Source organism: Aeromicrobium sp. CnD17-E, assembly GCF_024124745.1.
Classification (GTDB): Bacteria; Actinomycetota; Actinomycetes; order Propionibacteriales; family Nocardioidaceae; genus Aeromicrobium.
In genome coordinates this window covers 1-57,671 of sequence record NZ_JAMXRU010000003.1, presented here as the reverse complement: position 1 = coordinate 57,671, position 57,671 = coordinate 1, and the positions used below count along the sequence as shown (strand labels likewise).

The window sequence follows — 57,671 nt, the reverse complement described above, 5'->3', positions numbered from 1 at the left end:
AGACCACGACCGGGACGGGACGTCGGCACATCTTCTCCCTCGAACAGCTGTTGCCAGTCCCCGGGGCGACGGTGACGATTGTGTCGATCACGACGACCGAGACGGCCGCAGGCACCTCGGTCGAGGACCTGATCAGCCGGACGAAGAACCTGCTCGACACCGACCCGGTCCGCCAGATGAGGGTGCACGAGGTGGTCGCACAGACCCTGGGTGCCGAGTGGGCTCGCCACGTCGACCACCGGTTCGACGAGGATCAAGCCATCCAGTCGCTCAGGTTCCTCCCCGCGCCTGCCGTGCCGCGCGTCGGAGAGGTGCCTGACGCGATCTCGGGTGTGAGCTTCACGGCCGACTGCAGCGACGTGCAGCCCGAGAGCGCCCCTCACGGCCTCGCCGCATTGGTGCGGTCGCACGGTGCATGACGGAGGGGCCGTCACGACGGCTGGAGGACGGGGAGCGGTGCACGCTGACTCAGGTCGCTGGACCGAGGTCTCGCCGTCCCGCTTCGCGCAGGGCTGGCAGCCGTCGGACCTCGCCCTCGCCGCCACGGGCCCTCGCCATCCCGAGCAGAAGGCTCGCCAGGAGGACGGCTGGCAGACCTACTGGGACTCCTTGGGACGAGGACCAGGTGTTCTGCGGCCACGTCATGGGCTTCAAGGGCCTCGAGCGCCCCGCCGTCGTCCTCGCCCTGAACGAGGAGCCGGACCGCGAGCGCGCCATGGAGCGCCTCTACGTCGGCCTCGACCTGCACGTCGTCTGCGGCGATCCCGACCACATCGAAGCCGTCGGCGGACCGGCGGTGCTCAAGAAGATCCGGGGGACAGCATGAGCGACGACGTCGCGCGTCCGGCCGACGACGAGGTGGAGCTCGTCTCCGACGGTGAGGGGTTGTCCGTGCTCGGGTCCGCAACCGCTGTGGAAAGGTTTCTGCTCGCCGAAGGTCTCGAGAGGTCGGCGACGTCGTTGCCCGGACCCGGCGGCGTGCTCGCCGTCGGCGCTTCCGGTGCTCAGGCGGCGTCCACCATCGCGGAGAACTTCGGCCGCTGGGTCAAGCTCACGGAGGAGTCGGTCGAGCTCGTCAAGAAGTACGGCCTGCGCGACAGCAAGGCCACAGGGCTCTCGACCGGGGTCGTCAAGGGCGAGTCAGGGCGGATCAAGGGCTTCGTGCAGTTCGCCAGGACTCCCGCCGCATCGCTGCGCAATCCGGCCGCCCTGGCCGGGCTCGCCGGCGTGATGGCGCAGCTGGCGATGAAGCAGAGCATGGACGAGATCGCCGGCTACCTCGAACGCATCGAGGACAAGGTCGACGACGTCCTGTGTGCTCACCGCGACGCCGTCGTGGCCGACCTGGTTGGTGTCGAGCTGGCCGTCGAGGAGGCCTACGCGCTGAGTGCTCGGATCGGTCGTGTCTCCGACGTGACGTGGTCGAAGATCGACGACGCGCCCATGGCGATTGGGCGCACCCAGGCGTACGTGCTGCGGCAGGTTCGCGGACTCTCGGCAAAGCTGCAGGACGCCGCACGTGTCGGGCCGCTCGCCTACGCTGCGACGGCCACGGCGGCAGAGCTCCAGGAGTGGTTGTCCGTCCTCGCGCGCACTGTTCAGCTGCAGGAGGAGGTCGGTGTGCTCGAGCTCGCCAGAGTTCTCGAGGACTCGCCGGAGGACCACGAGCAGCACCGCATGGCCCTGCAGGAGTCGAGACAGGAACGGCGCGATGCGATCGGTCGGGTCACGAGCGCGCTGGTATTGCAGCTGGATGCGGCGGCCGAGCGCGCGAACCATCGCGTGCTCCGTCACCCGAGCAAGTCGCCCGAGGTCGTCGCAGCGCGGAACGCGGCCATCGCGTCACTTGGGGAGTTCCACGCAGCGCTCTCGCTCGGTCAGGAGGTCGAGGCGCTGGCGGTTCGTCGGTGGGGACAGGCGTTCAACCAGGTTCGGGGGCGTGCTGTCGAAGCCACGGGTGAACGCGCGAAGGCGCTGGGCCACGGCGCCTCCTCCAGGGCTCGTGCGATCCCACGGCCGCATCGACGGCCCGGGCGCGAGACCTCCGACTGACGTACATCGGTGGTCGGTCGCGATGGACCACAAGAGCCCGCGACCGCAGGAAGACGGCACCGACTGCTCGGCAGCGGCCACGCTCGGCACGAACCTGGCTGCCGAGGTGTTGTCGACGGCACGAATACCTCTGCGTTCACGTAGCCCAGGCGAGGTCAACGCAGAGATATCCGGCGGCGGCTGCGAGGCGCCGGACCGGCGCCGGACTGTCCCGTCGAGCCGGACGGAGTAGTCCGTTCGAGCCGGGGAAATCGCTGGGATCCCAGAGGTGAAGCCCCTAGCGTGACGGCTTCGCACCTCGACGACGGGGGATTCCACCATGTCCGACACCCAGCGCGGTTCGAACCCGAAGGCCGATGCCAAGGCCGCCTAGGCGTACGCGAAGGCCACCCGCCCTTGGTACAAGAAGAAGCGGTGGGTCGCCGCGATCGTCGTCGGGGTGATCATCGTGGCCTCCGCGCTCGGCAGCGGCGGGGGGCGACGGCGGGGCCACCCGTGGCGGCGTGTCCGCGGGCGGTGACGAAGTGAGCCAGGCGAAGCCGGTAAAGGTCGGCGAGGCGGTCAGCCTCGAGGGCACCACCTACACGGTCGAGAGCGTGAATGCACAGTCGAGCGTCGGCGGCGAGTTCCTCGCCCAGGAGGCGAACAGCATCTACGTCGTCGTGCGGCTGACCATCGAGAACACCAAGGACGAGACGAAGACGTTCTCCGAGAGCGCGGCGAAGTTCGTCGCCCCGAACGGCAAGAAGTACTTGACGGACACCGACGGCACGATCGCGGCCGCCGGGAACGGCCAGGCACTGATCTTCGAGGACATGCAGCCCGACGTCCCCAAGACCGGCGTGCTCGTCTTCGACGTCCCGAAGAACGCGGTCAAGGGCCGACAGCTGGAGCTGAGCGACCTCTTCGGCCGCGGCGAGGCGTACGTCGACCTCGGACTCTGATCCCGGACGACCGGTCGGCGGGCGGTGGGTCGCCTCCGTCGGGCGACTGGTCCTTCTGGGTTGTCTTTCCAGGATTTATCGTCGCGGCGTCCCGTGACGTCCTACCGTGGGCGGTCTACGAGAGGAGTCGCGATGAGGCGACGGGGGAGTGCCGTGGTGCTGACCATGGCGGTGGCGTTCGGGACGGTCGGGGTGACCGCAGTGCCGGCCGAGGCAGCGAAGACGTACAAGAACTGCACGGCCCTGCACAAGGACTACAAGCACGGGGTGGGGCTGCCCGGTGCGAAGGACAAGACGAGCGGGACGCCCGTCACGAACTTCACGAAGAACAAGGCGGTCTACAACGCCAACACGAAGTCCGACCGCGACAAGGACGGCATCGCCTGCGAGAAGCGGTGACGCCGTCGGAGGGACGGAGTAGAACGGACGCATGAGTCGCGTCCGCATGCACAACATCTCGATCTCGCTCGACGGATTCGCGGCGGGGGAGCCGCAGGCGCTCGAGACGCCGATGGGTCACGCCGGGCAACGGTTGCACCGCTGGATGTTCGACACCGCCTTCGGGGCCGCGATGGTGGGCCGCGGGGGCGGCAGTCATGGCATAGACCAGGCGTACGCCCAGCGCTTCGCCGACGGGATCGGCGTCGAGATCATGGGTGCCGGGAAGTTCGGGCCGCCCGGGTGGCAGGACGACGCCGACTGGCGCGGCTGGTGGGGCGAGGAGCCGCCGTTCCACACGCCGGTCGTCGTGCTCACCCACCGGCCCCGCGAGCCGCTGGTCGTGGGCGACACGACCTTCCACTTCCTCGACGCCACACCCGCCGTCGCGCTCGAGGCCGCCCGCGAGCTGGCGGGCGGGCTCGACGTGCGCGTCGGCGGAGGCGCCGACGTGGCCCGGCAGTTCCTCGCCGCACGGCTCGTCGACACCGCGCACCTCGTGCAGGTGCCCATCGTGCTCGGACGCGGCGCGCGGCTCTGGAACGGACTCGACGGCATCGAGGACGACTACGACGTCGAGACCGTCACGTCGCCGACGGGCGTCGTGCACCTCACCCTGCAGCGGCGCTGACCGACGCTCACCAGCCCGGGTAGGGCAGACCCTGGCGCTGGGCGAACGCCGGCACCGGGATGCGGGCCAGTCCAGGTGCGAGCGCCCGGACGCAGTGCCAGCCGGCCGCGGCGACGTCGGGGGTCGTGAGATCGACGACCCACACCTCGGGCGGCGCGTCACCCGTCAGCGTCGCGGCGTGACGGCTGGGCGACGTGCGCCGGTCGACCTCGGCGACGACAGCAGGGTCGAGGCCCAGCTGCACCGCCGACATCGGGTCGACTGCTCCGCGCACGCCGCGAGCCAGGTAACGACGATCGGGTGCGTGGGGGAGGAGGCCGGGCATCCCCGACGCCAGGAGGCCCGACGTCGGCGAGGCCAGGTCGCGGGCCACGCTCAGCTGCCACAGCGCTCGCGCCGCAGCCCGACGTGCTGCGTCCGGCCCGGCAGCGGGGGAGAGGCCGGCCAGGTCGTGCTGGTGGTCGCGCACGACCGCCAGCACCACGTCGACGTCGAATCCGGACGGGAGCCGACGCAGGCGCAGCTCGAGCGGGCCGTCCCACCACGTCGGCACCTCGAGCGCGGGCAGCGGACTGGAGCCGCCGAACCACCAGCGCGTCACCGCGTCCTGCGCCACCATCTTGTCGCACGCCTCGTCCACCGCAGACCTGACCGACGTCGCGGCGCCCAGACCAGCCATGTTCATCGTGTGCGCGAGAGGTTGGCTCGGGTCTCGCTCCAGCCAGCGGACCACCGCCTGCCCGTACGGCACCCACCCCTCGACCGGGTCCGCCCCACGTCGGTGGCGCACACCGCGCGTCCACAACAGCCTGGTCGCGTCGTCGACGCGCACCAGCGGGCACCCGGGCTCGTCGAGCACGGCGGGGTCGTGCAGCGCCAGGTCCGTGAGCCGCAGCACCGGCTCGCCCTCCGCCAGCAGCTCGGCCGCCGACGCCGAACGCACCTCCAGCTGGCCGAGGTCCTCCCCGCACCAGTGCCGCACCGCCGACGCCACCGCGATGTCGCCGTCCGCCGACGCCCCGGGCCGCACCAGCTGCACCGCCGCCGCGACCCCGTCCACGCCCGGACGCGCAGGCATCGTCACCTGCTGGTGCACGAACCCCGACGGGAACCCATCGAGCACCGGCCGACGCACCACGCGCAGCGGTGCGTCGAACAGCCCGACGCCGGCGGTTGCCTCAGGCATGCGGCATCGGGAAGTAGTTGAGCTCGTCCTCCTCCAGCGCCGTCTCGCGCCAGCCCAGCTCCACCGCGAGGTCCTGCACACGTCGGCCACCGAGGAACGGGAACGCGGCAGGGGCGTTGCCGACCGTGCCCGGCACGAGCACCCGCACCACGGCCATGCCGGTGCTCGCCACGTCGGGCGTGGTCAGGTCGACGGCGATCACCTCGCGACCGGCCGCCTCCACCGCCGCCCGGTACGCCGACGCCGACCGCTCGGGCACCGTCGGCAGCGACGCGAGCGGACGCTCACCCGCCGGCTCCAGCAGGTGCGCCATCCGCTCCGCGGCGCGCGGGTCGAGGTACACCTGCTGCTGCACCATCAGGTCGTCGCAGTCGCGCATGTCGGCGCGGAAGTCGTCGAGGTAGCGACGGTCCTCGCGCCACGGCTTGAACGCGCGCCCGTTCAGCTCCCCGCTCGCCATCACCGCCCAGTGCAGACCGTCCATCCGCAGCAGGTCGCGCGACCCCTCCTGCAGGGTCAGTGCCTCCGTCCACGCCTTCGCCGCCGCCGCCTCGAAGGTCGGGCGGGCGGAGAAGCCGACGTTGACGATCCGGTCGGTGTCGTCGTGCACCACCGCGGCGGCCACCGGGATCGCGAACTCGTCGTCGAGAGCGATCAGCGACGACCGCTGGTGGGTGACGTCGGTGCCGTCCCACAGCCGCTGCAGCACGGGCGGCACCGGCACCCGGGGGAGCGGGTGGCCGTTGAGCCACCACACCATCGTCGCGTGCCGCTCGACCACCTCCTCGAGGCCGCTCATCACCGCGAAGTCGAGGTCGGGCCCGGCGGCGATGCCCGCGAACGCGCAGAAGTTGGTGATCGGTGCGCTCGAGTACCCCGCCGCGTACCAGTTCACGTACACGAGCGACGCCGGCACGAGCACCTCCGCGTCGCGCGTGAGCGAACGACCGGGCACCCAGTGCACGCGCGTCTCGCGGGTCAACGGCACGAACGGGAACCCCGGCGCCGCGTACTGCGCGTCGGAGTACAGGACGAGCTCACGCGGGTCGAGCACCGGCACGCCCCGACGACGCAGCTCGTCGTGGCTGCCGTAGGTGACGGGCAGCGTGTCGAGGATGTTGCCGCAGTACCGCTCCACGGACTCGCCGAGCGCAGCCTTGGCCGCACCGTCAGGGTCGCCGAAGCTGCTGCCCTGGCAGAGCACGTTGTTCGCCCACGGCGACACCGCGCGGACGTCGGCGACGTCGCACTGCTTGGTCACGAGCGACACGGGGACGCTCGCATCGTGCGTGATGTCGCGCGTGCGCAGCACCAGCCCCGACACCGGGTCGACCAGGTCGTCGACGTCGTGCGCGCGGTGCGTGGTGGGCGAGCCCGGCATCGGCAGCACCGGGTGCGTCGACACCACCACGACGTCGCCCTCGACAGGGTTGTCGAGCCGCAACCGGTGCAGCACGTCGCCCGCGCGGTCGCCGCCGAGTACGGCGAGGGCCGCGGACAGCACCGCGTCGGCCTCGTGCGGAGCCGGACCGGCGTCGCCGGTCAGCGACGGGGTGCGCACCACCCGGTGGACCCGACGGTCGAACGCGGCCGCCGCCCGACGCTGCACCGCGTCCTCGAACGACGCCCCGACCCCGGGCGTGACGAACGGCCCGACCCACGCCTCGCCACGGGTCAGCTCCAGCGCCACCCACGGCACCCGCATGTCGTGGCAGGTGCGGTCGAGGTCGACCAGGTCGCTGTCGCGTGCTCCGTGCACGCACACGACCAGCAGCTCCCCGGTGCGGTAGGCACGGTTCACGACGGCGCGCGGGTCCCATGGTGCCGTCGAGACGCCGACGTCGGCCGCGCCGGCACGCCGTACGAGCGCACGCACGAGGGCGTCGTCGCCGGTCAGGAGCAGCTGTCCTCGCGCACCCTCGTCGACCGGCGGGGCGACAGCCGGCGGTGCCGACGTCGGAGCGACCGGCACCAGACCGCCGCGGTCGAGCAGGATCCGACGCAGCGGGTCGGCGGCCTCGACGAGCGCCTCGTCGACGGTTCCGGCTCCGGGCCGGGTCCAGTGGTCGAGCAGCCGCAGCACGTCCGACGCGCCGAGCCCGACCGTGCGGTGCACGCCGTCGGGCGTCGTGACGACGGTGGTGTTCGGGTCGAGCACGCGCACCTCGGTGCGGGCCTCCAAGGCTGAGTCGGACGGTCGGTGCGGGGCGTCGGCCAGGCCGGCGGTCATGGGTCGCTCCTCGTTTCGGCGCGCCGACGGGACACGGCGCGGCAGACTGGGGTGGCGGGCCCCGGCCACTGTGACTGACCGGGGCCCGCCCACGTCGTCCGGATCAGCTCCAGGAGAACGCGGTGGCCACGTGGCCGTGGTGGTTCGAGTTCGGCGCCAGGACGGCCTCGTCCGCGCGCTCGACCTCGACCTCGACGATGTCGATGACGGGCTTCTTCATGCTGTTCACCTCCTCTCCTCGGTCGTTGCTGAGGTCTGCGGCTCGGTCTGGACCACCGAGCGGTACCGGGGGTGGGTGGCGGAGAGGCGGGCGTGGTCGGCGTCGGCCGCGAGGCGCCCGTCCTCCACCAGCAGCACACGAGGCAGGTGCGCGATCGTCGACGCACGGTGGCTCACCACGATCGTCGTGCGACCACGACGCAGCGCGAGTGCGCGCCGCATGAACGCCTCTTCGGCCTCCTGGTCGAGGTTGGCGGTCGGCTCGTCGAGCACGAGCACCTCCGGGTCGCGCAGCACGCCGCGCGCCAGCCCGAGGCGCTGGCGCTGGCCGCCCGACCAGGTACGTCCGTGCTCGGCGAGCAGCGTGTCGATGCCGTCGGGCAGGCTGCGCACGTGGGCCGCGAGACCGACGTCCTCGAGCGCGCGCCACAGGGCGTCGTCGTCGGCGTCGGGTCGGGCGACGAGGAGGTTGTCGCGCACGGTCGCCCTGAACACGTGCGGATGCTGGTCGACCAGGCTCACCCGCGTGCGGGTGCGCTCGACGGGCTCCGCGGCGACGTCGGCGCCGCTGACGCCGATCGTGCCCGCCGTCGGCTCCACCAGACGCACGAGCGCGTGCACCAGCGTCGTCTTGCCCGCGCCGCTCGCACCGACGACGGCCACGTGCTCCCCACCGTCGAGGTGCAGGTCGAGGCCGTGGAGGACGGGTCGGTCGGCGCCGGGGTAGGTGACGGAGAGTCCCCGGACGTCGACCGACCCGCTGCCGTCGGGTTCCGACGGGGTGCCGTCGTGGGTGGGGGGTCGGTGGGCGGCGTGCCCCGCGGCGATCACCTCGTCGATGCGCGCGGCCGCGGCAGACATCTCCGCGACCCGCTGCAGCGAGGCGACCACGGTGAGCACGGGCACGAGCGCGACGCCGGCGAGCACCACGGCGACGGGCAGCGTCGCGGCTCCGATGTCGCCGGAGGCGACCCGGGCGCCGACGGCCAGCAGCATCGTGAACGACGTGGCGGCAACGACGAGGTCGAGGGCGGCCTGCTCGATGCCGGTGCGCACCGCGACGCGTCGACGCACGTCCTGAACCGCCGACGTGGCGGACGCCAGCGACGCGCGCGCGTCGTCGACCCGGCCGAGCAGCACCAGGTCGCGCGCAGACTGGCGCACCTCGACGCTCGTGCCCGAGAGGTCGGACACCCGCTCGCGGAGGTCGGCGCCCTGCCGGCGGGCCGTGCCCAGGCCCGCGAGCGGCACCAGCAGCACGCCGAGCTGGCCAGCCACGACGAGCAGGCCGGGCAGGCCCAGCCAGGCGACCGCACCTGCGGCGATCGTCGCCGCGGCAGCGAATCCCGCGAGCACCTGCGCGACGGTGTGCGCGAAGAACCACTCCAGCTGCTCAGCATCGGACATGGCGGCGGCGGCGGTCTCTCCCGAACGGCGTCGCCCGAGCCCCGACGGCGCGAGCCGGGCAAGCGCCTCGTGCACGGCGAGGCGGATGGTGTCGATCACCCGGTACGCGAGCACGTGCGAGAGCCACGAGTCGCTCCACGCGAGCGCGCCGACCGCGAGCACCGCTGCGGTGAGCGCGGCGAGCCACGCACCGGCGTCGCCGTCGTCGAGCAGGGCCGACGCGGTGGCGACGCTCAGCACGATCGCGCCCGCCCCCGCGAGCATCTGCAGGTAGGCCACCACCACGACGCGCCGGAACAGCGCGCGGTGACGGGACAGGTGGGTGCCCATGGCGCGCAACGGCGCGAGCGTCTGCGTGACGGCGCTCCTGCCGAGGTCGGTCCTCCCGGCGCTCATCGGCCGGCCCCTGCCGTCGCCCCCGCACGCACGAGCTCGACGTAGCGGTCGCACCGGCGCATCAGGGTGTCGTGGTCGCCGTGGTCGACGACCCGGCCGTCGGCCATCACGACGATCGTCCGCGCGTCGCGGACGGCGTCGAGCCGGTGGGCGACGACGAGCAGCGGCAGCCCGGGGCGGGCCGACATCAGGCGCCGCACGAGGGCGGTCTCGCTGTCGACGTCGAGCGCCGAGGTCGCCTCGTCGAGCACGAGCACCGGCCGACCCTGGACGAGACCGCGCGCGATCGCGATCCGCTGCCGCTGTCCGCCGGACACCAGGCCGCCGCGTTCGCCGACGGGGGACTCGAGCGTCAGGGTCGGGTCGTCGGTGCCGATGCCGGCGAGCCGGGCGGCCGCCTCGACCGTGCACGGCACCGGGCCGTCGGGGTCGAGCCCCAGGGTGATGTTGGAGCGCACGTCGCCGGGGAACAGGGTCGGGTCCTGGGGCACGAGGGCCACGTGCGCGAGCCGCTCACGTGCCGACGTCGCGGCCCCGACGGCCACGCGCCCCGACGTCGGCTCCGCGAGCCCGGCCACGAGGGAGGCGACCGTCGACTTGCCGGACCCGCTCGCGCCGACCATCGCGGTCAGGCCGGGGCCGGCGAGCAGGCCGACGCCGTCGAGCGCGGGCGGACGGGCCGCGTCGGCGCCCGGGTAGGCGAAGGTGACGTCGTCGAGGCGAACGACGGCCGCACGGTCGACGACCGGCGGCGTCGTGTCGGCGTCGTCCGGTCGCCGGGCGAGGACCGCACTGATCTGCTCGCCCGAGAACGTGCCGAGGTACCCGGCGTGCCACTGCGACGCGAGGTCGCGCAGGGGCCTGACGAGCTCGACGGACAGCAGCACGACGGCGAACGTCTCGGCGGCGCCGAGGCTGTCCTGCCGGACGAACAGCATGATCAGGGCGACCAGCGGCACCGCGCTCAGGGCGAAGGCGTTGAGCCCGGACTCGATCAAGGACAGCTTGAGCTGCGCAAGGGTCCGGGCGAGCAGGCGGTCCGAGGCGGCGGCCAGCTCGCGCTGGCGTCGCTCCGCGGCGCCGAAGAGCACGAGCGTGGACATGCCCTGCATCGAGTCGACGAACTCGGCGTGCAGCTCCTGGTAGGCGTCCCAGTGGTCGGAACCACGCCGGGCCAGGGCCTTGTCCCAGAGTCGGGGGAGCAGCGGGACGGCTGCTGCCGCTACCACCACCACGGCACCGACGACCGGGTCGATCAGGACGAGGATCACCGCGACGACCGCCGTCACGACGCCCGACAGCAGGAGCGACGGCAGGTACCGGGCGAGGTAGGCGTCGAGGTTCTCGATGCCGTCGACCACGGTGGCGTTGTCGCGCCCGGTCCGTCCAGACCCTGCCTCGTGCACGCTCTCACGCATCAGCTGCACGCCCACCTGGTCGCGGAGGCGGGTCTTCACGGTGGTCATCACCCGTACGACCAGCAGCTCGCGCAGCAGCACCACGAGCGGGCGGGCGAGCAGCACACCGGCGAGCGCCAGGAGCGGCGCAGTGAGGTCGGCCAGCAGGTCGCGCCCCGGACCGTCGGCCACGACGGTGCCGAAGACGTGGGCCGTCACGAGGGCCTGGGCCACGTAGGTGGCGGAGACCGCGAGGCCGACGACGGCCAGGGGGACGAGCATCCGACGCTGGGCGCCAAGAAGGCGGGAGAGGCGGACGTGGGTCACGCTGGACCTTTCTACATGGGAATGATTATCATTCGGGTCGTGACCCTAACCCCTGGGCGTCCGGCCGTCAACGACGCCCTGCCCCGCACTGCGCCGCCCGTCGTCGTGCCAGGACGAGAGCCCTGGGCGGGACGGTCCACGGTCACCGTGCTGGGGCTGACGGTCCTGCTCCTGACCTCCTGCGTCGTCTCGCTCGGCCTCGGGGCCTTCCCCGTGCCCACGTCCGACGTCGCACACGTGCTCTGGTCGCGCCTGACGGGCGCCGCGCTGCCGAGCGACGTCACGAGGGCCGCCGACACGGTCGTCTGGCAGCTCCGCGTGCCCCGCATCGTCACCGGGGCCATGGTCGGGGCTGTCCTGGCCGCCTGCGGCGCGGCCCTGCAGGCGGTCGTCCGCAACGTCCTGGCCGACCCCTACCTCCTCGGGGTCTCCTCCGGCGCGTCGCTGGGCGCGGCCCTCGTCATCACCCTCGGCCTCGGGTCGTTGGTCGGGGCCGTGACGCTCGCCGCCGGAGCCTTCGTCGGAGCACTGCTCGCGCTCGTGCTGGTCCTGACCCTCGTCCGTACCGGCGGACGCATGGCGAGCACGAGGCTCGTCCTCGCCGGTGTCACGGTCTCCTACTTCCTGGGCGCCGTCACGAACCTCGTCGTGGTCTTCGCCGACAGCCGTGACGCCGTCCGGGCCGTGACCTTCTGGATGCTCGGCTCCCTCGGTCAGTCGTCCTGGTCCACCGTGCCCGTGCTGGTGCCGACGAGCCTCGTCACCGTCGCCGTGCTGCTGCTCTGGTCGCGCCGACTCGACGCCGTCTCACTCGGCGACGACGTGGCCCGCAGCCTCGGGACCGACCCGGTCCGCCTCCGCACCCAGGTGGCCGTCATGGCCTCGCTCGGAGTGGCATCAGCCGTCGCGGTGAGCGGCAGCATCGGCTTCGTCGGGCTCGTCGTGCCTCACCTCGCGCGTCGGCTCGTGGGTGCCACCCACCGTCTCGTGGTCGCCACCAGCGCACTGCTCGGCGCGTCGGTGCTGGTGTGGGCCGACGCCCTCGCCCGCACCGCCCTCGCCCCTCGGGAGATCCCGCTGGGCATCCTCACCGCACTCATCGGCACCCCCCTGCTGATGGTGCTGGTCCGGCGCCAGCTGGCACGGACCGAAACCGGCTCGTGACCCCGCGAGCACACCCCCAAGGAGAACGATGACCACCACCCTGTCCTTCCGTCGACGACGCACGGCCGCCACGCTCGGTCTCGGTGCCGCTCTGCTGCTCAGCGCCTGCGGCACCTCCACCGACACCTCGGCCGCCGACGCGGCGACCGACACCGGTTATCCGGTGACCGTCGACGACTGCGCGGGGGAGAAGACCTTCGAGCAGAAGCCCGAGAGCGTCATGACCATCGGCACGGCCGCGATCTCCCTGCTCGACGCCGCAGGTGCCAGCGGGCAGATCACGGCGAGGGCGGGCGAGTTCGGTGCCCCGCTCCCGGACGACCTCGACACGCCGCCGTCGGACGCCGAGGTGGTCGATCCGTCCGACCCCACCGCCGAGAGCATCATCGGTGCGGCGCCGGACGTCGTCTACGGCTACGGGCTGTTCAGTGCCAAGCCGGAGGCCCTGGAGCAGGCCGGGATCCCGATGCTGACCGTCGCAGGGGAGTGCGGCCACGACGCCAGCACCGGCAAGGCCGCCGGCATCGACTTCAGCACGGTCAGTGACGACGTGCGTCGCCTCGGCCGGGTGTTCGGCACCTCCGACGTCGCGGACGAGAACGCCGACGCGCTCGACGCGACGGTGAAGAAGCTCTCGGCGGAGTCGACCGGCGACGGCGCCTCGGCTGCATGGCTCTACTACTTCTCCTCCAGCGAGTCGCTCTCGGCGTACGGCGCGACGTCGATGGCCAACGCGGTGCTGGACGCGGCCGACCTCGAGAACGTGTTCGGCACGCAGCAGGAGTCGTACGTGAAGGTCTCGATGGAGTCGCTGCTCGAGGACGACCCGACGTGGCTCGTGCTGAGCTACGGCCTGTACGGGGAGTCCGAGGCCGACGCACGCAAGCAGCTGCTCGCCGAGCCCGGCGCGAATGACCTCACGGCCGTGAAGGAGGGGCGCCTCATCCTCGTCCCCGGTACCTCCTCCGAGGCGTCGCAGCAGTCGGTGAAGGGCCTGCGGGCCGTCGTCGACGCGCTCGCCGATGGCCGCTGAGCGTCTGCGCGCGACGTCGGTCGGGGTCCGTCACGCAGACGTGACGGCCCTGGCCGGTGTCGACCTGCGCGTGCACGACGGTGAGGTGGTCGGTCTCGTCGGACCCAACGGCAGCGGGAAGACCAGCCTGTTGCGGGCGCTCGGAGGCATCGCCGCACCGACGTCGGGCGAGGTGCTGCTCGACGGTCGACCGCTCACGTCGGTCGACGCACGGACCCGGGCGCGGGTCCTGGCGTACGTCGGTCAGGACGAGCACAGCGAGATGCCGTTCACCGCCCGCGAGGTGCTGCTCCTCGGCCGCTCGAGCCGGCACCGCGACTGGGAGGGATTCGACGGTGACGACCGTGCGGTCGTCGACGACCTCCTCGCCGATCTCGACCTCGCCCACCTGGCACGTCGCACGCTCGACCGGATGTCGGGGGGCGAGCGCCAGCGGGTCCTCATCGCCCGCGCGCTCGCCCAGCAGACGTCGGTGATCCTGCTCGACGAGCCCACCAACCACCTCGACGTCCGCTACCAGCACCACGTGATGGAGACCCTCGTCTCCCGCGGCGCGACGACGGTCGTCGTCCTCCACGACCTGAATCTCGCTGCTGCCTACTGCGACCGGGTCGTCATGCTGGACGGAGGGTCGGTCGTCGCCGACGGACCGACGCGGGACGTGCTCGAGGCCCAGTCCGTCGCCGACGTGTACCGGGTGCGCACGCGGGTGATCGACCTCGGGGAGCGGTCGCACCTGGTGCTGGGTCGCTGAGGAGGTCAGTCGCAGTAGTCGCAGAGACCCGTGGCAGGGAGCGCCGTGAAGCAGGTCGGGCAGACCTTCACCGGCTTCGTCTCGACGGCGGCCCGCGCCCTGCTGGGGCGGGTCGACGTCGTGCTCGAGCTCGCGCGGCGCACCTTGGCGGGCCGCGGCGTGCCACCGTCGGCGGGCAGGTCCGTCGCGAGAGCGCGGTAGCAGAGCAGGCGGTCCTCGGCCGCGCGCGTCTCGACGTCGCGCACGACGTCTCCGGTCGTCGCCAGGACAGCCCGCGCGTAGACGTCGCCGACCGTGCCGTCGCGCTGGACCGCGAGCGACGTGAGTGGCGGATCGCCGGCGCGTGCCGCGGCCAGGGCGGTGATCTCCATGAAGTCGCCCAGCCAGGTGCGGCGCGACGTCGGGCTCTCCACGCGCGTGCGGACGAGGACCTGGTCGGCCAGTTCGCTGACGGTGATCACGGCGCCGTAGCGGCTCGCGGTCTCGCGGAGGATGTCGAGTGCTGCGGGGGTCCACCGGGCGAACTGGGGGAGGAGCTTGGCCACGTCTCACAACGTTAGACGACCGGTCCACGGGGTCGTCTCGGTGGACTGGTCAGAGCGCGCGCCGGACGCGGATGGGTCCCTTCGCCGTCGACGGGTCGACGACCCGACCGCCCTGGGTGATCTCCACGGTTCCGTCGGCCACGAGCCGTCGTGCTGCCCGTCTCGCGGGCTCCATCAGCTCGCGCCAGCCGTCGGGGTCGACGCGCCTGGCCGCCTCCGAGGGACAGATCGTGGCGCCGCCGGCCCGGCCGTCGAGGAGGTCCACGATGGCCGCCTCCAGCTCCTGGTCGGTGCGCGTCACGCCGCGCTTGCGGCAGGCCTGCGAGCAGTAGCGCACCTGGTCCCAGTCGCGCTCCCACTTCTTGCGCCACTCGATACGACGTCCGCAGGAGGCGCAGGTCTTGGGCTCGGGGGGCACCGGTCCAGTGTCCGACGGTCGGCGTGGCAGCGCACGGCGGCGAGCGTCGGACGCCTGATTGCGTCGCGCAACCGCATGGGAACGATCCCCGCGAGGGCGTGACCTCCGCAGGGTGGCGTCGTTGGGACGGTCAATCGCGCTCCGGTTCCGACGGAGCGCACGTTCGGGGGAACGATAGACATGCGTCGACGCATCATGTCCACATCCATCGGAGCGGCCGCCTTGGCGTTGGCTGCTCTCACCGTCCCGGCCCAGGCCGGCGCCGACGACCAGGCGCGCCTGCAGCCCTTCCTGGCCGACCAGCTGTCGACCCTGAAGGGCGGCGCCGCCACGACCGTGCTCGTCCACGGTCGGACCCTGGCCGACGCCGAGCGGGCGGTGCGCGAGTCCGGTCTGGAACGGGCCGGCAGCTTCGACAAGATCGGCGTCGTGATCGCCAGCGGGACACGCAGCGAGATCGAGGCTGCCCGATCTGCCGAGGGTGTCACCTACCTCGAGGGCGACCAGCCCATCGAGTACCACCAGGAGACGTCGAACATCGCCACGCGCGGTGCCGAGGCTGCCGCGACGCTCACCGGGGCGGACGGCACGGCCCTCACGGGTCGCGGCGTCAGCGTCGCCGTCATCGACTCCGGCGTCGATCCGACGCACCCGTACCTGAAGGGTGCGACGGTCGCGAACCTGAAGTCGGTGTGCTCGCCGCTCGACGAGACCGGCTGTCAGGTCCTGCGGGTGCCCACCGCGCTCGACACGGACACGACGTCGCTCGGCGGCCACGGGACGCACGTCGCGGGCATCGCGGTCGGTCGGCCCACGACGTTGACGAGCGGGGAGAAGCTGCAGGGCGCGGCGCCGGGCGCGAGCCTGGTGTCGCTGTCGACGGGCGCGGGGATCCTCATCCTCGGTGCGGACGCGTCGCTGAACTGGGTCCTGGAGAACCACGCGAAGCCGTGCGGCGACGGTGTGTCGGCGGCCGAGTGCCCGCCGATCAAGGTCACGAACAACTCGTACGGGCCGTCGGGTGGCGGATCGTTCGACCCGGAGTCGGCGACCGTGAAGCTGCAGCGCGCCCTGGCTGCGGAGGGTGTCGTGACGGTGTGGGCGGCCGGCAACGACGGCGGAGACGGCAGCGAGAGCCTGACGAACCCGCCCGGCCAGGATCCGACGGGCGGCATCATCTCGGTCGCGTCGTACTACGACCTCGACACCGGTACCCGCGACGGCCGCGTCTCGTCGTTCTCCAGCCGAGGTGCGGCGACGGACCGGTCCACGTGGCCGGACGTGTCGGCACCGGGGGAGGACATCACGTCCTCGTGCCGGCCGTACCTGGTGATCTGCGCGACGGGTCTGGACCCGAAGGACGGGCCCGGTCCGCTGGACGTGGGCACGTTCAACACGATCAGCGGCACGTCGATGGCTGCACCGCACGTGGCGGGCATCGTCGCGCAGCTGTTCCAGGCTGACCCGACGGCGACGCCGGCCGAGGTGGAGGCGGCGTTGACGTCGACGGCGTACAAGTACACCGACGGCAGTGCCTACGTCGACGGCTCGTCCTTCGACAAGGGTCACGGTCTGGTCGACGTGGTGGCTGCGGTGTCGGCCCTGCGCTGAGCCGGACCGACGAGGTCCCGGGACACCCCTGGCGGGTCCCGGGACCTCGTCGCGTCTCGGTCAGCGTCGTGGTGAGACGAGGACCGGGGCCGCCTCGGCGACTTCGAGCGGAGTCGCTGCGCCGGTGGCCGTCAGCGGTTGACCGAGGGGTGTCCACGCTCCTCCGTCGACGCGGTACCGGACGGTGTAGGTGGTGTCGACGCGGATGCTGACCTGGTCGGCGGTGCGCTGGTAGGTGTGCGTGACGTCCTTCGCCGGGTAGGGCCGACCGGGTCGCGTGGTGGTGCGACTCGTCCCGTCTCCGTGGTGCCAGATGTAGCCGGTGGGGGTGGCCTCGACGTCGATGTCGTGTCCGAGCAACGTGATCCTCTCGCTCACCGGCCGCGGGTCGGTGTGCAGGATCGTCGGCACGTTCACGAGCGTCCGCCCGCCGGGCTGGACGGTGACCCGGAGAGCGGGCATCGGGATCTCGCTCACTGCCCGGCGGATCTCGCTGGGCGTCGCCTGGCGGCGCGCTGGTCGAGCGGGGGTCGGCTCCGTGGGGCAGTCAACCGAGTCCGGTGTGATGGTGCAGTTCTCGATGAGCCATGGGCTCTGCACGTAGCCCTCAGGAGTCAGCTTGACGGGTTTGCCTCGGCGGGCGGGAGCGGAGGATGCCTCTCGCGCGCTTGATTCAAAACCTCGGTATGCGTCGCGAGTCAGCTCCTCGCCTTCAAGCCGAACGCTTGCGCCTTTGCCACCCACGTCTACGCCTGCGTGAACCAGAGCGAAGTTCGCCAAAACAACTAGTGATCCAATCCCGGCTGCGAGTGTTCTAGCGATCAAGGCCGACCTCCTCCAAGATCCATCCGCGCTGTGTGCGTAGCACTCGGAACACGAGACGATTCATCTCTGCGGGCGTAGCGGTAATCTTCGCGGCTCTGCTGGTTTGGACCTTTCCTTCGGCCACCTTGACTTCGGCGCGCACCAGAACGACGGACGAGTCACCTGAGCGGGTGGCGACCTTCGCACTGGTCATCTCCTGTCGACCGCCGAGAAGTCGTCCGCCAGCTCGGTAAATCTGCCCGTAGTAGTCGATGTACTTGCGACAGCCCGCACAGTCCTCCGTGGAGATCTTTTCGAGCAGCTGAGTGTTCCCGGTCCAAGACGCGAAGTCGGACACCTCGAGCCAGTACCGCACAAACGTCGCTGCGCCCGTTGCGGAGGGATCTTCCGCGGTCGCCGGTAGTTCAGGTGGGGTAGGCGAGGGCTCGGACGGAGACGCCGCGGAAGGTTCGGTTGACGTCGGATCCGGCTCAATCACTTCGGACTTGCCGCCACACGCGGCGATGATGAGGAGTGTGGCAACGGCCGTGGCGATGACGTTCGTTCTCATATGACCCCCCGATCTGATGCGCCAGAACGTAGCGAACAGGCGCCGGCCGACGAAAGTCTCGATCCACAGAGTTCGGACGGACGAGCGGGTGACGTTGCTCTCGACTGCGACGTCGACGCATCCGGAGGAGAGGGACAGTGGACGGGGCGGGGACGGGTGTCGGCGCGAGCCACTAGGTTCGTCGTGTGGCGTTGACGATCCATCGGGCGGAGCGGGCCGACGTGCTCGCGGGCGGGCTGGCCGAGCTGCTGGCCGAGCCGCCCGACGACCCGTTCGAGCGCGACCTCGTCGTCGTCGCGGCGGCTGGGGTGGAGCGGTGGCTCGCGCAGACGCTCAGCCACCGGCTCGGCACCGCCCCCGGACACGACGACGGCATCTGCGCCGGCGTGTCCTTCGTGCGACCCCTCCACCTGCTCACCGAGCTCACCGAGAAGGAACGCGACGACCCCTGGGCGCCGAAGCGTCTCGCCTGGGTCGTCCTCGACGTCATCGAGCAACACCTCGACGAACCCTGGCTCGCCATCGTCGCCCGGCACGTCGGGCACGGCCTCGAACCGGGGGAGGAGGCCCTGCGGCGCAGCCGGCGCTACCCGACCGCCAAGCGCATCGCTGCACTCCTGCACGGCTACGCCGTCCAACGCCCCTGGATGGTGCAGGCCTGGACGGCCGGCGACGACGTCGACGGAGTCGGCTCGCCCCTCGTCCACGAGGTCCGCTGGCAGGCCGAGATCTGGCGCCGCGTCCACACCGTCCTCGACGGCCATCCGTCGCCCGACCTTCGCCTCGCCGACACCGCCGTGGCCCTCCGTGGGCGCACCCTCGACCCCGACCTGCCCCAGCGGCTCTCCTTCTTCGGGCACACCCGCATGCCGCACGCCGAGCTCGACGTCGTCGGGGCGCTCGCCCACACCCGCGACGTCCACCTCTGGCTGCCGCACCCCTCCCGCAGCCGATGGGACGACGTCGCCGCCACCATCACCGACGCCCCACGACAGCCGACCCGTCGCGACACCGTCGATGCTCCCGACACCGGCAACACGCTCCTCGCTGCGTGCGCCCGCGACGTCGGCGAGCTCGAGCGCAGCCTCCTCGCGCTGCCCGGCAACGCGACCACCGTCCACCTGCCCGGACCGGAGCGCCCCGCGACCCTGCTCGGTCAGCTCCAGGCCGACCTCGCAGCCGACCGCGACGGGCCCGCCGACGAGACGCGCAGCCTCGACCCGCTCGACCGGTCCGTGCAGGTGCACGCCTGCCACGGTCCCGCCCGACAGGTCGACGTGCTGCGCGAGATCGTCGTCGGCCTCCTCGCCGACGACCCCACCCTCGAGCCGCGCGACGTGCTCGTCATGTGTCCCGACGTCGAGACGTTCGCACCCCTCGTCGAGGCCGCGTTCGGGCTCGACGACGTGCCCGACGTCGACCATCCCGGCCACCGGCTCCGCGTCCGCCTCGCCGACCGCGCCACCGGCGCCACCAACCCTGTCGCCGACGTCCTGCAGAAGGTCGTCGCCATCGCAGCAGCACGCCGCACCACCGCCACCGAGGTGCGCGACCTCCTCAGCCTCGCGCCCGTCCGACGACGCTTCGCACTCACCGACGACGACCTCGAGCAGGTCGACGAGTGGACCGTGCAGACCGCCATCCGCTGGGGCGTCGACGCCGACGCCCGCGCAGCGTGGCAGCTCGGCGGGCTCGCCCAGAACACCTGGCGCACCGGGCTCCAGCGCCTCGCGCTCGGCGTCGTCACCGACGGTCACGACGACCCCGACGCCCGGGACGACACCCACCCCGGCAACCGGCTCGGCGGGGTCCTCCCGCTCGACGACCTCGGCAGCACCGGCGTCGACCTCGTCGGCCGATTCACCGAGGCCGTCGAACGACTCGCCGCGGTGCTCGACGCGTCCCGCCCGCAACCCGTCGACGACTGGGTCCAGCTGCTGACCACCGCCGTCCACACGCTCACCGACGTGCCCACCCGCGACGCCTGGCAGCGCGAGCAGGTCCTCCGCGTCCTCGCCGACCTCACCCGCGCCGACACCGCGCCCGCCGCCCGCGGCACCCTCACGGTCGTCGAGGTCGCGGCGTTCCTCACCGACGCGTTCGCCCCGCGCCCGACCCGCACCAGCTTCCGCACCGGCTCCCTCACCGTCTGCACGATGGTGCCGATGCGCTCCGTGCCGCACCGGGTCGTCTGCCTCCTCGGTCTCGACTCCGGCGCCTTCCCCCGCACGCCCACCCCGCTCGGCGACGACGTCCTCGCACGCACGCCGCTCGTCGGCGAGCGGGACGCGGCAGGCGAGGACCGCCAGCTGTTCCTCGACGCCGTCCTGTCCGCCACCGAGCACCTCGTCATCACCTACACCGGCGCCAGCGAGCACACCGGACGACCGCTCCCGCCGGCCACCCCGGTCGGGGAGCTGCTCGACCAGCTCGCCCGCACCGTCCCGACGGCCGACGTGCGCAGCCACGTGCTGGTGCAGCACCCGCTGCAGGCGTTCGACGCCCGCTCGTTCATCCCCGGTGCCCTGGTACCCGGCTCCGCCTTCAGCTTCGACGCCGCCGCCTACGCCGGTGCCCGTGCCACCGTCCGACCGCAGGTCCCCGAGCCGCCGTTCCTCCCAGCCGCGCTCCCCAGCGACGTCGACCCGATCACCACCCTCGACGCCCTGCGCGACCTGGTCCGCCACCCCGTGCGCTCCTTCGTCACGAGCCGACTCGACGTGCGTCTGCCCTACGAGGACGAGCCCATCGACGACAGCGTCCCGCTCGGGCTCGACCATCTCGAACGGTGGAAGGTCAAGGACCGCGTGCTCGCCGCCGTGCTGGCCGGCGTTCCCGGTCACGACGCCGAGGCCGACGAACGCCGGCGCGGCCTCCTGCCTCCTGGTCCGCTCGGCGACGCCGAGCTCGCGCGGGTGCGCCCGGAGGTCAGCACCCTCTTCGCCCTCGCCGCACCCCTGCGCACCGACACGGCTCGCAGCGTCGACGTCGACGTCGAGCTCGACGACGGCCGCCGCGTGATCGGCACCGTCGCCGGCGTCCACCCGCAGCATGCCCTGCGCGTCACCGCGTCGACCGTCCAGGGACGTCAGCTCCTCGAGGCCTGGGTCGACGTGCTCGCCCTCGCGGCGGCGGGCCAAGGGCGGCCTGCGCACCTTGTCGGCCGCGTGCCGAGCGGCTACCGGAAGGCGCCCGGCGTCGTCACCCTCGCCGCACCGTCGCAGGACGAGGCACGGTCCGTCCTCGCCGACCTGCTCGACCTCCATGCGTTCGGCCGCACCACGTTCCTGCCGTTGCCGGTGAAGACCTCGCAGGCCTACGCCGACCTCGCGCGGCGGACCCGCCCCGAGATCGCCCTCGCGAAGGCCGAGCGCGAGTGGATCGGCAGCCGCGACGTGCCCGGCGAGGTCGCCGACCCGTACCACCGCCTCGTCCTCGGCCCCGACGCGCCGATCGCCGACCTGGTCGAGCGCGGCTTCGAGCAGCACGCGGCCACGCTCTGGTTCCCGCTCCTCGACCGCATGGAGGTCGACGCATGAGCGCCGACGGACCGGTCGCCGAGTTCGACATCGCCGACCCGCTGCCCACCGGCACCACGCTCCTCGAGGCCAGCGCCGGCACCGGCAAGACGTGGGCGATCGCGGCACTCGTCACCCGACTCGTGGCCGAGGGCGTCGCCACGCTCGACGAGCTGCTCGTCGTCACCTTCGGGCGGGCAGCCAGCGCCGAGCTGAAGGATCGTGTGCGCGAGCGGCTGGTACAGGCTGACGCCGTCCTCGCTGCCGGCCACGGCGACGAGCGCGACCCCCTGCAGCGGCTCCTGCTCGACGTCGACGACACCGAGCGCACGGCTCGCCGTCAGCGCCTGCGTGCCGCCGTCGCGCGGTTCGACGAGGCCACCATCACCACGACCCACGGCTTCTGCCAAGCGGTGCTGCGCAGCCTCGGCACCACCGGCGACGTCGAGCCCGGGTCGGTCCTGGTGGAGGACGACACCGACATCGTCGACCAGGTGGTCTCCGACCTCTACCTGCGAGCGGTCGGTCGAGGTCAGACCCCTCCGTTCGGCCACGAGGAGGCGGCCGTGCTCGGTCGGCGAGCGGTCGAGGACCCGTCGGCGCACCTGCTGCCCACCGACGCGGAGCCTGGATCGGCGCCCGACCTGCGTCGACGATTCGCGTCGGCCGTCCGCGACGAGTCGGCGCGACGCCGCTTGGCGGCCCGCACCCTCTCCTACGACGACCTGCTGCAGCGTCTCGCCGAGGCGCTCGAGCCAGACGACTCGCCCGCCCGCACGGTCATGCGCGACCGCTGGCGAGTCGTGCTCGTCGACGAGTTCCAGGACACCGACCCCGTGCAGTGGCGGATCCTGGAGCGCGCCTTCGTCGGCCACGCGACCATGGTGCTGGTCGGCGACCCGAAGCAGGCCATCTACGGCTTCCGCGGCGGCGACGTCGACACCTACCTGCGCGCCGCCGCGCAGGCCGACACGCGACGCACCCTCACCGTCAACCATCGCAGCGACGCACCCCTGGTGAGCGCCGTCGACGCCGTGCTGCGGGGTGCCGCGCTCGGCGACCCTGCGATCGTCGTCCGTCCGGCGAGCGCCGCGCTCGACGGGTCACGGCTGCACGACCCGCGCGGCGACGCCCCGTTCCGGCTCCGGGCCCACCTGCGCAGCGACGCCGGGTCCGACGGCGACGCCCTGCGCATCGGCGACGTCAGGCCGCGGGTCGCCCGCGACGTCGCAGCCGACGTCGTCGCGCTCCTGGGCAGCGGTGCCACGTACGACCACGGCGCCGGACCGGTGCCGCTGACGGCCGGCGACATCGCGGTGCTCGTCGAGCGGCACGGTGACGCCGAGCTGCTGCACGCCGAGCTGGAGCGCCGCGGGGTGCCCGCCGTGCGCACCGGTGGCTCGGACGTGCTGCAGAGCCAGGCGGGCCAGGACTGGGTCACGCTGCTGACCGCCATGGAGTCGCCGCACCGCAGCGGCTACACCCGCGCTGCTGCGCTCGGACCGTTCCTCGGCTGCACGGCCGCCGACCTGGCCGCCGACGACGGCGACGCCCTCACCGACCGCGTCTCCTCACGGCTGCGCGACCTCACCGACCTGCAGCGCGAGCGCGGTACCGCCGGGATGGTCGAGGCCCTCACCGCCGACGCCTCCGTGGTCGAGCGGCTGCTGCGCCACCAGGGCGGTCGTCGTCGACTCACGGACCTCGAGCACGTCGGCCAGGTGCTCGCGATCGCCGCCCGCGAGCACGGACTCGGCCTGTCCGGGCTGCGACGCTGGCTGCTCGACCGGCGCAGCGAGACCTCTCCGGCAGCCGACCGCACCCACCGTCTCGACACCGACGCCGACGCCGTGCAGATCGTCACCACGTTCGTCAGCAAGGGTCTGCAGTACCCCGTCGTCTACGTCCCGTTCCTGTTCGACCGATGGGTCCCGGAGCCCAGCATCGTCCGACTCCACGACGACGACGGCCGGCGCTGTCTCGACGTCGGCGGGGCAGGACCTTCGTGGTCCGCGCACGCCCGTCGCTCCGACGTCGAGCGCGCGGGGGAGTCGTTGCGGCTGCTGTACGTCGCGCTCACCCGCGCCCAGTCGCGGCTGGTCGTGCACTGGTCGCCCACCTTCAACGCGCGGCACGGTGCCCTGCACCGCCTGTTGTTCCGGCCCGACCTGTCGCAGCCCGAGGTGCCGGACGTGCAGGCCGTGCCGTCGGACCACGACGCCGTGGCGCGTCTGCGTGCCTGGCAGGAGCGTGGCGGTCCCGTCGTCGAGCAGATGGTCACGGGCGACGACGAGCTGACCCCCGCGCCCGGGGAGGCGGAACGACTCGAGGTCCGTCACCTGCGTCGCGACGTCGACACCGTCTGGACCCGCACCTCGTACACCTCGCTCGTGCGGCGCGACGAAGGACCCAGCGTCTCGAGCGAACCGGAGCCGACCGCCGCGGACGACGAGGTCGAGGTGGTCGCCGATGTCGACGCCGGCCCGGTCCTCGGTCCGTCGCCGTGGGCCGAGCTCGCCGGCGGGGCGGCGCTCGGCACGCTCGTGCACGGTGTGCTCGAGCACGTCGACATCGACGCCGACGACCTCGACGGGGAGGTCCGCCGACGAGTGGAGGAGGAGCTGGCGTCGCGTCCGCTCGCCGTCGACGTCGACGTGCTCGCACCGGCGCTCGTCGGGGCCCTCAGCACGCCGCTCGGGCCGCTCGCCGACCACCTCACGCTGGCCGAGGCGCTCGGCCGGCGCCCGTTCCGCGAGATGGACTTCGAGCTGCCGCTGGCTGGCGGCGACACGGTCCGGGCCGCCGGTCGCACGGGGACGCTCGCCGACGTCGCCGACCTCATGGAGGCGCACCTGCCGTCGGGCGACGCGCTGCGACCCTTCGCAGCGGAGCTGCGCGACGCCAGCCTGCGCGGGCGCACCCTGCGGGGCTACCTCACCGGCTCGATCGACCTGCTCCTGAGGCTCGACGGCGACCGGACGCTCGTCGTCGACCACAAGACCAACCGCCTCGAGAGCGGTGCGCTCGTCGAGGCCGGCGGCGGCCTGGAGGCGTACGCACCCGAGCGCCTGGCCGACGCCATGCTGCACACGACCTACCCGCTGCAGGCCCTGCTGTACGCCGTGGCGCAGCACCGGTTCCTGCGGTGGCGGCTGCGTGGGTACGACCCCGACGTGCACCTGGCCGGGGTGCTCTACCTGTTCGTGCGGGGCATGACCGGCCCCGACGGACCACGCGGTGCCGACGGCTGCCCGTTCGGTGTGTTCGCGTGGCAGCCCCCGTCGGCGCTGGTGCTCGACCTCAGCGCGCTGCTCGACGGCAGCCCGACCGACGGAGGTCCGCGATGAGCGAGACGACGACGTCCCCCGCGGTCGACGTGTCGCCGGGCGACCCGTTCGACCGTCAGGTCGTCCAGGGCCTCGATGTCGAGAGCGACCCGATCCTGGCCGTGCTCAACCACACCGGTGTCCTGGCAGCCGCCGACGTGCACGTCACCCGCACCGTCGCCCGACTGGCGGACGAGGACGACGAGGCGGTGCTGCTGGCCCTGGCCGTGGCCGTTCGCGGGGTCCGGCTCGGGTCGTCGTGCGTCGACCTCGGCAGCGTGCTCGACGACCTACGTCTGGAGGCGCCCGACGTCGAGTGGCCGTCGTTCGTCGACGACCTCGATGACTGGTGGCGCCGCGTCGAGGCCAGTCCGCTGGCGTCCGGCCGCGACCGGGTCCTCGTCGTCGAGCGTCCGTTGCTGCACCTGGTGCGCTACCACGCGCTCGAGGTGTCGCTGTGCCGACGCCTGGGGGAGCGGCTGGCCCTGCGACCCCCGCCCGTCGACAGGGCCGCCCTCGACGCCGACCTCCGACGTCTGTTCGGCGACCCCGGGTTCGCCGAGCAGCGTGCGGCCGCGGCCCGTGCTGCGCACTCGTGGACCACGGTGCTCACCGGCGGCCCGGGGTCGGGCAAGACCACCACCATCGCGCGACTCCTCGCAGCGCTCGCGAGCCAGCACGCCGCGACCGGGCACGACCGGCCTCTGGCCGTGGGGCTGGCTGCCCCGACCGGCAAGGCCGCGGCCCGGATGCGGGAGGCCGTCGCCGCCGCGTCGACCGACCCGGTGTTCACGCCGGCGGAGCGCGACTGGCTGCGCACGCTGCCCGCCGGCACGGTGCACCGGCTGCTCAGCTCGCGGCCCGACCACCGGACGGCCTTCCGTCACCACGCCGGGCAGAAGCTGCCGTACGACGTGGTGGTCGTCGACGAGACGTCGATGGTCTCGCTGCTCCTCATGGAGCGGCTGGTGCAGGCCGTGCCGTCCGGGTGTCGCCTGGTGCTCGTCGGTGACGCCGAGCAGCTCGCCTCCGTCGAGGCCGGCGCGGTGCTGCGCGACGTGGTGGAAGGTCTCGGCGGCGACGCCAGCCCCGTCGTCACGCACCTGCAGCAGTCGCACCGTTTCGACGGTGGGATCGGGGCGCTCGCCTCGGCGGTCGTCGAGGGCGACGCGGACCGCGTGCTCGACCTCTTGGCCGAGGGGGTCGACGGGGTGTCACTGCGTCACCCCGACGAGGTCGAGGACGTCGTGTCCGGACGCCCAGCGCAGCAGGCCCGTGCCGTGGCTCGCGCCGCTGCCGAGGGCGACGTGCCCACGGCGCTGGCGGCGTTGGGCGAGCACCGGCTGCTGTGCGCGCACCGAGACGGCGCGTACGGCGTGAGCCACTGGAACGAGCGTCTGGAGCGGGAGGTGCGCACCTTCCCGGACCCGGCCCGTCCCTGGTTCGTCGGCCGCCCCGTCCTCGTCACCCGCAACGACGCCTCGCTCCGGGTCAACAACGGCGACGTCGGCGTCACCCTCGACGACGGCCACCGGCTCGTCGTGCACCTGGACTCCACGACGACGGTCTCCTCGACGCGGCTCTCGTCGGTGCAGAGTGCCTACGCCAGCACCGTCCACCGCAGCCAGGGCAGCGAGTTCGACCACGTCACCCTCCTGCTGCCCGAGGAGGACTCGCTCGTCCTCACTCGCGAGCTGCTGTACACCGCGATCACCCGCGCACGCACCAGCCTGACGATCGTCGCCACCCCCGAGGTCCTCCGACGCGCCGTCGAACGCCGCACCGCTCGCGCCAGCGGTGTCGCCCGACGCCTTGCCGCGATCGTCGCTGTGTGAAGCTGCCTCGACACGCCACACCCCCTTCCTGGGATGCAGGCCGGTGCGAGCCCTGACAGGCTGGTCGTCACGGACCACGAGTCGGGAGGAACCCCATGAAGAAGATCGTCTACGCGCTGGCGTTCGGCATCGGCTACGTGCTCGGCGCCCGAGCCGGCCGCGAGCGGTACGAGCAGCTGCGTGACGCGGCGGAGCGCTTCCAGTCCGATCCGCGCGTGCAGGACGCGGTGCACAAGGCCGAGGAGCTCGCGGAGGACGCCGTCCAGGCCGTCCGCGACGAGGACAAGCGGCACGAGGTCGTCGACTCGTTGAAGGAGACCGTCGGCACTGTCCGCGCCCAGGCCACCGGCGCGGCCGCCGCAGTCAAGGAGACCGTCGAGGACGCCACGGACGGAGACCTGTCCGACACGGTCGAGAGCGTCAAGGACACCGCCAAGGACCTCAAGGACGAGGCCGTCTCCAAGGCCGAGGACGTGAAGGACGCCGCTGACGAGGGCGGGCTGTCCGAGGCCGTCGACACGGCCAAGGACGCCGCGAAGGACGTCGAGGACGAGGCGGCCGACAGAGCCGGAGAGGTGCGCGAGAAGGTGGCCGAGGCCGCGCCGCGCTCCAGCGACGAGGACGCGATCGCCGACGCCGTCGGGTCGGCGCAGCAGGGAGCCAAGCACGTGCGCGACGAGTCGGCCGAGGCCGTCGAGCGCGTGGCGCAGAAGGCCCAGGGCGCGGCCGACGAGACCGGCACGCCCGCCGCGCTCGAGGACCCCGACGCGCACATCCCCGAGGTGGAGGACGAGATCGTCCACACCTCGGGTCCTGACGACCAGCGCTGATCGTCAGCGAAGAAGGCCCCGCACGGACCGAGGTCCGCGCGGGGCCTTCGCACGTGGCGTCGCCGAGTCAGGCCGGCGGGCGACCGAGCCGCGCGCGCACCTGGTCGAGCACCCGGGGCGGGAACTCGTGGGTGCGGCGACAGCGCTCCACGAGGTAGAGGATCTTGTTGAGTCGAGGGCCCGGCAGCTCCACGCCACGTGACTCGAGAGCCGGTCGCAGGACGTTGCGGTCGAACGCGCCGTCGCTGCGCTCGGGCTCCTCGCGCCAGCGCGCGAACGCCTCCTTGAGCTGGGCGTGCCCGACGACGCCGTGCTCCGGCGACAGGGCGACCGCGATCGCCGCCACGAGCCAGGCGTCGTCGTGCTGCAGCGCGTCGACGTCGAGCTGGACGGTGCCGGTTCCCGCCGGCGCCAGTGTCGGCGGGTCGAAGTCGACCACCAGGTCGATGCTGAGGTCCGGGAAGCGCAGGCTCACGCGCGTGCCCGGTGCCGTGAGCGACATCCGCTGCCCCGGGACGGGTGTCGAGGCGTCGCCCTCCGGCGTCACCACCTCCACGACCACGCCGTTCGCCCGCTGCCCGCGGTGGAGCACGGGATGCCCGGCCCCGGCCTGCACGACCACCGCGGGGTCGCTGAGGTAGGGGAGACGGACGAACACGTACGTCGAGCCGGCGATCTCCTCGACGGCCACGGACCTCTGCTCGGGCAGCGTCATCCGTCGGGCGAGCACCAGCTTTCCGCCGGGGTCCACGATGGTGCGACCCGACGACTCGGGCCCGACCGACCAGGCGATGCGCAGCACGCTTCCTTCCCTCCTGTCTCGACGACGACGATCATGCCAGCACCGAACGGTCGGCCCTGTGCGGCCATTGCATTGCACGCGATGTAATCGTGTGCAATGATAGTGCCGTTGGGCGCGGCACGAGCCGCCCCGATTCCCGACTTCCAGGAGGAACCATGGACGCGATCTACACCGCCGAGGCACTCGCGACGGGTGGCGGCCGCGACGGCGGGCACGTCGTCACGAGCGACGGCCGCCTCGACCTGCACACGGCCCTGCCGACCAGCATGGGCGGCAACGGCGAGGGCACGAACCCCGAGCAGCTCTTCGCGTCGGGCTACGCCGCCTGCTTCCACGGCGCCTTCCAGCTCGTCGCCCGTCAGGCCAAGGCCGACGTGAGCGACTCGAGCGTCGGCGCGAAGGTCGACATCGGCTCCAACGGCCAGGGCGGCTTCGACCTCGCCGTCACGCTCGAGGTCACCGTCCCGACCCTGCCGCACGACGAGGCGCAGGCGCTGGCCGACAAGGCGCACGAGGTGTGCCCGTACTCGAACGCCACGCGCGGCAACATCGACGTGCAGATCGTCGTCGTCGACGACTGAGAGACCCGCACGTCACGTCCTGGCCGGGGCGTGTCGTGCCCTGGGAGGAGCCGCGGTGGAACATGTTCCACCGCGGCTCGCCTGTTCCTGGCCTGCCGTCCGACGATGGCAGCATGACCACGCTCACCTCCCTCGCCACGAACCTGTTGATCCTCGTCGCCTTCGTCGGTGTGGTCCTCGTGGGACTCCGCGTCGCCCAGAGCATCTTCGGCACCGGCTCGAAGAAGGCAGCCGCCACCGAGGCCGCGGCGCGCCTCGTCGCCTACCCGACCGGCTCGGCCGCGGTGCTCCGCCGCCGCTTCGTCAAGGCGCTCACCGGCCAGCACGTGGTCATGCCGAGCGGGGACCGCGTCGCGTTCAGCGAGCTCGTCGTGCGGGTCTCGCCCGAGGACCTCGAGCGCCTCGACCCCGACGGCGACGTCGACCGGCTGGGTGAGGACGCGGCGAGGCTCTACCTGACCCACGCCGAGCGTGAGGGCTGGAGCACGCCGGAGGAGGTGCGCGTGGAGGTCGAGGTCGACCCGGCACTGCGCCCCGGCTGGGTGCCCCCGGCCCGCGGAAGTCGCACGGGCGCCTCCGTGCGACGTCCGCTCGAGTCGTCCGCTCGACCCGGGCGGCAGCCCGTCGTCCCCGACTGGGACGTCGTCGCCGACCTCACGCCCACCGCGTCGACCGCGCCGGCTGCGCCGACGCCGCTGCCCGTGCGGACCGACGTGCCGGCCGCGCAGGAGACCATGGCCTTCCCCGTCCTCGTGCCGGCCGACGCCGCCCCGACCGTCGCCGGCGCACGCGACCTGTTCCTGCACCGCGGTGCCCACAGCGTCCGCGTGCCGCGCGACGGCGTCACCGTCCTTGGACGGCTGCCCGAGAGCCCGCTGCCGCTGGAGGAGCCGGAGATCTCCTACCGTCACGCCGAGCTGCGGCTGCTCGCCGGCTCGTGGCAGGTGCGTGACGCCGGCAGCACCAACGGCACGTCGGTCGACGGCGAGCGCATCGGCGACACCTGGGTGACGGTGCGCGACGGTGCCGTCCTGGCGCTCGCGGGGGTCAAGGTCGCCGTCGGCTCCGACACGCACGGCACGGTGGCCGTGTCGGGTGTTTCGCGTCGGCCGTGACAATGGTGCCCATGGCTGACCAGCGTGACCGTCGCTCCCGACGGTGGAGGAGGCGTCGCACGACGTCGACGCCCGGCGCTGCCACGACGCCACGACCCGACGGCGCGTCGACCGCACCCGTCCCGCTGGTGCCGGCGGCCGGCACGGTGCCGGTCGGCGGGTCCGACGGCCGCGACACGGTCGAGCCGCAGGTCGACGCGTCACGCTTCGAGCTGCAGGGTCGGATCGGTGCCGGCAACCACGGGGTGGTGTTCCGCGCTCTCGACCGTCATCTGGGCCGTCAGGTCGCCATCAAGCGGTTCTCGCACTTCCTGGCCGACGACCCACGGGCGATGCGGCGCATCACGCGCGAGGTCGAGACCCTCGCCCGGGTCTCGCACCCCAACGTCGTGACGGTGCACGACCTCGTGCGGATGCCGGACGGTGACGGCGAGGTGACCCCACATCTCGTGATGGAGCTCGTCGAGGGCACGTCGCTGCGCGACCTGCTCGCGCTGCGCGGTCCCAGCCCACGCTCGGTCCTCGTCGTCGCCGGTGTGCTCGACGGGCTCGCGGCGTGCCACCGCGCCGGCATCCTGCACCTCGACATCAAGCCGGCCAACGTGCTCGTGACCGACACCGGCGGCATCAAGATCGTCGACTTCGGCATCGCCCGGGCGGCCTCGGACGCCACCGCGACGGTGGCCGGCACGCCGCACTACATGGCCCCCGAGCAGTACGACGGGCGCGCCGACGAGCGCAGCGACGTGTACTCCGTCGGGTGCCTGCTCTTCGAGACCCTCACCGGTCGGGCCCCGTTCGAGGGGACGATGGCCGCCCAGCTGATGGCCCACCGCACCCAGCCGCGTCCGGACCCGCGAGCCTCGGCGCCGTGGGTGGGTCCGCGCCTGGCGGCCGTCGTGCAGACCGCGATGGCCGTCGACCCCGACGAGCGGTACAGCGGTGTGGAGGCGATGGCGCGCGCCCTGAGGTCGGCCGCGGACGACGTCGGCGATCCGTCGACCGCTGCCGTCGTCGCACCGACGGCAGAGCGGCCAGCACGACCCGCGGCGACGCCACCGGTCGTGCTCGCGCCGCCGGCACCCGTGGGCGCCCCTCTCGTCCGACCGTTGAGCCGTCCCGCCGACCTCGGCGACCGTCCCGACGCCCGTGCCGCGACCCCGGACCACACGCCCGAGCCTGCCCTCGCTGCGACCGGCCCCGCCGTCACGCGCTGGACACGGCTCGTCTCGTTGCTGCTGGGCCTCGGGATCTGTGCCGTGGTGCTCACCGTCGTGCCGATGCTGGCGTGGGCGAGCCTCGAGCTCGCGCCGCCCCGGGTGCGACCGGCGACGATGGACCAGATGTCCGCCGACGCGTGGTGGATGCTCTCGGTCGGCCTGGCCCTCGTGCTCCTGCTCGTGCGTCGCCGTCGCTTCTTCCATCACCTTGCGGGTCCGGAGGTCGGGAGCCCGCTGCCCGATGGGCCGCTCGCGCCGAGCGTCGGTCGTGGCGTGCGCATGGCGCTCCTGGCGGCTTTCGTCGGCACGCTGCCGCTGCTGGTGCCGTGGTACGTCCTCGGTCTGCTCGCCGGGCTCACGGCCGCCGGGGCACCCGCGCCGAGCGACCCGTTCGCGGACGCCTGGACGACGGCCTGGGTGCTGGCGCCTCTCGTCGCGCTCGTGCTCGGGCTCCGCGGCATCCTCGGCATGCGTCCGCGGCTCGGTGCCCTGGCGCTCTCGTTCCTGCTCCTCGTGGCAGCCGGGGGAGCAGCGGCCTTCTTCCTGCTCGCGGGGCCCTACGTCCTCTGACGCACAGGTCAGCGCGCCAGCAGGCGCCGGGCGCCGGTAGGCCACCAGGTGCCGGCGTTCGGGCCGCCCTCGCACTGTCCGTCGGACTCGCCCGGCCGCTTGACCCACAGGTAGGCGTCGAGGCCGTTGCGGTCGACGATCATCGGCGTGTGCCCGAGGCGCGCCGCCGGCGGGTTGCACCAGACGCCGGGGGTCACCGGCTTGGCCGCGCCGTTGCGCGAGGTGTCCACGACGTACCGCTTGCCCTTCACGCCGAGCTTCGCGAGCTCGGCCACGACGGCGGCGCCGTAGGTGCGCTCCTCGCTGGTCGGGCGGAAGTTGGAGGTGTTGGTGGCCAGGCCACGCGCGTCCCGGACGCCCGCGGACACCAGGCGCTTGGCCATGTCCTGCGGCGTGATCCACCGGCTGTGCCCGGCGTCGATGTAGACCCAGACGCCCGCCCGTGCCAGGCTGCGCGTCGCATACCGCAGCAGTGCGGTGCGATCGCCCTGGCCGGAGCACGCGCCGAGCAGCGCCAGGGCGTCAGGCTCCAGCACGACCATCGCGTAGCGGCCTCGCAGACCCTTGGCGACCTGGTCGACCCAGGCCTTGTACTGCGTCGGGCTGAGACCACCCGCGGAGTGCTGGCCACAGTCGCGTCCGGTGATCGCGTAGACCGCGAGCAGCGGGGTGCGCTTCGCGCGACGGGCGCGGTCGGCGTACTCGGCGGCGACGGACGCCACCTTCGAGGCCGGGTACCCCTCGGTCAGCCAGAAGGCCTGCGCGCGCGACCCGATGGGTGCGTAGCGCTTGTCCTTCACCGCCGCGCGCGCCGACGCCGTCGTGGGGTCGACGTAGACCGCGCGGGTCAGACGCGGGTCCTTCGCTGCGGTGGCCGGGGCGGCGGCAGCGAGCACGGACAGCACGAGGCACACCAGCGTCAGCATCGACGCCGGCGTCCCGACACGACGAAAGGCCCCGGCCACGTCCCTGATCCTAGGCGCGTCGGCGCTCCCGCGCCGGGCTTCTGCCTGGTTCGACCGGCTCAGACACGCGTGACGCCGTCGAAACCGCCTTGCGGAGCGCCCAGGCCGAAGATCTTCGCGATCGTCGGAGCGACGTCGATCGTCGCGGCGCGCTCGCTGAGCACCGCCGGGCGGACGGCGCCGCCTGCGAGGAAGAACGGGATGGCCTCCGTCGCGGGGTGCCCGTGGTTGCCGGGGATCGGGTTGGAGTACAGGTCGGGGTCGGAGAAGCGGTAGCCCGACTTGCAGTAGACGACGAGGTCGCCCGCCTTGGCGCCGAGGCGCAGCTGTGCCGTGGTGCGGACGCTGAGCACGCCCGGCGTCGCGAGAGCCACCCGCGTGGCCTCGGCCAGCGCACGGGACCGGTCGGCGCTGCGGCCGAGGTAGCTGATCACGTCGGCACCGCCGTTGTCGGCGATCGCGACCTTGCCGTCGAGCAGGGCGTTGCCCTTGAAGGCGCGCGTCAGGCTGATGAGACGGTCGGGGTCGCTCCAGTCCATGGAGTGGTCCGCCAGCACGACCACGGTCGTGGACGACCAGGTGCTGCGGGTGCGCAGCCAGGAGACGAACGAGCCGATCTGCGCGTCGGTGGAGGTCAGCGCGGTGCGGCGCAGCACCTGCAGGTTGGATCCCGTGAGGTCGCTGTGCCCGAAGCGGTCGATGTCGCCGAAGTTCGCGAACACGAGGTGCGGGTCGGCCTCGGAGATCATCGTGCGCAGCGCGCTCATGGTGAACACGTCCAGGGCGTGGTTGGTCACCGGCAGCAGCGGGAACGGCTCCCACCGGTAGGTGGCTCGCGTGCCGAAGACGCTGTAGAGGTAGTCCTTGCTGAGCACCGAGCCGGTGGTCAGCCCGCGCTCGCGCAGGCGCTCGAGCATGGTGGGGAAGACGATGTCGGTCGGCTCGCCGCACGTGCGCACCTTCTGCTGCGCACGGTCGTAGATGGAGTTCGCCGGGACGCCGCTGCGGTCCGGACGCACACCGGTCATCATCATCACGTGGTTGGGGATGGTCTCCGCGATCGGCATCGAGCGGGCCTGCGGGAACCAGCGCCCGGCGGAGCGCAGCGCATGCAGGTTCGGGGTCGACTCGGGCGTGATCTCGTCGGGTCGGCAGCCGTCGATCACGAGCACGTACACGCGCTGGGACGAGACGGGCGCTGCGGAGGCCCACGGCGCTCCGGCAGCGCCCGAGAGGACGACGGCTCCACCGGTGGCGGCAGCCGCGCGCAGCACGGTCCGTCGATCGAGCTGGGGGGCGCTCATGCGGAAGCTCCTGTCGTGGGCTGGCTGACCTTGCGGACCTTCTGGGCCGATGCGGGGACCTCGTAGGACGTCGACCAGGTGGCGGTCGCGGCTCGGTCGGCGCGGCTGCTGATGACGTACCAGTCCATCTGCACGCGCGCCGGTGTCACGTCCAGCACCGAGAACCCGTGGTTGTCGAAGTCGAGGTGCTTGACGTGGCGGTTCGCCGTCTTGATCGCCTCCTCGACGCCCACCGACGCGGTGCGCGGCGGAGCCCCGAGGATGTCCTTGAGGTTGTTGCTGGTCACCGACGTGCAGACGAGCTCGGTGCCGACGGTCGTGCTGAGCGGGTAGGTGCCGGGGTTCGTCGGCAGGTCGCACGCCCACGCGGAGTGGATGTCGCCGGTCAGGAAGACGGTGTCGGTGATGTTCTGGTCGGCGAGGTGCTCGAGCACCTGCCGACGCTCGACCGTGTACCCGTCCCACTGGTCGGTGTTGTACTGCACGCCCTCGGCGGGCAGCAGTCCCACGGAGTCCTTCAGGCCGTCGCGCACCCGGTTCGGCAGGGGAGGGACGAGCACGGGGGAGATCATCACCGGGTTGCCCACGAGCTTCCACTGCGAGGCGGTCGTGCTGAGCCCGCGCTTCAGCCAGGCGATCTGGTCGTCGCCGGCGATCTTGCGACCGGCGTCGTCGCGCGACGGCACCTGGGTGAACGCACCCCCTGGGGCGGTGCGGTAGCTGCGCAGGTCGAGCATCGAGAGCTCGGCGAGCCGGCCGAACGTGAACCGGCGGTAGATCTGCGTGCCGTCGCCGAGCCGGGCCGTGCCGCTCAGACGGACCGGCATCCACTCGTCGTAGGCGCGGTAGGCCGCAGCGCGTCGAGCCGCCCAGGAACCCTCCGTGGCGGGGTCGTGGTTCTCCGCGCCCTGGAGCCAGGCGTCGTTGGCCGACTCGTGGTCGTCCCACGTGCAGATGAAGGGGACGGAGCGGTGCAGCGTCTGCAGGTCGGGGTCGGTCTTGTAGAGCGCGTGCCGACGGCGGTAGTCCGAGAGCGACACGATCTCGTGCGTCGGGTCGGCCTGGCGCACGACGACGTTCTTCTGGCCCATGGCGTACTCGCCCGTGCCGTACTCGTAGATGTAGTCGCCGAGGTGCAGGACGACGTCGACCTGCTGCTGCGCGAGGTGGCGGTAGGCGCTGAAGTAGCCCGCCTCGTAGTTGGCGCAGGACACGACCCCGAAGCGCATCCGCGCGGGCGCGGCGTCCGTCGCCGGCGCCGTGCGGGTACGGCCGGTCGTCGAGCGCGTCCGCTGGTACGTGAAGCGGTAGTAGTACGTCGTGCCGGGGGCGAGGCCGGTCACGTCGACCTTGACGGTGTGGTCCTGGGCGGCGCTCGTCGTCACGCTGCCTCGACGCACCACGCGCCGGAACGCACGGTCGAGGGCGACGACCCACGAGACGTCGGCACGCGGCCCGCGCCCGGAGCCGGGCGTGGCGCTCGCGGTGGGGGTCACCCGCGTCCAGAGGACGACGGCGGTGGGCAGGGGGTCGCCGGAGGCCACCCCGTGGCGGAAGAAGGTCACGGTCATCTCAACGACGCACCCTGGCAGAGGTCCCTGTCCTGGAGGTGAACAGTCGGCGACCGGCCGACGCGTCGATCCCCGACGCCGGTTGCTAGCGTCGCCGGGTGAGCCAGCACGCGTACGCCGCGCACGAGCGCGAGGTCGTCCACCGGGTCATCGCGGAACGTCGCGACATGCGGCACTTCGCCGGTGGCGAGGTCCCGGCCGCCGTGCTGGCGCGGCTGCTGGAGGCCGCCCACCGAGCACCGAGCGTGGGCCTCATGCAGCCGTGGCGCTTCGTCCGGGTCACCGACGCCGCGCTCCGGCGCCGTCTCCACGCACACGTCGACGCCGAGCGTCGGCTGACCGCGGAGGCGATGGGGGAGCGCGCCGAGGAGTTCATGCGCCTGAAGGTGGAGGGTGTCCTCGACTGCGCCGAGCTGCTGGTGGTCGCGCTGCCCGACGGACGCGGCGAGCACGTGTTCGGCCGACGCACCATGCCCCACATGGACCTCGCCTCCGCGTCCTGCGCGATCCAGAACCTCTGGCTGGCCGCGCGCGCCGAGGGCTACGGCATGGGCTGGGTGTCGATGTTCGACCCCGTCGTCGTGGCGCGCGAGCTCGCCATGCCCGACGGTGCGGAGCCGGTCGCGCTCCTGTGCCTCGGGCCGGTCGAGGCCTTCTACGAGCGCCCGATGCTCGAGGAGGAGCACTGGACCAGCCCCCGCCCGCTCGCGGACCTGGTCGCGGAGAACCGCTGGCCTGCCGACCGGTGACGCCCAGACCCTTGACCTGACGTTGACGGTCGGTTCTCATGGAAGAGCCGTCCGACGCCCTCCTCACCGGCGCGGGCGAGGGAGGATGACCTTCTCTCGGGACGGGCGGCGGGGCCGGGTCGCTTCCCCTGGGCCGGTCCTGCCGCCTCTCGCTAGATCGACGTGCCGTCCGCGAGGCGCAGGAACTCCAGGTGGCTCTCGTACGCGTCGAGCACGTCGTCGATGAGCTGGCCGTGGGTGTAGCCCATGACGTCGTACCCCTGTCCGCCGTGGCGCAGGTGGACCTCGAGGCGGGCGTAGTAGTCGTCGCCCCGGGGCACCAGCGAGGAGCTGTAGACCGGGATGGGGACCTCCCGCAGCGCGACGCGGTAGCAGAACGGGGTCGACCCGTCCGCGACCTCCGCCGTGAGCTCGACCCCGGGTCTGCCGTCCTCGTCGGTGCAGCGGCGGGCGTCCGCGGCGGCACAGGTCGTGGCGAGCTCACCCGCCACCTCCTGCAACGCGGGCGCCACGACGCGGTCGAGGAACTCCTCGGCCCTGGCGCGGCTCGGGAACGACATGACCCGCCTCAGGCGCGAGCGCCACTGGCCCGGGCCGCCGCGCTCGGGCGCGCTCCGGCTCGACAGGACGCCGTGCAGGGCGCCGTCGCGCGAGTCGACGATCCACGCCTCGGCCTTGAGCGCGCGGTGCAGGCCCACCATCACCGCGACCATGACCAGGGCGAACGGGATGCCCATGATGATCGTGGCCGACTGCAGCGTCGCGATGCCCCCGACCGACAGCAGCGCGATCGTGAGAGCACCCGTCGTGACCGCCCAGAAGATGCGCAGGGCCGCTCCCGCGTCCGCGTGCACGTCGCGCATGCGGGAGGAGAGGTTCGCCATGATCAGTGCGCCGGAGTCGGCGGACGTCACGTAGAACAGCAGACCCGTGAACGTCGCGATCGACGCGAGGAAGGTGAAGCCGGGGTACTGCGCGAGCATCGTGTAGAAGCCCTGCTCGGGTGCCTCGAGCGTCAGCTGTCCGAACGACTGGTTGCCCTGGCGGACGAGGTCGATCGACGCGTTCCCGAAGATCGAGATCCACATGAGGATGTACAGGAACGGGATCAGCAGCGTGCCGAGCACGAACTGGCGGATGGTGCGGCCCCGGGAGATCCGGGCCAGGAACAGGCCGACGAAGGACGCCCACGCGATCCACCACGCCCAGAAGAACAGCGTCCAGTCCGACATCCAGGAGCCGGTGTCCTCGTGGGCGAACGTCTGCAGCGACATCTCCGGGAAGAGGCGCACGAAGTCGCCGACGTTGAGCACGAGCGCGTCGAGCAGGTAGGTCGTGCGTCCGGTGACGAGGATCCAGACCGCCAGGACGACGGCCAGCAGGACGTTGGCCTGCGAGAGCCACTTGATGCCCTTGTCGACGCCCGACACGGCCGAGAGCGTGGCCATGGCGACGCCGACGACGATGAGCGTGACCTGCGCCGTGAGGCCCAGGGGCACGTCGAAGAGCATGTTCAGCCCGACGTTGAGCTGGACGACGGCGATCCCGAGGGTGGTGGCGACGCCGAAGATCGTGCCGAGCACGGCGGCGAGGTCGACCCCGTCGCCCATCCAGCCCTCGGTGCGTCGCCCGATGAGCGGGTGCAGGGCCGACCGGACCGCGAGCGGCAGGTTCATCCGGTAGGCGAAGTAGCCGAGGGCGACGCCCATGAGCGCGTACATGCCCCAGCCGCTGATGCCGTAGTGGAAGAGGGTCCAGACGGTGGCCTCGCGGGCGGCGTCGACCGTCTCGGGCTCGCCCGTCGGTGGTGCCAGGTACTGCGTGACCGGCTCGGCCACCGCGAAGAACATCAGGTCGGTGCCGATCCCGGCCGCGAACAGCATCGAGGCCCACGCGAAGGTGCTGAACTCCGGCTGCGCGTGCTCCGGTCCGAGCTTCGTCCGACCGAACCGCGACGTGGCGAGGAAGACGACGAACACGAGGATCACGGTGGCGAGGAGCACGTAGAACCAGCCGAACCAGTCGGTGGCCCAGCCGACCAGCGTGCCGAGGCCCGCCTCGGCGCTGCGGGGTGCGAGCAGGCCCCACGCGGTGATCCCGAGGATCACCACCGAGGCGCCGACCAGCACGGGCAGATTCACCCGCGACGCGGGCTCCGGCGACGTCGCGACGGCGGACCCGTCGTCGACGACGTCGGTCACGAGGTCGCTCCCGCGTCAGCCCGGACGGTGCCCGGCACCGGCGCGGCGTTGCGGGGGTCGCCCTCCGGCCACAGCGGCATGCCCGTGCCGTGGCGGTAGAAGGGCACGTCGAGCGGGGCGAGCGGCGTGTTGCCGGCGATCAGGTCGGCGGCCTTCTCGGCCACCATCATCACCGGCGCGTAGATGTTGCCGTTGGTCACGTACGGGAACACCGACGCGTCGACGACGCGCAGCCCCTGCGTGCCGTGGACGCGCATGCTGGCGGGGTCGACGACGCTCGCCTCGTCCGTGCCCATCTTGGCGGTGCACGACGGGTGCAGCGCGGTCTCGGCGTCCTGCGCCACCCAGTCGAGGATCTCCTGGTCGGTCTGCACGCCCGGGCCGGGGGAGATCTCGCCCGCGCTGAAGGCGCTGAACGCCGGCTGCTCGAGGATGTCACGCGCCGCGCGGACCATCTCGATCCACTCGCGTCGGTCGTTCTCGGTCGACAGGTAGTTGAAGCGCAGCGCCGGGTGCTCGCGTGGGTCCCGGCTGCGGATCTTCAACGATCCGCGCACGTCGGAGTACATCGGACCGATGTGCACCTGGTACCCGTGACCACCGTTCTCCTCCCCGCCTGCCGGCTTCGAGCCGTCGTAGCGGATGGCGATGGGCAGGAAGTGGAACATGAGGTTCGGGTAGTCGACCTGGTCGTTGCTGCGGACGAAGCCACCGGCCTCGAAGTGGTTCGACGCGCCGACGCCGCGCCGCAGGAACATCCACTCGGCGCCGATGCGCGGCTTGTGCCGGTGCTTGAGCCAGGGAGCGATCGAGACCGGCTGCTTCGACGCGTGCTGGATGTACACCTCGAGGTGGTCCTGCATGTTCTCGCCGACACCGGGCAGGTCCACGACCGGGTCGATGCCCAGCGCCCGCAGCTCCTCGGCGTTGCCGATGCCTGACAGCTGCAGGAGCTGCGGGGAGTTGAAGGCACCGCCGCACAGGATCACCTCGCCCGCGCCCACCGAGCGCTCGAGGCGGCCACCACGCAGGTAGTCGACGCCGACGACCCGCGTGCCCTGCATGCGCAGGCCGGTGACCAGCGACAGGGTGTGCACCGTCAGGTTCCGACGGTGCCGGACGGGCGCCAGGTAGGCCTGGCTGGCGCTCAGCCGTCGACCCCGGTGCACGTTGCGGTCGAACTTCGCGAAGCCCTCCTGGCGGTAGCCGTTCACGTCGTCGGTGAGCGGGTAGCCGGCCTGCTGGACGGCCTCGAAGAAGGCGCCGAACAGCGGCGACGTGGCGGGTCCACGCTCCAGCACGAGCGGTCCCGAGCCGCCACGCCAGGCGTCGGCGCCTGCGAGGCAGGTCTCCATGCGCTTGAAGTAGGGAAGGCAGTGCGCGTAGTCCCACTGCTCGAGCCCGGGGTCGCGCGCCCACCGCTCGTAGTCGAGCGGGTTGCCGCGCTGGAAGATCATGCCGTTGATGGACGAGGAGCCGCCGAGCACCTTGCCGCGGGCGTGGAAGACCCGGCGCCCGCCCATGTGCGGCTCGGGCTCGGACTCGTAGCGCCAGTCGTAGAAGCGGCTGCCGATCGGGTAGGGCAGCGCGGCGGGCATGTGGATGAACGGGTCGAGCTTGGTGTCCGGGCGACCCGCCTCGAGCACCAGGACGCTCGTGCCCGGGTCGGCGCTCAGCCGGTTGGCGAGGGCGGAGCCGGCGGACCCGCCGCCGACGATCACGTAGTCGTAGCTCTGCATGGGAACCTCCGTCAGGCCCGCGGGGCGGGGTCGGCGCCGAACCAGCCGCTCGGCGCGGGTCGGGTGTTGTGCCAGACGTGCTTGGACTCGCGGTACTCCTCGAGCCCGGCGAGGCCCAGCTCGCGGCCGACGCCGCTCTGCTTGAAGCCGCCCCACTCCGCCTGCGGCACGTACGGGTGGTAGTCGTTGATCCAGACCGTGCCGTGGCGCAGCCGCGACGCGACCCGCTCGGCGCGACCGGCGTCCTGCGTCCAGACGGCCCCGGCGAGACCGTAGATCGTGTCGTTGGCGATCGAGACCGCCGCGTCCTCGAGGGCGTCGGCGTCGTCGCCCGTGAACCGCTCGACGGTCAGGACCGGTCCGAAGCTCTCGTCCTGCACGCAGGACATGTCGGCCGAGCACTCGTCGAGGATGGTCGGCAGGTAGTAGAAGCCGTCCGCGAGGTCCGGGTCGTCGGGCCGGGCCCCGCCCACGCGCAGCACGGCCCCCTCCGCGACGCCGGCCGCGACGTAGGCCTCGACCTTCTCGCGGTGGGCGGCGCTGATCAGCGGGCCGGTCTCGGCGTGCTCGTCGTCGGGTCCGCCGAGCCGGATCCGTGCAGCACGGGCGACCAGCTCGTCGACGAACCGGTCGTGGATCGAGTCCTCGACGACGAGCCGCGTGCCGGCCGAACAGACCTGGCCCGAGTCGAGGAAGACCGCCGTGAGCGCGTTGTCGACCGCCGCCTCCCAGTCGGCGTCCGCGAACACCACGTTCGGGTTCTTGCCGCCGAGCTCGAGGGCGACCTTCTTGACGGTCGGGGCGGCCGCGGCCATGATCCGTCGGCCGGTCACGAGGCCGCCGGTGAACGACACGAGGTCGACCTCGGGGGCCTCGGTGAGCGTCGGGCCCACGCGGTCGCCGGCACCGAGGACGAGGTTGGCGACGCCGTCGGGCAGATCGAGGTCGGCGAGGGTCCGCACCAGCCAGATCGCCGTCGACGGGGTCAGCTCGCTCGGCTTGAGCACGAACGTGCAGCCCGTGGCGAGGGCCGGAGCGACCTTCCACGACGTCTGCAGCAGGGGGAAGTTCCAGGGGGTGATGAGCGTGCAGACGCCGACCGGCTCGTGCACGACGCGGCTCGCCACGTGCGGCTGCCCGGTGTCGACCACGCGGCCGGCGTCGGCCTGTGCCAGGCCGGCGAAGTGCCGGAACACGGCCACGACGTCGTCGACGTCGATGCGTGCTTCCACCGTGCGCTTGCCGGTGTCGAGGGCCTCCAGTCGTGCGACGTCCTCCTTCTCCGCCTCGAGCCGGTCGGCGAGACGGTGGAGCAGTGCGGCGCGCTCCGGGGCGGGCGTCCGGGGCCACGGGCCGTCGTCGAAGGCACGTCGGGCGGCGCGGACGGCGTCGGCCGCGTCGGCGGAGGTCGCCTCGGCGACGGTGGTCACGGTGCGGCCGTCGGCGGGACAGCGGATCGTGCGGCTCTCGCCGTCCGACGCGTCGCGCCACCGGCCGTCGATGAACAGGGTGGTCAACAGATCCTCCTGGGGTCGGTCGGTCCTTCGACCCAATCGGTTCTGGGAGACGTTCGCAAATCAGCCCCTCGTCGGACGGGCCGCCGGGCGGGACCTCGGGCGTGCACCCGGTCGCGCACGCTCCCGGTTGACCTGTGATGTAACTCACCGTCACACTGGCCAGGCGCGACCGAGGGTGTCGCGCGGAGGGGGTCCCACCATGTCTCAGTCCGTCCTGTCCCGACGACGTCCGTCCCGAGGACGCCGTCTCCTGCTCGCCCTCGCCGCCACGCTCGGCGCGGGCCTCGTCGCCGCACCGCCGGCGTCGGCCGACGACTTCTACACGCCGCCCGCGGACACGTCGGGTGCGCCCGGCACGGTGCTGCGCAGCGAGCCGTCGGTGTTCTACCTCGATCCGCTGAAGGCCCTCAGGGCGCCGGCCGACGTCACCCGCGTCATGTACACGAGCGCCAACGCCTCGGGCCCGACCGTCGTGACGGGGACGATCCTCAAGCCGCGCGGTGCCTGGGTGGGCGCGGGGGAGCGTCCGGTCGTCGCGTACGCCGTGGGCACCCAGGGCATGGCCGACCGGTGTGCCCCGTCGCGGCAGCTGGCCGCGGGCACCGAGTACGAGGGTGCCTTCATCAAGGGCCTCCTCGCACGGGGGTACACCGTGGCCGTCACCGACTACGAGGGTCTCGGTACGCCGGGCGTGCACCCGTACGTCGATGCACGCGCCCTGGGGCGCAACGTCCTCGACTCGGTGCGGGCGGCCCAGCGCCTCGGCATCGTCACGAGCACCGCACCCGTCCTCGTGTCGGGGTACTCCGAGGGCGGCAACGCCGCCGCCGGCGCGCTCGAGCTGGCCGCGTCGTACGCCCCGGAGCTGAGGCTCAAGGGCGGCTACGCCGGCGCCGTGCCCGCCGACCTCTCGCGCGTCGCCCCGAAGCTCGACGGCTCGCCGTACTCGCTCTTCCTCGGGTACGCCGTCGCGGCTCTCGACGACGCGGAGCCCCAGCTGCGCATCAGGGACCTGCTCAACGCGCAGGGCAAGCAGTTCCTCGATCGTGTCCTGGACACGTGCCTCGTGGACGGCATCGTGCCGAACGCGTTCGTCCGCACCTCCACCTTGACGAACGAGGGCCGACCGATCGCCGACTACCTGAGCCGACCCGACATCGCCGCCGCGCTCGCCGAGCGACGCCTCGGGGCCACCGCGCCGTCCGTCCCCAGCCTGGTGAGTCACTCCGGGCTCGACGACGTCGTCGACTACCAGCAGGGACGCGACATGGCGCGGTCCTGGTGCTCGCAGGGTGCCAAGGTCCGCTTCCAGACCCTCGTGACGCCGACGCACGTCGGTGGGTTCGTCGCCGGGTTCCCGAGCGCGTTCGCGTTCCTCGAGGGCCGGGTGGCCGGAGCGCCGTTCGTCTCCACCTGCGGCACCTTCTAGCTAGCGCAGCACGGCACCGCGTCCCGCGAGGGCGCGCACGGCCTCGACGCCCCGCTCGACCACCTCGTCGAGCGGGGCGTCGACGTCGATCGCCGTGCCGAGCTCGTCGGGCTCGAGCGGCTCGAGCGTCGCGAGCTGGCTGCGCAGCAGGCTCGGGGGCATGAAGTGCTCACGCTCCTCCATGCGTCGGTGCAGCACGTCGGGCTCGGCCACCAGGTGGAGGAAGCCGACGGTCCCTGTCGGCAGGCCGCCGCGGAGCAGGTCGCGGTAGGAGCGGCGTAGCGCCGAGCACCCGAGGAGCGTGGAGGCGCCCGCGCGCTCCCTGCTGGCGAGCACCTCGGCGAGCTCCTCGAGCCAGGGTCGGCGGTCGTCGTCGTTCAGCGGCGTCCCCGCGGCCATCTTCGCGATGTTCGCCGCCGGGTGGTGCTCGTCGCCCTCGACGTACGGGACGCCCAGCCGCTCGGCGACGCGCGACCCGACGGCCGACTTCCCGGTGCCCGAGACGCCCATCACGACGACCTGGAGCGCGCCGCTCATGGTCGGCCCCCGCACGCCCTAGAGTCCTCCTCATGCCGACGGCGCACGAGGAGGTCCTGGCCGACCTCGGTCCACGCATCGTGGACGGTCTGCTCGCCCCGGGCGACGCGCTGACGCTCGACGCGATCCGCGCCGACTACGAGGTCTCGCGCACCGTCGCGCGCGAGGTCGTGCAGGTGCTCGCCTCCATGGGGCTGGTCGAGAGCCGTCGTCGCACGGGCGTGACCGTCCTGCCCGAGGAGCGGTGGGACCACTACGCGCCGTCCGTCATCCGCTGGCGCCTCGCGGGGCCTGGTCGCGGACGCCTGCTGCACCAGCTGGCGCAGCTGCGCGCGGCCGTCGAGCCGACGAGCGCGGCGCTGTCGGCCGTCAACGCGACGCCCGAGACGCGGCGTCGACTCCTGCGCCTCGCCGACGAGCTCGAGCGCACCGGGGCCGGCGGCGACCTGCAGGCCTTCCTGGAGCTCGACGTGACCTTCCACCGGCTCCTCCTGGACGGCACCGGCAACCCGATGTTCCGGGCTCTCGGTGACGTCGTGGAGGAGGTGCTGCGCGGTCGCACCGACCACGACCTCATGCCGTCGGAGCCCGCGCCCGAGGCCCGACGTCTGCACGCGGAGGTCGCTCGCGCGGTCGCCGCGGGGGAGGCCGAGGCGGCGCGTGCCGCGATGCACGCGATCTGCGTCGAGGTCGTCGGTCAGCTCCGACAGGACTGAGTCGCCCGTCGGGTGCGCGTACGGTCCCGGACGGCGGTGCTGACTCATGCGACCAGAGGGTAGGCGACGGCGGCGAGCGCCAGGGCGCTGAGTCCCAGCGTGGTCTCCATGACGGTCCAGGTCCTCAGCGTCGTGCGGACGTCCAGGCCGAAGAACCGGCTGACGAGCCAGAAGCCGGAGTCGTTGACGTGGGAGAGCACCGTCGCGCCGGCGGCGACCGCCGTGACGAGCAGCGCGACCTGCACGTCGGAGAGGTCGGCGGTCTGCGCGGCGACGAGGCCGGACGCGGTGGTGAGGGCCACCGTCGCGGAGCCCTGGGCCACGCGCAGTGCCGCAGCGAGCAGGAACGCCTGCAGCAGCAGCGGGACGCCCAGCCCGCCGAGGGAGTCCGTGAGAGCCGCGCCGACGCCGCTCGTACGCAGGACGCCGCCGAGCATGCCGCCCGCTCCCGTGATGAGGATGACCGAGCAGACCGGCCCAAGCGACGCGTCGAGCAGGGCACCCGTCTCCGCGAGGGAGCGGCCGCGTCGTCCGAGGGTCCCGATGGTCAGCAGCAGCGTGAGCAGCAGGGCCACGGGCGTCGTCCCGACGAGCACGAGGGCGTCGATCCAGCCTTGCCCTTCGGCCAGCGTGCCGCCGGCCACGAGCGTGGTGAGCACCGTGTTGAGCCCGATGAGGACGAGGGGGACCAGCAGGATGGACAGCACGAGGGCGACCGGCGGAGGGGTCGAGTCGTCTCCGCCGTCCTGCTCCTCGCCCAGCAGGAGGGTCGGGACGTCGACGTGCACGCGAGAGCCGACCCACCGCGAGAACAGGTACACGCCGACGTACCAGCTGACGACCGCGATGGGCAGGTTCACGAGCAGGACGACGCCGAGGTCGCCGCCCATGACCGTGCCGGCGGCGACGGGTCCGGGGTGCGGCGGCAGGAGCGCGTGGGTCGCGGCGAAGGCGCCGGCGGCGGGGAGCGCGTAGACCAGCACCGACCCGCCGAACCGGCGGGCCACGGTGAGCACGATGGGCAGGAAGACCACGAGGCCCGCGTCGAAGAAGATCGGCAGTCCGAAGAGGAAGGCTGCGACGCCGAGGGCGAGCGGGGCGCGGCGTTCGCCGAAGCGTGACACGAGGGTGTCGGCGAGCACCTGGGCGCCGCCGGAGGCCTCGAGGAGGCGGCCGATCATCACGCCGAAGCCGACCAGCAGGGCCACCGACGCCAGCGTCGAGCCGAACCCCGAGGTGAGCGCGGTGGGCACGTCGACGAGCGGGATGCCGGTGGCGACGGCCGTGAGCAGGCTGACCAGGACGAGCGCGACGAAGGCGTGCAGCTTGACGCGGATGATGAGGACGAGCAGCAGGACGACGGCGGCCAGCGCGATGGCCAGCAGGACGCCGGTCCCGTGCACGGGGTCGATGGGATCCACGGGGCCTCCGGACGTGAGGGGACGAGGGTCACCCGGCGGGCGACGCGGGACGTGAGGCAGGTCACGTGAGCGTGCCACGAAAGGTAGTACCAAGGCAAGTCGGGGTGGCCGTCCGCCGGCCAGCTCGGCCGGGTCAGCGGCGCAGTCGCACCAGCTCGACCAGCTCGGCGTCGGTCAGCTCCGTCAGCGCGCTCTCGCCCGCGTTCACGACGGCGTCGGCCAGTGCCCGCTTCGAGGCGATCAGCTCGGCCACGGACTCCTCGATCGTGCCCTCCGCGATGATGCGGTGGACCTGCACCGGCTTGGTCTGGCCGATGCGGTGGGCCCGGTCGGTGGCCTGGTCCTCGACGGCCGGGTTCCACCAGCGGTCGTAGTGGATGACGTGGTCGGCGCGGGTCAGCGTGAGGCCGGTGCCTCCGGCCTTCAGCGACAGCACGAACACCGGGACCTCGCCCGCCTGGAAGCGCGTGACCATCTGCTCGCGGGTCTGCACGGGGACGCCGCCGTGGAGGAACTGCACGGGGATGCGTCGTTCGGTCAGGTGCCGGGTGAGCAGGTGCCCCATCTGCGCGTACTGCGTGAAGACGAGGGCGGCGCCGTCGGCGGCGACGATCTCGTCGAGCAGCTCGTCCAGCATGTCGAGCTTCCCGGACCGGCCCGTCAGCGTGGCCCGCGGCTCGCGCAGGAGCTGCGCAGGATGATTGCAGACCTGCTTCAGCTGCGTGAGCAGCCGGACGACGAGCCCGCGACGCTGCATGCCCTCGCTGGACTCGATCTCTGCCATCGTCTCGCGCACGACGGCCTCGTAGAGGCCGACCTGCTCCCGCGTCAGGTGCACCCGGTAGTCGGTCTCGGTCTTCGGTGGCAGCTCGGGCGCGATGCCCGGGTCGCTCTTGCGCCGCCGGAGCAGGAACGGGCGGACGAGGCGCGACAGCTCGCCGGCACGGTCGCGGTCCTGACCGCGCTCGATGGGTCGCGACCACCGGCGCCGGAACTCCTCGAGCCCGCCGAGCAATCCCGGGGTGGTCCAGTCCAGGATCGACCACAGCTCCGTCAGGCCGTTCTCCACGGGCGTGCCCGTCAGGGCGAGACGGACCGGCGTCGGGATGGATCGCAGCGCCTTGGCGGCCGCCGACCGGACGTTCTTGACGTACTGCGCCTCGTCGGCGACGACCACGCCCCAGCCGGTCTCGACGTCGGCGAGGTCGACCGCGTCCCGGCGCAGCGTGGCGTAGGTCGTGACGACGAAGCCCTCGGTCACACCGACCAGGCTGCGCCCGGTGCCGTGGTGGCGTCGGACCGGCACGCCCGGCGCGAACCGCTCGATCTCGCGGACCCAGTTGCCCACGACGGACGCAGGACAGACGACGAGCGTGGGGGCCACGGGCCGTCCGGCCGCGCGCGCCTGGTCCTCCAGGTGCAGGTGCAGCGCGATGAGCATGACGGTCTTGCCCAGGCCCATGTCGTCGGCGAGGATGCCGCCCAGCCCGAGGTCGACGAGCTGGGCCATCCAGCGCAGACCGTCGCGCTGGTACTCGCGCAGGGTCCCGTGCAGCCGCGGCGACGGCTCGACGGGGTCGCGCGACCCGTGCTCGGCGAGCCGGCGGCGCACGTCGTCGAGCCAGCCCTCGGTCGACACGTCGGTGCGCACGTCGTCGATCTCGATCTCGCCGGACACGGCGGCGCGCAGGGCCTCGATCGCGGTGAGCTCGTGCGTGCGCCGCTCCAGCAGGGCCTGCGTGCGGGCCGGGTCGACCAGCACCCAGCGCTCGCGCAGGCGCACCAGACCGTGCTGGGCCTCGGCCAGCACGTCGAGCTCCTCGGCGGTGAGCGTCTCGTCGCCGAGGGCGAGGTTCCAGTCGAAGCGGAACACCTGCGAGCGGCCGAACGCGCGCGGCCGGTCGTGCGGCATCGCGTCGCCGACCCGGCGGACGGTCGGGCGCGAGTCGAGGGAGCGGACCAGGCCGTCGGGCCACAGCACCTCGACCCGGTACGAGCGCAGCAGGCTGGCGACGCGGGTGCGTCCGAGCTCGCCGACCTCCTCGGCCGTGAGCGGCACCGAGCCCTGGTCGAGCCGCCCGAGCATGCGCGTGAGGGTCGGCCAGGCGGCGGCAGCCGTGCTGACCAGGGTCCGGACCCCGGGTCGCGCGCCTGCCCCGAAGTGGTGGTCGTCGCGACGCCACAGGTCGGCGACGTCGACGGCCGACCACGACGCGTCGAGCGGCTTGACCTTCAGGCGCACGTCGGCCACGTGGCCCTCGGCGTCGGCCGACTGCCGGAAGGTGACCACCAGCTGCCCGCTGAACGCGCGCGGCCGGACGGGCGCCTGCTCGACGAGCGGTGGTGGCGCTGCGCCGCTCGGGCGGCTCCGGCGACGCATGCCCTGCGGGTCCGGCACCGCGTCGTCCTGAGGCTGCGTGGCGACGGCGGGTGCGTCCACCGCGAGCGCCGCGAGGAAGCCCCGGACCTTCGCCTGTCCCGACGCCGCGTCGGCACCGACCGAGCGCGCCGCGTCCTGCAGCTGCGACGCGGAGGAGGAGTCGGGCGCGGCGAGCCGTCCGGTGGCCATGAGTCGCAGCGCGAGGATCGCGGGCGTGGCCCACGCCCGGACCGACGGGTCCGCGTTCATCGTCCGGATGCCCTGGCTGAGCGGACCGATGGCGTCGCTCGCCGTCACCTCGTGCTCCCCGTCGGGCGCGGTGAAGACGAACCGCGAGGCGGCGGGGTCGTCGGCGACCACGAAGTCGACCGGGTGGCGCAGCAGCACGCGCAGGTCGGTCGTCGTGGGCATCCCTCTAGTGTCCCTCACGCGGTCCGGCGACGGGGCAGGGGCCTGGGCGCTCAGTCGACCTGGAGCTCGCCCATGCGGCCCCAGCCGTCGACGGGGATCGTGTGGCTGATGATCTGCGGCGTGGACGTGAGCAGCGGACGCATCGCCTCCAGACCGTCGGCGAAGTGCTGGCTCGAGACGTGCGCCTCGGCGGCGTCGTCCTGGAAGCCCTCGACGAGGACGAACGTGTTCTCCTCCTCCAGGCTGCGCGACCACTCGAAGAACAGGTTGCCCTCCTCGGCGCGCGTGGCTTCGGTGAACGGGCGGACGGCCTCGGGCCACTGCTCGACGGCCTCGGGGCGCACGGAGAACTTGACGTTGATCAGGATCATGGGGGTCCCTTCCGGTGGTGGTGTCGCGCCCCTCGGCGCGAGGGGCCGCCGCCCGAGGTGGGGCGGTGGGCCAGTGGGGGCTCGGACTCAGGCGTCCGCGTCGGGCGTGCCCGGCTGCTCGGCGGCGCGCGCCTCGGCCACCTGACGCTGGACGTCGTCCATGTCGAGGTCGCGGACCGCCTGGATCACCTGGTCGAGAGCCGGCGCGGGCAGCGCACCGGGCTGGCTGAAGACGAGCACGCCGTCGCGGAACGCCATGAGCGTCGGGATCGACGTGATGCCGGCGGCTCCGGCGAGCTCCTGCTCGGCCTCGGTGTCGATCTTGCCGAAGGTCACGTCGGGGTTCTGCTCGCTCGCGGCGTCGTAGACGGGCGCGAACTGCCGGCACGGACCGCACCAGGACGCCCACCAGTCCACGAGGGTGATGCCCTCGCCGGTGACGGCTTCCTCGAAGCTCTGGGCGGTGAGGTCGATGGTCGACATGAGGGTCCTTCCGGAGACGTCGTGGGTCGTACCCCAGCGTGAACGACACGTCGCTCTCGCGCATTCCCTGTGATCCACGTCCCGTCGCGTCATGGATCGCGGGTCGTGGTCTCTGCGTACCTGTCGAGGAGCGGCATGACACGGGATCGGGAGGTGCGGTGAAGTACGACAAGCCAGTCTGGCAGCTGATGTACGAGTGCGCCGACGCGATGCCCGACCCCTTCGGCTACGAGCACGTCCACCGCTGGTTCGCCCGACGCTATCCCGAGGTGAGCCAGGCCACCATCCGCGCGCACCTGGTGGGCCTGTGCGAGGGCGGTCGGCCCAAGCAGCCGCAGTTCGCGGTCAGGTCGTCCCTGTTCCGGCGCGTCGCCCGTGGCCTGTACGAGGTGATCCCGCCCGAGGAGCGCAAGCTCGACCCCGACCTGCCCGAGGCGCCTGACGACCCGGCACCTCCCGCTGCGCCCGTCGACCGGGCCCGACGTGAGGCGAGCTTCGCGACGTCGGCCTTCACGGAGGCGACCGTCGTCCAGGCCCGGCCCGAACCCGACGTCGAGGCGCGGCACGACGGTCCGGGACCCTCGGCGCAGCTGGCGACCTTCGAGGACATCGTCGAGCGAGCCGGGCTCGCCGGGCCTCGGCTGGAGGTCCGCGACCCGACCGCCGAGTCCGCCGACGTGCTGCTGCTGGCCGGTGCGGGCGAGCGCGTGCTCGTGCCGGCCCCGGCCCGCGAGGTCTACCGCGCGGACCGCTTCCAGGCCGCCCGGCTCCGTGCGCAGGCGCGTGGTGCCACGTGGTTCGTGCTGTCGGCCGAGCACGGGCTCCTCGAGCCGGGGGAGTGGGTCTCGCCCGACTCGCGCGACCTCGCCGACCTCGACCCGGTCTACCGCGGCGTCTGGGCCCAGTGGGTGCTGGTGCGCCTGGAGTCCCTCGACGGTCCGGTGGCGGGGCGACGGGTGCACCTGGTCGCGCCTGAGGCCTACGTGGGACCTCTCGCCGCGGTGCTCCAGGACGCCGGAGCGGAGGTCACGGTCGGCGGTGACGAGTCGCGTCCCGTACCGGTCGTCAGCGAACCGCGGGTCGCCGTGGAGCAGTCCACGGCTGCGGTCGAGGGCGAGGCCGGGGAGGAGCCGGTGACCCCGGGCCCCCGTGCCGCAGCGGCACCTGCGGTGCAGGCAGGTCCGGTGCACGACGGTCCCGGCGACGCGGTGCTGGCGGCGGTCGAGCACCTTGCCGGCACCGAGCACGCCGTGAGGCCGCAGGACCTCGACGCCATCCAGGAGGTCGCGGGGGTCTTCGCCTGGCACGTCGACGCCGAGGGCGCCCGGGTGCTCAACCGCAGCCTGATGCTGCCCGTCGGCGCCGGGGTGCTGCACGTGGGGCACGCGGGAGCCGTGGGCCGGACCGACGACGTCGTCACGACGGTGCGCCACCTCGTGCAGACCGTCCAGCTGCACGGACGCTCCCGCTCCTCGACCTTCCGTGCCGCGCTGGCCACGATCCTGCAGGAGCCGCTGCGAGCGGACGGCCTGGACGACCCGGTCGTCACCGACTGGATGCAGCAGCACCTGCGGGTCGTCACCTGGCCGATGCACGACCGCGAGGCGATCCGTGAGCTCGCCCAGCACGTCGTCGAGCAGCTCGAGCCGCCCCTGAACGTCGACCACCTCCGTGCCGGCGAGGTGCGTCGACGCCTCGGCGAGCTGCGTCGTGCCATCCGCTGACGCGGCGCGCAAGACTACCGTCCGGTAGGGGTGTCGGACCGTCGAACATGAGACTAGCCTCATGAACATGGACGATCTGACCTTCGACTTCCGCCCCTCCGACGTCGCTGCTGCGTCCGCCCGGTTCCCCGGGCGTCCACTGGGCGTCCTGGACCGACCGGTCGCTGCCGACGCGACCCTGGCGGTCCGCGAGCGCGGCACCGACTTCGCCCAGCACGCCTGGGACGAGTCCGGTCACCTCTGAGACCGGACCCGCTGCGGTCACCGCGTGTCCCTCACGCGCCGGTGACGTGACACGGCCCCGCGAAGCATGCGCTTCGCGGGGCCGTGTCGTCGGTGCTGAGGTCAGTCCAGCGGACGGATGTTCGCCGCCTGCAGGCCCTTCTGGCCCTGCTCGACGTCGAACTCGACCTTCTGGTTCTCGTTGAGCGAGCGGTAGCCGCTCGTCTGGATCGCGCTGAAGTGGGCGAAGACGTCCTCGCTGCCGTCGTCGGGCGCGATGAAGCCGAAGCCCTTGTCGGCGTTGAACCACTTGACCGTTCCGGTTGCCATCTTTCCTACTACTCCTTCGGGTGCGTCCACGACCGTCGTGGACGCGTCGTCCGTCGTTTCACCCGCTGAGCAGAGCGCCCGGTGTGCGGTCCCCGAGCTGCCGGCACGGTTAAATCCAACGGCAACGACACCAGCCTAGGACACGGTCGCGACCCGGGCCGAACGCCGTCTCGGCGCGTCGGTCGCCGGCACCGGCGGCCCCGGTCAGCCGGGCTGGCCGTACAGCGCGACGGAGTAGTAGCGGTCGTTGCTGTCGCGCCACGCGCCCACGCCGATGCGGCGGAACGCGGCGTTCATCTGGTTGGCGCGGTGGCCGCCGGAGGTCATCCAGTTGATCTTGGAGCACGAGGACGAGCACACCTTGTCGGTGGAGCGGCCGACGACGCTGCGACCGTCCGGGTAGCCGAACGCCAGGTTCTCGCCGATGCTGCGCAGGCCGCACTCCTTCATGATGGTCTTCAGCGACGAAGACGAACGGTGGACGAGCGCCTTCTCCTGCGTGGCGAGGTGCTTGGCCCAGGAGTCGGCGTAGCGGTCCATGCAGCTGTTGAGCGCGAGCTTGGGTCGGTCGAACTTCGCCCGGACCCCGTTGGTCTGCTCGAGGATCTGCTGGGAGTAGACGCTGACCCGCACCACGGCGTGGGCGGAGCCTCCCGTGAGGCTCACGAGGAGCGCGGTGAGGACGACGGCGATGGTGGTACGCATGCTGCTCCTGGTGACGGGGACCGAACCTGGTCAGTCTCACACCTTTGGGTCCCGGGCACTAGGTCCTGACCAGAGATCGACCGGAGAACTAGTTCTTTAGTACTAGTCACCGGTGAAGTCAAGACTGTCGTCGTCCTCAGCAAACGTTTAGGTTGGCCCGAGCCTCGTGTCGGACGAGCCCACCGGCCCGCCGACGCGACAGGGGGCCGACCGGCCCCCGAGACATCAGTTGTTCCTAGGGGGGACCACGTGAAGCGTGTCACGTCATGCGTGCTCGGGATCGGGCTCGCGTCATCGCTCGGACTCACGTTCGCAGCACCGACCACGGCGGCCGAGGCGCCGCCACAGCAGGGGGTCGACCGCGTCCAGAAGGACCACGACCTGCCGAACCCGCTCGAGGACAAGCGTCGGGAGCTGCGGGAGCAGGCCGTCGCGTCCGTCGTGAGCGGCGAGGCGAAGCCCGTCACCCGCAACGGCAGCACCGTCGTCAAGGTCGGCGAGGCCGCGGCTCCGGCCGACGCCGCGACGCTCGCGAGCCCGAAGGCGTCGCGCGGCGCCAAGGAGCGCGCGGCGAAGGGCAAGCGCAAGGACCAGTACGTCGAGCTGTCGCAGGAGCGCGCCGACAAGATCTTCGTCATCCTCGCGGAGTTCGGCGACGAGCGGCACCCCGACTACCCGGACGCCGACACCGATCCCGCCACGCCGGGACCGGAGACGTTCGACGGCCCCCAGCACAACCAGATCGAGGAGCCGGACCGGTCGAAGGACAACTCGACCGTCTGGCAGCCCGACTACGACCGTCAGCACTACCAGGACCTGTACTTCAAGACGGGCCGCGACGTCGAGTCGGTCAAGACGTACTACGAGACGCAGTCGTCCGGTCGCTACACGGTCGACGGGACCGTCTCGGACTGGGTGAAGGTGAAGTACAACACCGCGCGCTACGGCCGCGACGACGCCTCGACGTGGAACCTGATCCAGGACGCCACGACGCAGTGGGTGGCCGACCAGCGCAAGGCCGGCCGCACCGACGCGCAGATCAAGCAGCAGCTCGCGGAGTACGACGTCTACGACCGCTACGACTACGACGGCGACGGCGACTTCAACGAGCCCGACGGCTACATCGACCACTTCCAGATCGTCCACGCCGGTCACGGCGAGGAGGACGGCGACGCGACCTACGGCGAGGACGCCATCTGGTCGCACCGCTGGTACGCCTTCCTCACCGACCAGGGCGTCACGGGGCCGTCGCAGAACCGTCTCGGCGGCACGCAGATCGGCGACACCGGGCTCTGGATCGGCGACTACACCGTGCAGCCGGAGAACGGTGGTCTCTCCGTCTTCGTCCACGAGTACGGTCACGACCTCGGCCTGCCCGACGCGTACAGCACGGCGGGTGGCGACAACAGCAACGAGTACTGGACGCTCATGGCGCAGTCGCGGCTGAACGCCAAGGGCGAGGCCCTCGGCGAGCGCGCGGGCGACCTGGGTGCGTGGGAGAAGCTGCAGCTCGGCTGGCTCGACTACGAGGTCGTCGGGGCCAAGGAGAGGCGGACCCTCGAGCTCGGGCCCCAGGAGTACAACACCGCCAAGGCGCAGGGTGCCGTCGTGGTGCTCCCGAAGAAGGAGGTCACCCGCGACCTCGGAGCGCCGGCGGCGGGCTCGAAGCAGTTCCACTCCGGCTCCGGTGACGACCTCGCGACCACCATGACGACACAGGTCAGCATCCCGTCGGGCGCGACCGACGCCGAGCTGACGGCGCAGGTCCGGTACGAGATCGAGGAGGGCTACGACTACGCGTACGTCCAGGCGTCGACCGACGGCGGCTCGACGTGGACCGCGCTCGACGGCACCGTCGGCGGCACGCCGATCGGCGACGACACGTCGGGTCGCCCAGGCATCGACGGTGAGCAGGAGACCTGGACCGACCTGTCGGTCCCGCTCGACGCCTATGCGGGCCAGAGCGTCCAGCTCCGGTTCCTGTACAAGACCGACGGTGGTCTCGCGCTGCCCGGCCTGTTCGTCGACGACGTCGCGGTGACCGCTGGCGGCTCGACGCTGACGTCCGACGGCGCGGAGGACGGTGCGGGCGCCTGGACGCTCGACGGGTTCAGCGTCGTGGGCTCGTCGACCACCGACGCCTACGACAACTTCTACGTCATGGGCCACCGCTCGTACGTCTCCTACGACCGGTACCTGCGGACGGGGCCGTACAACTTCGGCTTCGCGAGCACCCGCCCGGACTGGGTCGAGCACTACGCCTACCAGCAGGGTCTGCTGATCTCCTACTGGGACACGTCGCAGGCCGACAACAACACCATCACCCACCCGGGTGAGGGTCGGAACCTGCCGATCGACGCCCGGCCGCGACCGATCATCGACAGGACGACGGGCAAGCCGTTCCGTGCCCGCGTCCAGGTCTACGACGCGCCGTTCTCGACGCGGAAGGCCGACTCGATGACGCTGCACACCGACGGCAAGCCCACGTACGTCCGTGGACAGGCCGCCGCCCCGCTCTTCGACGACACGAAGAAGTACTTCTACGCGGAGGCGCCGCAGCACGGCGTGAAGCTGCCCGGTGCCGGGGTCAAGGTCCGGGTGCTGTCGGAGAAGGGCACGTCGCTGAAGGTCCGGTTCAACTGAGCTGACCGGCTCGACCGGACAGGGTCCCGACCAGACGGGGCGCGCACCGAGAAGGTGCGCGCCCCGTCGTCGTGGACCGGTTCAGCGGGCGTGCAACGCCTCGTCGATGGCACCGGGTGCGCCACCGAACTCGTCGGCGACCTCGCCCGCGACGTCGTCCTGGTCGGTGACGACGTGACCGTCCTCGTCGAGCCCGGCATCAGCGTCGCGCAGGGCCCGGTGGGCGGTGGACAGGACGACCGCGGCGCCCAGCACGGCCACCGCCGCGATGGCGAAGGGCACGTGCACCGACCATGCCTGCACCATCCGGCCGGCGGCGAACGGGGCGAGACCGCCGCCGATGAAGCGGACGAAGCCGTACGCGGCGGACGCCACGGGACGCTCCACCGGCGAGATCGTCATGACGGCCTGCGTCATCAGCGTGTTGTTGATGCCGATGAAGATGCCCGCCGCGATGACGCAGCCGACCATGAGTCGCTGGTCGGTGGGGTCGGTGGCCATCAGCGCGAGGTCGACCGCGAAGAGGGTGAAGGCCGCGTAGAGCGACACCGACGTGCCGAGGCGCTGCTGCAGCCACGGGGCGGCGACCACCGAGAAGAACGCGACCAGGACGCCCCAGGCGAAGAACACCCAGCCGAGCTGCGTGATGGACAGCGCCATCGGGAACGGGGCGTACCCGAGCATCGTGAAGAAGCCCCAGTTGTAGAGCAGGGCAGCGACGCTCATCGTCGCCAGGCCCCGGTGGCGCAGTGCCTTGAGCGGGGCGCTGATCGGCGTCGTGTGCGTGGGCTTCGCCGTGGACGGCAGGAGGAGCACCGTCGCGACGAGCGCGATCGACATGAGGACGGCGACGCCGTAGAACGGGCCGCGCCAGCTGATGTTGCCGAGCGTGCCGCCGACCAGGGGGCCTGCCGCGATGCCGAGTCCGAGAGCTGCCTCGTAGAGGATGATCGCTCCAGCGAACCCGCCCCGTGCGCTGGAGACGATGGCGGCGAGCGACGTGGCGATGAACAGGGCGTTGCCCAGTCCCCAGCCGGCACGGAAGGCGACGATGCCCTCGATGCTGCCGCTCGACCCGGCGAGCGCGGAGAAGACCACGATGATGGCCAGGCCGACCACGAGGGTGCGCTTGGCGCCGAACCGGCTGGAGACCGCGTTCGTCACGAGCATGGCGACGGCGGTGACCACGAGGTAGCTGGTGAAGAGCAGCGTCACCTCGCTCTCGGTGGCGTCGAGCTGCTCCTTGAGGGCGGGCAGGATCGGGTCGACGAGGCCGATCCCCATGAAGGAGATCACGCAGGCGAACGCGACCGCGTAGACGGCCTTCGGCTGTCCGAGCAGGCTCGCTCGGGCGGAGCCGTGGCCACCGGTGTCGGGTGTCTGGTCAGTGGGGCTGGTCATGGTCCTCCTGGGTCAGCTCGACGAGCGCGTCGACGGCGTGGCCGAGTGCGTCGAGTCGGTCGGGTGAGAGGCGGCCGAGTCGGGCGGCGATCAGGGCGTCCTGGCTCCGGCGTCGTTCCGCGAGGGCGGAGCGTCCGGCGTCGGTGATCGCGACGAGGGTCGCTCGGCGGTCGCTGGGGTCGCTCGTGCGGCTGACGAGGCCGGTGGCCTCGAGCCGCTGGACGAGTCCGGTCATCGCGGGCTGCCCGACGGCCTCGAGCCGGGTCAGGTCCGAGACGCGGCACGGACCGTGCCGGTCGAGCGCGGACAGCGTCCCTGCGGCCGTGCGGCTCAGGCCTCGCGTGGCCGAGTCGCGGGAGACGACCGCGACCAGCTCGCGCAGGGCCTGGGACAGGCGCGCGACGTCAGGTTGCTGCATGCAACCAACTATATCAGCACCTGATGTATCGCGCCGCGCGCCCCTCCCTTCCGCGTCGTGTGGACTTCGTGACGGTTCTCGGTCGACAGATCGTCACGAAGTCCACAGAACGCGGGGAGGGATCAGGCCGCGGTACGGGCCAGGGTGAGGCGGCCAGCGACGAGGCCCACGAGGACCACCGCGCCGGTCCAGAGCACGCCCGCGAGCGGCAGCGACAGCACCAGCAGGACGCACCCGACGAGACCCGCGACCGCGAGCACCCGCAGGACGGTGCCGCCGAGGGTGACGGCCGCGGCGTTCGTGAGGGCGTAGTAGACCAGCACGCAGCCGCTCGACGCCGCGACGGCCTCGACCGCGTCGACGAACGGGAGGGCGGCCACGACGACGAGCGCCACCGCGACCTGGGCGGCCGCGGGCACGCCGCGCGACGACTCGTGGGCGAGCGCCCTCGGCAGGTGACGGTCGCGGCTCATGGCCAGCGTGGTGCGGCTGACCCCGCCGAGCAAGGAC

47 protein-coding genes and 1 pseudogene (1 of these 48 running past the window's edge) are annotated in these 57,671 nt (G+C 72.4%); 23 read left to right on the top strand and 25 right to left on the bottom strand.

The genetic code is table 11. The features are described 5' to 3' along the window. The 6 genes from NH339_RS01605 to NH339_RS01580 all read left to right on the top strand — a co-directional run. On the top strand, window positions 1-419 hold the 3' end of the coding sequence (locus tag NH339_RS01605) for a PD-(D/E)XK motif protein (protein WP_253021814.1). It extends 550 nt beyond the left edge of the window; only the last 419 of its 969 coding nucleotides appear in the window; its start codon lies off the left edge, out of view; the stop codon is at window positions 417-419. Between the two features lie 206 nt (window positions 420-625). Next, window positions 626-826 (top strand): hypothetical protein, encoded by a 201-nt coding sequence (locus tag NH339_RS01600; RefSeq protein ID WP_253021812.1) that lies wholly within the window; start codon window positions 626-628, stop codon window positions 824-826. A gap of 32 nt (window positions 827-858) precedes the next feature. After that, window positions 859-2,052 (top strand): hypothetical protein, encoded by a 1,194-nt coding sequence (locus NH339_RS01595; protein ID WP_253021810.1) that lies wholly within the window; start codon window positions 859-861, stop codon window positions 2,050-2,052. A gap of 524 nt (window positions 2,053-2,576) precedes the next feature. Further along, window positions 2,577-2,996, top strand: a complete 420-nt coding sequence (locus tag NH339_RS01590; protein WP_253021808.1) for a DUF4352 domain-containing protein — start codon at window positions 2,577-2,579, stop codon at window positions 2,994-2,996. A 132-nt stretch (window positions 2,997-3,128) separates the two neighbouring features. Continuing rightward, window positions 3,129-3,395, top strand: a complete 267-nt coding sequence (locus tag NH339_RS01585) for an excalibur calcium-binding domain-containing protein (protein WP_253021806.1) — start codon at window positions 3,129-3,131, stop codon at window positions 3,393-3,395. Window positions 3,396-3,426: 31 nt separating this feature from the next. After that, window positions 3,427-4,065 carry a dihydrofolate reductase family protein gene (locus tag NH339_RS01580; protein ID WP_253021804.1) on the top strand — a complete coding sequence of 213 codons (639 nt, stop codon included), beginning with the start codon at window positions 3,427-3,429 and terminating at the stop codon, window positions 4,063-4,065. 7 nt (window positions 4,066-4,072) lie between these two features. On the opposite strand, the gene NH339_RS01575 is transcribed toward NH339_RS01580, so the two are convergent. From NH339_RS01575 to NH339_RS01560, 4 genes are all read right to left on the bottom strand, one after another. Continuing rightward, window positions 4,073-5,251 (bottom strand): YcaO-like family protein, encoded by a 1,179-nt coding sequence (locus NH339_RS01575; protein ID WP_253021802.1) that lies wholly within the window; start codon window positions 5,249-5,251, stop codon window positions 4,073-4,075. Further along, window positions 5,244-7,481, bottom strand: a complete 2,238-nt coding sequence (locus tag NH339_RS01570) for a YcaO-like family protein (protein WP_253021800.1) — start codon at window positions 7,479-7,481, stop codon at window positions 5,244-5,246. Before NH339_RS01570 ends, NH339_RS01575 begins: the two co-directional genes overlap by 8 nt. Window positions 7,482-7,706: 225 nt before the next feature. Continuing rightward, the gene (locus NH339_RS01565; protein WP_253021798.1) at window positions 7,707-9,503 is read right to left on the bottom strand and encodes an amino acid ABC transporter ATP-binding/permease protein; all 1,797 of its coding nucleotides are present in this window, start codon (window positions 9,501-9,503) and stop codon (window positions 7,707-7,709) included. Beyond that, the gene (locus tag NH339_RS01560) at window positions 9,500-11,227 is read right to left on the bottom strand and encodes an ABC transporter ATP-binding protein/permease (RefSeq protein WP_253021796.1); all 1,728 of its coding nucleotides are present in this window, start codon (window positions 11,225-11,227) and stop codon (window positions 9,500-9,502) included. Before NH339_RS01560 ends, NH339_RS01565 begins: the two co-directional genes overlap by 4 nt. Before the next feature lie 39 nt (window positions 11,228-11,266). Here NH339_RS01560 and NH339_RS01555 point away from each other — a divergent pair, with 39 nt between their 5' ends. Genes NH339_RS01555 through NH339_RS01545 form a run of 3 tightly spaced genes read left to right on the top strand, consistent with a single transcriptional unit; the run spans window position 11,267 to window position 14,178 of the window. Next, on the top strand, window positions 11,267-12,391 hold the full coding sequence (locus NH339_RS01555) for an iron ABC transporter permease (protein ID WP_253021794.1): 1,125 nt from the start codon (window positions 11,267-11,269) through the stop codon (window positions 12,389-12,391). A gap of 28 nt (window positions 12,392-12,419) precedes the next feature. Next, window positions 12,420-13,424: an ABC transporter substrate-binding protein gene (locus NH339_RS01550; protein WP_253021792.1), complete on the top strand. Its 1,005-nt coding sequence runs from the start codon at window positions 12,420-12,422 to the stop codon at window positions 13,422-13,424. Then, window positions 13,414-14,178, top strand: coding sequence for an ABC transporter ATP-binding protein (locus NH339_RS01545; protein WP_253021790.1), 765 nt, complete (start codon window positions 13,414-13,416; stop codon window positions 14,176-14,178). Before NH339_RS01550 ends, NH339_RS01545 begins: the two co-directional genes overlap by 11 nt. A 5-nt stretch (window positions 14,179-14,183) precedes the next feature. On the opposite strand, the gene NH339_RS01540 is transcribed toward NH339_RS01545, so the two are convergent. Together NH339_RS01540 and NH339_RS01535 are read right to left on the bottom strand one after the other, a co-directional pair. Beyond that, a complete protein-coding gene (locus NH339_RS01540; RefSeq protein ID WP_253021788.1) occupies window positions 14,184-14,723 on the bottom strand; it encodes a hypothetical protein in 540 nt (179 codons plus the stop codon). Window positions 14,724-14,772: 49 nt separating this feature from the next. Then, window positions 14,773-15,141, bottom strand: coding sequence for a DUF2256 and DUF3253 domain-containing protein (locus tag NH339_RS01535; protein WP_253021786.1), 369 nt, complete (start codon window positions 15,139-15,141; stop codon window positions 14,773-14,775). 195 nt (window positions 15,142-15,336) lie between these two features. Here NH339_RS01535 and NH339_RS01530 point away from each other — a divergent pair, with 195 nt between their 5' ends. After that, entirely contained in the window at window positions 15,337-16,752 is a 1,416-nt protein-coding gene (locus NH339_RS01530; protein WP_253021784.1) for a S8 family serine peptidase, read from the top strand. A 60-nt stretch (window positions 16,753-16,812) separates the two neighbouring features. On the opposite strand, the gene NH339_RS01525 is transcribed toward NH339_RS01530, so the two are convergent. Together NH339_RS01525 and NH339_RS18975 are read right to left on the bottom strand one after the other, a co-directional pair. Next, window positions 16,813-17,214 carry a hypothetical protein gene (locus NH339_RS01525; RefSeq protein WP_253021782.1) on the bottom strand — a complete coding sequence of 134 codons (402 nt, stop codon included), beginning with the start codon at window positions 17,212-17,214 and terminating at the stop codon, window positions 16,813-16,815. A 352-nt stretch (window positions 17,215-17,566) separates the two neighbouring features. After that, window positions 17,567-18,127, bottom strand: coding sequence for a DUF6318 family protein (locus tag NH339_RS18975; RefSeq protein WP_374208158.1), 561 nt, complete (start codon window positions 18,125-18,127; stop codon window positions 17,567-17,569). 185 nt (window positions 18,128-18,312) lie between these two features. Here NH339_RS18975 and recC point away from each other — a divergent pair, with 185 nt between their 5' ends. The 4 genes from recC to NH339_RS01505 all read left to right on the top strand — a co-directional run bounded on the left by recC (window position 18,313) and on the right by NH339_RS01505 (window position 27,636). Then, window positions 18,313-21,666 (top strand): exodeoxyribonuclease V subunit gamma, encoded by a 3,354-nt coding sequence (recC, locus tag NH339_RS01520; protein ID WP_253021780.1) that lies wholly within the window; start codon window positions 18,313-18,315, stop codon window positions 21,664-21,666. Further along, entirely contained in the window at window positions 21,663-24,992 is a 3,330-nt protein-coding gene (locus NH339_RS01515) for a UvrD-helicase domain-containing protein (protein ID WP_253021778.1), read from the top strand. The genes recC and NH339_RS01515 overlap by 4 nt, the downstream gene beginning before the upstream one ends. After that, window positions 24,989-26,806: an exodeoxyribonuclease V subunit alpha gene (gene recD, locus NH339_RS01510; protein ID WP_253021776.1), complete on the top strand. Its 1,818-nt coding sequence runs from the start codon at window positions 24,989-24,991 to the stop codon at window positions 26,804-26,806. The genes NH339_RS01515 and recD overlap by 4 nt, the downstream gene beginning before the upstream one ends. 95 nt (window positions 26,807-26,901) lie before the next feature. Beyond that, a complete protein-coding gene (locus tag NH339_RS01505; protein WP_253021774.1) occupies window positions 26,902-27,636 on the top strand; it encodes a hypothetical protein in 735 nt (244 codons plus the stop codon). A gap of 67 nt (window positions 27,637-27,703) precedes the next feature. Here NH339_RS01505 and NH339_RS01500 read toward each other — a convergent pair whose 3' ends face one another. Next, window positions 27,704-28,438: a hypothetical protein gene (locus NH339_RS01500; protein WP_253021772.1), complete on the bottom strand. Its 735-nt coding sequence runs from the start codon at window positions 28,436-28,438 to the stop codon at window positions 27,704-27,706. Window positions 28,439-28,593: 155 nt separating this feature from the next. On the opposite strand from NH339_RS01500, the gene NH339_RS01495 reads away from it, so the two are divergent. From NH339_RS01495 to NH339_RS01485, 3 genes are all read left to right on the top strand, one after another. Next, the gene (locus NH339_RS01495; protein WP_253021770.1) at window positions 28,594-29,019 is read left to right on the top strand and encodes an organic hydroperoxide resistance protein; all 426 of its coding nucleotides are present in this window, start codon (window positions 28,594-28,596) and stop codon (window positions 29,017-29,019) included. Between the two features lie 113 nt (window positions 29,020-29,132). Further along, window positions 29,133-30,134, top strand: coding sequence for an FhaA domain-containing protein (locus NH339_RS01490; RefSeq protein WP_253021768.1), 1,002 nt, complete (start codon window positions 29,133-29,135; stop codon window positions 30,132-30,134). 11 nt (window positions 30,135-30,145) lie between these two features. Then, window positions 30,146-31,924, top strand: a complete 1,779-nt coding sequence (locus NH339_RS01485; RefSeq protein ID WP_253021766.1) for a serine/threonine-protein kinase — start codon at window positions 30,146-30,148, stop codon at window positions 31,922-31,924. An 8-nt stretch (window positions 31,925-31,932) separates the two neighbouring features. On the opposite strand, the gene NH339_RS01480 is transcribed toward NH339_RS01485, so the two are convergent. The 3 genes from NH339_RS01480 to NH339_RS01470 are packed head-to-tail and all read right to left on the bottom strand — an operon-like array spanning window position 31,933 to window position 35,764. Continuing rightward, on the bottom strand, window positions 31,933-32,889 hold the full coding sequence (locus NH339_RS01480; RefSeq protein WP_253021764.1) for a glycoside hydrolase family 6 protein: 957 nt from the start codon (window positions 32,887-32,889) through the stop codon (window positions 31,933-31,935). A gap of 59 nt (window positions 32,890-32,948) precedes the next feature. Continuing rightward, complete coding sequence (locus tag NH339_RS01475; RefSeq protein ID WP_253021761.1) at window positions 32,949-34,193, bottom strand: alkaline phosphatase family protein; 1,245 nt, start codon at window positions 34,191-34,193, stop codon at window positions 32,949-32,951. Continuing rightward, the gene (locus NH339_RS01470; RefSeq protein ID WP_253021759.1) at window positions 34,190-35,764 is read right to left on the bottom strand and encodes an alkaline phosphatase; all 1,575 of its coding nucleotides are present in this window, start codon (window positions 35,762-35,764) and stop codon (window positions 34,190-34,192) included. Before NH339_RS01470 ends, NH339_RS01475 begins: the two co-directional genes overlap by 4 nt. Before the next feature lie 98 nt (window positions 35,765-35,862). Here NH339_RS01470 and bluB point away from each other — a divergent pair, with 98 nt between their 5' ends. After that, entirely contained in the window at window positions 35,863-36,513 is a 651-nt protein-coding gene (bluB, locus tag NH339_RS01465; protein ID WP_253021757.1) for a 5,6-dimethylbenzimidazole synthase, read from the top strand. A gap of 152 nt (window positions 36,514-36,665) precedes the next feature. Here bluB and betT read toward each other — a convergent pair whose 3' ends face one another. The 3 genes from betT to NH339_RS01450 are packed head-to-tail and all read right to left on the bottom strand — an operon-like array spanning window position 36,666 to window position 41,970. Further along, a complete protein-coding gene (betT, locus tag NH339_RS01460) occupies window positions 36,666-38,714 on the bottom strand; it encodes a choline BCCT transporter BetT (protein ID WP_253021755.1) in 2,049 nt (682 codons plus the stop codon). Beyond that, on the bottom strand, window positions 38,711-40,453 hold the full coding sequence (gene betA / locus NH339_RS01455) for a choline dehydrogenase (RefSeq protein ID WP_253021753.1): 1,743 nt from the start codon (window positions 40,451-40,453) through the stop codon (window positions 38,711-38,713). Before betA ends, betT begins: the two co-directional genes overlap by 4 nt. 11 nt (window positions 40,454-40,464) lie before the next feature. After that, the gene (locus NH339_RS01450) at window positions 40,465-41,970 is read right to left on the bottom strand and encodes an aldehyde dehydrogenase family protein (RefSeq protein ID WP_253021751.1); all 1,506 of its coding nucleotides are present in this window, start codon (window positions 41,968-41,970) and stop codon (window positions 40,465-40,467) included. 199 nt (window positions 41,971-42,169) lie between these two features. Between NH339_RS01450 and NH339_RS01445 the strand changes: the two genes are divergently transcribed. Continuing rightward, on the top strand, window positions 42,170-43,399 hold the full coding sequence (locus tag NH339_RS01445) for a lipase family protein (protein WP_253021749.1): 1,230 nt from the start codon (window positions 42,170-42,172) through the stop codon (window positions 43,397-43,399). On the opposite strand, the gene NH339_RS01440 is transcribed toward NH339_RS01445, so the two are convergent. Continuing rightward, on the bottom strand, window positions 43,400-43,936 hold the full coding sequence (locus NH339_RS01440) for a gluconokinase (protein ID WP_253021747.1): 537 nt from the start codon (window positions 43,934-43,936) through the stop codon (window positions 43,400-43,402). A gap of 32 nt (window positions 43,937-43,968) precedes the next feature. On the opposite strand from NH339_RS01440, the gene NH339_RS01435 reads away from it, so the two are divergent. Next, window positions 43,969-44,652, top strand: a complete 684-nt coding sequence (locus NH339_RS01435) for a FadR/GntR family transcriptional regulator (RefSeq protein ID WP_253021745.1) — start codon at window positions 43,969-43,971, stop codon at window positions 44,650-44,652. 44 nt (window positions 44,653-44,696) lie between these two features. Here NH339_RS01435 and NH339_RS01430 read toward each other — a convergent pair whose 3' ends face one another. The 4 genes from NH339_RS01430 to NH339_RS01415 form a co-directional block, all read right to left on the bottom strand. Next, the gene (locus NH339_RS01430; protein ID WP_253021743.1) at window positions 44,697-46,073 is read right to left on the bottom strand and encodes a GntP family permease; all 1,377 of its coding nucleotides are present in this window, start codon (window positions 46,071-46,073) and stop codon (window positions 44,697-44,699) included. Between the two features lie 133 nt (window positions 46,074-46,206). Then, on the bottom strand, window positions 46,207-48,864 hold the full coding sequence (locus tag NH339_RS01425; RefSeq protein WP_253021740.1) for a DEAD/DEAH box helicase: 2,658 nt from the start codon (window positions 48,862-48,864) through the stop codon (window positions 46,207-46,209). Window positions 48,865-48,914: 50 nt separating this feature from the next. Beyond that, entirely contained in the window at window positions 48,915-49,235 is a 321-nt protein-coding gene (locus tag NH339_RS01420; protein WP_253021738.1) for a putative quinol monooxygenase, read from the bottom strand. Window positions 49,236-49,322: 87 nt separating this feature from the next. After that, on the bottom strand, window positions 49,323-49,718 hold the full coding sequence (locus tag NH339_RS01415) for a co-chaperone YbbN (RefSeq protein ID WP_253021736.1): 396 nt from the start codon (window positions 49,716-49,718) through the stop codon (window positions 49,323-49,325). 158 nt (window positions 49,719-49,876) lie between these two features. Between NH339_RS01415 and NH339_RS01410 the strand changes: the two genes are divergently transcribed. Both NH339_RS01410 and NH339_RS01405 read left to right on the top strand, forming a co-directional pair. Further along, the gene (locus tag NH339_RS01410) at window positions 49,877-51,442 is read left to right on the top strand and encodes a DUF6884 domain-containing protein (RefSeq protein ID WP_253021734.1); all 1,566 of its coding nucleotides are present in this window, start codon (window positions 49,877-49,879) and stop codon (window positions 51,440-51,442) included. Between the two features lie 67 nt (window positions 51,443-51,509). Then, window positions 51,510-51,686, top strand: a complete 177-nt coding sequence (locus NH339_RS01405; RefSeq protein WP_253021732.1) for a hypothetical protein — start codon at window positions 51,510-51,512, stop codon at window positions 51,684-51,686. Window positions 51,687-51,787: 101 nt separating this feature from the next. Here NH339_RS01405 and NH339_RS01400 read toward each other — a convergent pair whose 3' ends face one another. Next, window positions 51,788-51,994 (bottom strand): cold-shock protein, encoded by a 207-nt coding sequence (locus NH339_RS01400; protein WP_055967782.1) that lies wholly within the window; start codon window positions 51,992-51,994, stop codon window positions 51,788-51,790. Window positions 51,995-52,198: 204 nt separating this feature from the next. Then, the gene (locus NH339_RS01395; protein WP_253021730.1) at window positions 52,199-52,699 is read right to left on the bottom strand and encodes a CAP domain-containing protein; all 501 of its coding nucleotides are present in this window, start codon (window positions 52,697-52,699) and stop codon (window positions 52,199-52,201) included. A gap of 249 nt (window positions 52,700-52,948) precedes the next feature. On the opposite strand from NH339_RS01395, the gene NH339_RS01390 reads away from it, so the two are divergent. Beyond that, window positions 52,949-55,342 (top strand): immune inhibitor A domain-containing protein, encoded by a 2,394-nt coding sequence (locus NH339_RS01390; protein ID WP_253021728.1) that lies wholly within the window; start codon window positions 52,949-52,951, stop codon window positions 55,340-55,342. A gap of 81 nt (window positions 55,343-55,423) precedes the next feature. On the opposite strand, the gene NH339_RS01385 is transcribed toward NH339_RS01390, so the two are convergent. The 3 genes and pseudogenes from NH339_RS01385 to NH339_RS01375 all read right to left on the bottom strand — a co-directional run. After that, window positions 55,424-56,743 carry an MFS transporter gene (locus NH339_RS01385; RefSeq protein WP_253021726.1) on the bottom strand — a complete coding sequence of 440 codons (1,320 nt, stop codon included), beginning with the start codon at window positions 56,741-56,743 and terminating at the stop codon, window positions 55,424-55,426. Then, window positions 56,727-57,161 (bottom strand): MarR family winged helix-turn-helix transcriptional regulator, encoded by a 435-nt coding sequence (locus NH339_RS01380; protein WP_253021724.1) that lies wholly within the window; start codon window positions 57,159-57,161, stop codon window positions 56,727-56,729. Before NH339_RS01380 ends, NH339_RS01385 begins: the two co-directional genes overlap by 17 nt. A gap of 122 nt (window positions 57,162-57,283) precedes the next feature. Beyond that, window positions 57,284-57,671 (bottom strand): annotated as a pseudogene (locus tag NH339_RS01375) (amino acid permease); the annotation flags it as partial.

Excerpts from the sequence above, each read along its gene's own strand:
- NH339_RS01585 (WP_253021806.1), top strand. The coding sequence starts at position 3,129 with ATGAGGCGACGGGGGAGTGCCGTGGTGCTGACCATGGCGGTGGCGTTC.
- NH339_RS01580 (WP_253021804.1), top strand. The coding sequence starts at position 3,427 with ATGAGTCGCGTCCGCATGCACAACATCTCGATCTCGCTCGACGGATTC.
- NH339_RS01575 (WP_253021802.1), bottom strand. The coding sequence starts at position 5,251 with ATGCCTGAGGCAACCGCCGGCGTCGGGCTGTTCGACGCACCGCTGCGC.
- NH339_RS01570 (WP_253021800.1), bottom strand. The coding sequence starts at position 7,481 with ATGACCGCCGGCCTGGCCGACGCCCCGCACCGACCGTCCGACTCAGCC.
- NH339_RS01565 (WP_253021798.1), bottom strand. The coding sequence starts at position 9,503 with ATGAGCGCCGGGAGGACCGACCTCGGCAGGAGCGCCGTCACGCAGACG.
- NH339_RS01550 (WP_253021792.1), top strand. The coding sequence starts at position 12,420 with ATGACCACCACCCTGTCCTTCCGTCGACGACGCACGGCCGCCACGCTC.
- NH339_RS01545 (WP_253021790.1), top strand. The coding sequence starts at position 13,414 with ATGGCCGCTGAGCGTCTGCGCGCGACGTCGGTCGGGGTCCGTCACGCA.
- NH339_RS01530 (WP_253021784.1), top strand. The coding sequence starts at position 15,337 with ATGTCCACATCCATCGGAGCGGCCGCCTTGGCGTTGGCTGCTCTCACC.
- NH339_RS01525 (WP_253021782.1), bottom strand. The coding sequence starts at position 17,214 with ATGCCCGCTCTCCGGGTCACCGTCCAGCCCGGCGGGCGGACGCTCGTG.
- NH339_RS18975 (WP_374208158.1), bottom strand. The coding sequence starts at position 18,127 with ATGAGAACGAACGTCATCGCCACGGCCGTTGCCACACTCCTCATCATC.
- NH339_RS01515 (WP_253021778.1), top strand. The coding sequence starts at position 21,663 with ATGAGCGCCGACGGACCGGTCGCCGAGTTCGACATCGCCGACCCGCTG.
- recD (WP_253021776.1), top strand. The coding sequence starts at position 24,989 with ATGAGCGAGACGACGACGTCCCCCGCGGTCGACGTGTCGCCGGGCGAC.
- NH339_RS01505 (WP_253021774.1), top strand. The coding sequence starts at position 26,902 with ATGAAGAAGATCGTCTACGCGCTGGCGTTCGGCATCGGCTACGTGCTC.
- NH339_RS01495 (WP_253021770.1), top strand. The coding sequence starts at position 28,594 with ATGGACGCGATCTACACCGCCGAGGCACTCGCGACGGGTGGCGGCCGC.
- NH339_RS01490 (WP_253021768.1), top strand. The coding sequence starts at position 29,133 with ATGACCACGCTCACCTCCCTCGCCACGAACCTGTTGATCCTCGTCGCC.
- NH339_RS01485 (WP_253021766.1), top strand. The coding sequence starts at position 30,146 with ATGGCTGACCAGCGTGACCGTCGCTCCCGACGGTGGAGGAGGCGTCGC.
- NH339_RS01475 (WP_253021761.1), bottom strand. The coding sequence starts at position 34,193 with ATGAGCGCCCCCCAGCTCGATCGACGGACCGTGCTGCGCGCGGCTGCC.
- NH339_RS01470 (WP_253021759.1), bottom strand. The coding sequence starts at position 35,764 with ATGACCGTGACCTTCTTCCGCCACGGGGTGGCCTCCGGCGACCCCCTG.
- betA (WP_253021753.1), bottom strand. The coding sequence starts at position 40,453 with ATGCAGAGCTACGACTACGTGATCGTCGGCGGCGGGTCCGCCGGCTCC.
- NH339_RS01445 (WP_253021749.1), top strand. The coding sequence starts at position 42,170 with ATGTCTCAGTCCGTCCTGTCCCGACGACGTCCGTCCCGAGGACGCCGT.
- NH339_RS01440 (WP_253021747.1), bottom strand. The coding sequence starts at position 43,936 with ATGAGCGGCGCGCTCCAGGTCGTCGTGATGGGCGTCTCGGGCACCGGG.
- NH339_RS01435 (WP_253021745.1), top strand. The coding sequence starts at position 43,969 with ATGCCGACGGCGCACGAGGAGGTCCTGGCCGACCTCGGTCCACGCATC.
- NH339_RS01425 (WP_253021740.1), bottom strand. The coding sequence starts at position 48,864 with ATGCCCACGACGACCGACCTGCGCGTGCTGCTGCGCCACCCGGTCGAC.
- NH339_RS01420 (WP_253021738.1), bottom strand. The coding sequence starts at position 49,235 with ATGATCCTGATCAACGTCAAGTTCTCCGTGCGCCCCGAGGCCGTCGAG.
- NH339_RS01415 (WP_253021736.1), bottom strand. The coding sequence starts at position 49,718 with ATGTCGACCATCGACCTCACCGCCCAGAGCTTCGAGGAAGCCGTCACC.
- NH339_RS01405 (WP_253021732.1), top strand. The coding sequence starts at position 51,510 with ATGGACGATCTGACCTTCGACTTCCGCCCCTCCGACGTCGCTGCTGCG.
- NH339_RS01400 (WP_055967782.1), bottom strand. The coding sequence starts at position 51,994 with ATGGCAACCGGAACGGTCAAGTGGTTCAACGCCGACAAGGGCTTCGGC.
- NH339_RS01395 (WP_253021730.1), bottom strand. The coding sequence starts at position 52,699 with ATGCGTACCACCATCGCCGTCGTCCTCACCGCGCTCCTCGTGAGCCTC.
- NH339_RS01385 (WP_253021726.1), bottom strand. The coding sequence starts at position 56,743 with ATGACCAGCCCCACTGACCAGACACCCGACACCGGTGGCCACGGCTCC.
- NH339_RS01380 (WP_253021724.1), bottom strand. The coding sequence starts at position 57,161 with ATGCAGCAACCTGACGTCGCGCGCCTGTCCCAGGCCCTGCGCGAGCTG.